The following is a 57,671-nucleotide window of genomic DNA, read 5'->3' as shown; positions in this document are numbered from 1 at the left end:
TCCTCTTAACGGAAGAAACTTTGAGTATTATAGCGAAGATCCTTTAATTTCAGGAAAAACTGCCGCAGCAATCGTTAATGGAATTCAATCTCAGGGTGTGGGAACTTCTATTAAACATTTTGCAGCCAATAATGAAGAGACGAATCGTTTGACGATTAATGCTCACGTTTCCGAAAGGGCAATGAGAGAATTGTATCTGAGAAATTTTGAAATTGCCATTAAAGAATCCCAACCCTGGACAGTAATGTCATCTTATAACAAAGTGAATGGTGTTTATACATCAGACTCAAAAGATTTACTGACTCAGGTTTTGAGAAATGAATGGGGCTTCAAAGGAATCGTGATGACCGACTGGTTCGGAGGTTTCCCAGGATTTGAATCGATAAGAACCGGTGGAATTTCTGATGTTGTAAAACAGATGAATGCCGGAAATGACCTCCTGATGCCGGGAATTCCTGCGCAGAAAAAGGTATTGCTGGAAGCTCTTAATTCAGGAAAGCTGTCACAGCAAGTGGCTGATTTAAATGTAAAAAGAATTTTAGAATACATTTTTAAAACACCAACTTTCGCACAGTACAAATACAGCGACAAGCCAAATTTGAATGACCACGCCGAAGTAACAAGAAATGCTGCGACAGAAGGAATGGTCCTACTTAAAAATGAAAATAATGCGCTGCCTTTTGCCGATAAGCAAAAAGAAGTTTCGTTATTCGGAGTGACTTCTTATGCGTGGATTACCGGAGGAACAGGAAGCGGAAGTGTGAATAACAAGCACACCGTTTCTTTGTTGGAAGGTTTAAATGCTGCCGGTTACCAATTAGACAAAGAATTAGTCGACTTATATAAACCTCATGCTGAAAAAGAAGTTGCCGCCGAAAAAGAAAGAAGAAAAGCAAGAGGAATTCTGGCGTTACCTGAAAGACTTCCTGAAATGAAAATGGATGATGCTTTTATCGCTAAAAAAGCCGAAACTTCGGAAATCGCTTTCGTAACACTGGGAAGAAATTCCGGGGAGGGTGGCGACAGAGTTGTTGATAATGATTTCAATCTGGCGGCAGAAGAAATAGAAATGCTGGACAAGATCTCAAATGCATTCCATGCTAAAGGGAAAAAGGTAGTTGTTATTTTAAATATTGGTGGCGTTATCGAAACCGCTTCATGGAAGGATAAGGCAGATGCTATTTTGCTGGCATGGCAACCCGGACAGGAAGGTGGGCATTCTGTGGCAGATGTGGTTTCAGGAAAAGTAAATCCTTCAGGAAAACTGACGATGACTTTCCCGGTAAATTATACAGATCATGCTTCAGCAAAGAATTTCCCGGGAGTACCTGCAGACAATCCGAAAGACGTGACCTATCAGGAAGGTATTTATGTCGGATACCGTTATTTTAATACTTTTGGGGTAAAACCTTCGTATGAATTCGGTTACGGAAAATCGTACACCGATTTTACTTATTCCAATATTAAAACAAGTTCAAAAACGTTTAACAACAAACTGGAAGTAAGCCTTGAGGTTAAAAACACCGGAAAAGTACATGGAAAAGAAGTGGTAGAATTATATCTTTCAGCACCGAATCAATCTATCGACAAGCCAAAATCTGAGTTGAAAGCCTATGCCAAAACTAAAGATTTAAAGCCGGGAGAGTCTCAGACTATTACATTGACCTTAGAGCCGAAAGATCTGGCATCATATGTTTCGTCAAAAAGTGCATGGATTGCCGAAGCAGGAAATTATAAAATTTCTGTAGGAGCCTCTTCTCTGGATATCAGACAAACCGTTGATTTTTCGGTTCCTAAAGAAATTACGGTAGAGAAAGTTCAGCATGTGTTTGCTGCTGATACACAATTTGAAGATATTAAACCGTAAAAATATAACATTAGAGAGGCTGCAGTTTTTAAATCTTATTTAATTCAATGCTTTATACCCCCATAAACTTGTTCTAAATTTAATTGCTCAGCTTCTTAATGTTTTATATCAGAATAAATGGTTTTTCATGATAAGTTTATTATCTCAAATTAAGATTTTATCGGTAAAATAGGTATCTTTAACCACTTTTTTTAAATAAATGAATGTTATGATCAATGATGTAAAGACTACCGGCAGGAACTATACGGTTCCTCTGATAACCATCACCCTTCTATTTTTCATGTGGGGATTTATCACCTGCATGAATGATATCCTGATTCCTTATCTGAAACAGCTCTTCAGCCTGTCGTTCTTCGAATCGATGCTGGTACAGTTCTGTTTCTTCGGGGCTTATTTTATCGGTTCGCTGATCTATTTTTTAATATCAACCACACAGGGCGACCCAATTGATAAAGTAGGCTATAAAAAAGGAATCCTTTTCGGAATCTTTCTGGCGGCATTAGGCTGCGTTCTCTTTTATCCTGCGGCGAGCTTTGCGTCGTATGGATTATTTTTAGGAGCACTGTTCATTCTAGGATTAGGATTTACAGTCCTGCAGATCACTGCGAATGCCTATGTTTCCTTGCTTGGGCCGGAAGATTCGGCGTCCAGCAGACTCAATATGACCCAGGCTTTTAATGCTTTCGGAACAACGATCGCACCGGTGTTGGGCGGACATCTGATTTTCGAATTGTTTTCTTTACCGGACGGTTCTTTCTCTGCAGCAGCCACCAAGATTCCTTATCTGATCTTTGCAGGAATTCTTTTACTGGTAGCTTTATTAATTTCAAGAGTAAAGCTTCCTGATTTTCAGGTAAAAGGTGAAGAAATTGTCAAGGGTTTTGGAGCCCTGAAACATAATCATCTCATCTTTGGAGTGGTAGCCATGTTCTGCTATGTGGGCGGAGAAGTAGCCGTGGGAAGCTTTATCATCAGTTTCCTTGAGCAGCCACAAGTGATGAATTTATCTGAAGTGGTGAGTAAAAACTATCTTTCCCTGTACTGGGGCGGGGCGATGATCGGGCGTTTCTTAGGCGCTATTTCATTGAACCATTCTCTCAGTCAGGGTAAAAAAAGCATTGTATATGCTGGGAGCAGCAGCGGCTGTGTTTTTGGTGATCTTCAGTATTGTAGATCTTACTTTTGCACAGATCAGCTTCTTCCTTGTATTTATTGCATTAAATTTTATTGCATTTTTTATCGGAAAAGCAGCTCCGGCAAGAACGCTATCCATCTTTGCGGCAGTGAATGTCGTTCTGTTAATTTCCGCTATGTTAAATCATGGTGAGATGGCGATGTACAGTATTTTAGGAATCGGAATTTTCAATTCTATTATGTTCTCAAATATCTATACACTGGCTATTTCAGGATTGGGTAAATATACCAGTCAGGGTTCTTCGTTAGTTGTAATGGCTATTTTGGGAGGAGCCATCGTTCCTATCTTCCAGGGATACCTTGCTGATGTTTTCGGAGTGCAGCATTCGTTTATCATTCCGGTATTCTGCTATGTCGTGATTCTGATTTTCGGAGCTTACTGTACTAAATATTTAGGGCATGTAAAGCAAGATGCTGATGCAAAATCAGGACATTAAATATTATTTTTATATAAGGGGAAAAACCTGCCGTTGGGCAGGTTTTTGTTTTTATATTCAATAAAAAGTTACATTGAAAGGGTCTTTGTTTTGGTATTATAAACAATGACATCCTCATCCGACTTTTCTCCTGTTTTCATTAAACTGTCAACATGAATAATCTTAAAATTCTTTGGCTTGTAAATTTTCACTTCGTTCGTTGTCTCATTAACACTTACCTTTTCTGCATTTTCAAAGCTGATGGACTTTGATGATAAAGAAACATTTCCTGTAAAAACGGTTGTTTTATCTTTTAAATTTCTATTGATGTTGTCACTTTTGAATTTCAAAACATCATCATCTGATTTTTGCTGAGAGAAGATTTGTTGTGAGCAAAGCAAGAGCAGAAATACTCCGGTAATTTTTAGACTTTTTATCATTTTCCTATTTTGTATTTTCTACAAAAGAACAAATAAATTTGATTGCTGATAAAAAAATAACCTTTTTTTAACACTTCTCAATGCTGGCGCGAGCACAAGAATTTCTCATATATTATTAACATACTCTTTTGTCATTAAGATTACAAATAAAAAGCAATTTCATTATCTTTAAACTTTCAATCGAGGGAAATGGATACATCTGATCAGAATCGCTTACTTACCAAAAGACTTCAGGAAATACAGAAAGAGCAGTCGAGCATATCGGCTGTGAATATGGCACTGTCGAAGTCGCTGGATCATTATCAGTTTGGTGCTGCATTGAAAAATCATTTTAAAGAGGTACTGAAATATGATGAGATTATCATTCTAAACTGTGAAAAAGATGAGAAAGGATTTAAAACTTTCCACAGTAGCTTCGCTGACAGGAAATATCAGAATCATGTTCTCTACCATCCAAAAGATGACATCCTCAGTCAGTGCCTGCGATCTGCAGAACCTATCGTGTTTGATCTTAAAAATTTCACTGACAAAAGCAATCAGGAAATCTCTTCCGTGCTTGCCTCAAAGAATACAGGAATGCGTATTGCTGTAGGACTCGCACTGCCTTCATTTCACGGACAGGAAAGCGTGCTTTTTCTTCTTTATAAAAACTTTCTGACTTCTGAAGATATTCAAGAAAGAATACTCACTGCAGTTTCTACACAATTGGCGATTAGCATACGTACTATTCAGATTTTACAAATGGCAGGTTCGCTAAAAGTATCTGCCGAAGAAAAGGAACAGACAGAAACAAAGTTTCAGAAAGGTTTTCAGGGAATTATCGGAGAAAGTACAGTGATGCAAAAAATATATGAACAGATCTCTATGGTTGCCCCTTCACAGTCAGGAGTTTTAATTTATGGAGAAACGGGAACGGGAAAAGAACTGATCGCACAGGCCATCCATGATCTTTCCCCGGCTTCACATAAAAAAATGGTAAGAATCAATTGTGCAGCTATACCTTCCAACCTCATCGAATCGGAATTGTTCGGACATGAGAAAGGTAGCTTTACGGGTGCTACGGAACAGCGTAAAGGGAAATTCGAGCAGGCGAACAACAGTACGATTTTCCTTGATGAGATCGGAGAACTTCCTTTGGAATTGCAGGGAAGGCTGCTTCGGGTACTGCAGGAAAAAGAAGTGGAGAGAATCGGAGGAAATAAAAGGATTAAAGTTGATGTAAGAATCATTGCCGCTACAAACCGTTCCCTGGAAAAAGAAGTGGCAGAAGGGAGATTCAGAAGTGACCTGTATTACAGGCTGAATGTATTCCCAATAGAGCTTCCCCCGTTGAGAGAACGAAAAGAAGACATACCGCTTCTGGCAATCTATTTCCTGGAAAAGCATGATAAGAAAACCGGGAAAAAGATCACCGGATTTTCACAGAGCGTGTTACAGGAAATGTGTTGCAATCCGTGGCCAGGAAATATCCGCGAACTTGAAAATATGGTTCAGCGAAGCATTATTACCGCAAAAGATAACATCATCAAAGAAATGATCTTTCCAAAAATTCCTGATCTTCAGCAGGAAATTTCAGAGAAATGGCAGGTTAAGACTCTTCAGCAAATCGAAAAAGAATACATCCTGAAGGTTGTCGAAAAGTGTAATGGTCGTATTTCAGGTAAACAGGGCGCAGCGGTTTTGCTGGGACTTCCTTCCACCACACTGATCTCAAAGATGCAGAAACTCGGCATCCATAAGCAACATTATTTTAAACCTAAAGATTAAATCTTTTTAAACAGTAAGGATTAAGGCTCAGCGCCCATTTCTTTGTTAATTCCCATTTCTATTTTTCCGGACGATAAAGCCCAGAAGATCCACAGCCCTAGAATAATAATCAATGCAGCAGCGGGGATAGTGAAAGAAAATAGCAATGCCAGCAGATAAATCGGAAATCCGTACAGATAATTGTTCTGTATTTTCTGTATTGCTATATCACTGATTCCGGGACGAAGAAGCGTTTTATTCCGGCTTGCCAGAAACCAAAGCAGATTGTAGGCAAGATTAATCAATACAAAAGTTCCTGTATAAATAGCCACCACAACAGAAGATGCCTCACCATTAAAAAATCTTGCCAGCAGTGATGTAGGATATGACACAGCAGAAACCAGAAAGAGAATCAGTCCGTTGGAAAACATAATTCCGGAATTGCGGCTGTAGATCTGTTTGAAGATTTTATGATGGTTTACCCACATGATAAAAATACTGAAAAACGAAAGGAGAAATGCTAAAAATGCAGGCCATTGGTTTTTAAGAAAAATGAGCAGATCATGACCGCTTTTCACAGAATTTTCTTCCGGCATATGAAGATCCAGCACTAAAAGTGTAATGGCAATCGCAAAAACAGCATCGCTGAAGCCTTCGATTCGTACGGTTTCTTTTTCCATAATTGATGTGATTTAATGTTAATGATTATATATAAGATAATGCTTCGCTTATTGAATAAGTGAATTGTTTTGAATGATGTTTCGGCTAAAGCCTTTATTTTACGTTTAATGATAAGGGCTTCCTTCGACAGGCTCAGGATAATGACCGCTTCTATTGAATTTACTGATCCTCAGACTTTATTTATATCCTTTATCAATTCCCAGCTTCTTCATTTTAGAATATAAAGTTTGAGGCTGCATTTTCAGAAGTTCGGCTGCTCCTCCTAATCCGGAAACTTTTCCGCCACTGCTTTCAAGGGCATTCATGATGTGATCTCTCTCCATTTCCTCCATCGATTTTAATATTCCTGAAGATCCGTTTTGTTGTTCCATTACTTTCGGAAGATCAAAGCTTTCAATTTCTGATGTTCTTGTCAGAAGAACAGTCCTTTCCATAAGATGTTCAAGCTCCCTGATATTTCCCGGCCAGGGATAATTCAAAAGTTGTTCGATTGCTTTATTACTTATTGAGTTGATGTTTCGTTTTGAAGCAGCCGCATATTTTTTAAGGAAAAAATGGGCAAGCAACTCAATATCTTCTTTTCGTTCTCTCAACGGGGGAAGTTCTATTGGAAATACATTCAGCCGATAATACAGATCCAGCCTGAATCTTCCTTCTGCCACTTCTTTTTCCAGAGAACGGTTTGTAGCGGCAACGATTCTTACGTTTACTTTTATGGTTTTATTGCTTCCAAGACGTTCAATTTCTTTTTCCTGCAGCACACGCAGTAATTTCACCTGGGAATCTAATGGAAGTTCTCCGATCTCATCCAGAAATATCGTTCCGCCGTTCGCCTGCTCGAATTTCCCGATTCTCATGGTATTGGCTCCTGTAAAACTTCCCTTCTCGTGCCCGAAAAGCTCAGATTCGATGAGAGAATGTGGCAATGCTGCACAATTAACAATGACAATAGGGTTTGAATTCCGGTCTGAAAGATCATGGACAGAATGGGCAACTTTTTCTTTACCCGTACCACTCTCGCCTACTACAAGAACAGAAGTCTCCGTAGGGGCAACAACTCTTATTTTTTCAACCACATCCCGAAGAGCTTCGCTTTTTCCGATGATTCCTTCTATTTCTGCGGGTTCTGATACTCCGGAAAAATTGGAACCTTTTTCAATATCAAAACGATACTTCGCAATATCAAGCATTACGATAAGATCACGTTCACGGAAAGGTTTTACCATAAACCCGTAGGGCTGCGTCTCTTTCACCGCCTCCAGTATAGACTGATTGGTATTGGCTGAAATATAAAGAAAAGGTAAATTGATCTTGCGGAGTTCCCACGCGAGGTCAATCCCCGTGAGGTTGCCTTTCAGCATAATATCGATAAGTACCCAATCCGGCCTTTTTTCTTCAATGGATTTCCTTGCCTGTATTACAGAAGAAGCTATTCCTGTGACCTGATACCCTGCTTTTTTGAGCATAAGCTTAAGATCATTGGCCACGATGAATTCATCTTCTACAATTAAAATTTTCTCTTTCATTATTCTGTTACAATATCAAAGTCTGAATCCTGACTGTCAATATCTGTATTTTTTCTAAAATTGATTATTATTTTTAACCCATCTTTGCTTTCAAGGGTAAAATTTCCGTCCAGCTGATCGGTAAGACCGCGCATGAGATTCATTCCGAGAGAATCTGTTTCATCGATATTAAAATCGTCAGGGAGTCCTATTCCGTTATCAGAAATCATAAGTCTGTAATTGTCTTTTTCGGTCTTTTTAAATGAAACCTGAACCTCCCCTTTTCTGCTTACGGGAAACGCATATTTAATGGTATTGTTTACTGCCTCATTAAGAATAAGCCCCAGCGGAACCGCCTGAGCAACATCGAGAAATATCTTCTCAATGTCCATCACAAAGCTGATATTTTTTTCTGAAGAATAGCATTCTTTAATGTAGTTAATAAGCTCATAAATATACCATGACATATCAATGGTTGCCAGATTATCAGACTGGTAAAGTTTCTGATGGATCAGCGACATCGCGTGCATTCTGTGCTGGCTGTTTTGGATAGCCAACAAAGCATCTTCATTATCAAGATAAGCAGACTGGGTATTCAGAAGGCTTATCACAATCTGTAAATTATTTTTTACCCGGTGATGAATTTCCTTCAGAAGCCATTCTTTTTCAGAAAGAAGCTTTTTGAGCTGCTCGTTTTGCTCATCGATCTGCTGACGTTTCAGTTCCAGGTTTTTGTTAGCCCGGTTTTTAAGCCTGGAGCGGTTATACAAAAGCGCAGCAAAAAGGATAAGGACAATGATACTTCCCATAAAAACGTATCGCAGAATATTGTCTGTGCTGATACGGGCTTCCTGCAGTTTCCCTTTTTGAGTCAGTAATTGAATATTCTTGTCTTTCTGTTCGGTATCAAACTGAACCTGAAGGCTGTTGATCTGTCTCATCTTTTCCCCATTAGATACAGAATCCGCGTGTTTTTTGTACAACTGATAATGCGTGATCGCATCCTGATATTTACCCCTGGTACTGTCTGCTTTAAACCAAAGCAGATAATTCTGCGAACGCACCATATCATTTCCCGTTTTAGCATTAACGGAATCCAGTATTTTTACACTTTTGTAAAATGCCGGATAATTTTTTTTATAAAGACGATACATGGCAAAACTGAGCAGTACAGTATTTTGCCCGCCCCCCCGATTCTCCGTATTCTCCATAATACTCTACCAGCTTTTTATAATAGGCATCAGCATTCTTTATCTGTTTCAGTGTAGTGTACGTATGAAAAAGAATATAATTTTCCCTCATTTCAAACATAATATCATCAAGTGGATAAAGCTTTTTATATTGTTTAATCATTCCGATACCTTCATCGAATTTTTTCTGCCTGATCAGCATCGTTGAAATATTAGAAGCAACAAGGCGTACAAAAGGTTTATCTTTATTTTTCTTGGCAATTACCAAAGCTTTATCCCAATAATCCAAAGCGTTCTGATTTTTATTCAGATAATAATAAACTAATCCTATCTGATTGTAAATAGAAGTCATTTCCACGGAATGGTCTCCTACATTTTCAGCGGTTTTTTCTGCAAGGTGAGCGTATTTCAGGGCTTCATTATAATTACTTTTCTGAACTTCTGCCAAAGATAACAGCTTATAAACGGACTGTACTTCTTTGTATTTCACAGATTGATAAGCAGATAATGCCTGCTTAAGGAGTTCTATAGATTTATCAGGATCATCTGCTATGCTGTATAATTCTGCCTGATCTTTCAATACGGCAGCTTTTTTTACCATAGCCTTTGACAGCGTAAAATATTTTATTGCATTTTCTTTAAGCTTTACTTTAGTATCAAAATTTTCCTGATCATTATTGTACATATAAGAGAGTTCGTTATATGCATCTCCCGCCTGCTCATTCATTTTGTTGGCAACAAAATAATTCACCGTTTTTTTCATCTTGGAAGTCGCAATGTCCCATTTGTCGTTTTCTTTATCAATCCTGGCATCTAAAAGCATTACCTTTCCTTTGTTGAGTGTATTTCCTGTTTTTACACTTAATTTATATGCTTCTTTGTTGCAAATTGCTGCACTATCCAGGTCTTTTTTCTCCTCTCCGAGTTTCGTCAGATAAAATTCTCCCAATCTGAGATACAATTGGGTCTTTTCATTAGCATCTTTTGAAGAATAGATCTGTTTTGAAAGCAAATACGGATTTTCCTTAGTCTGCGCTTTCAAAGAAATATTTAAAAGAATAAATGTCAATGAAAAACAAAATATCATCAACGGATTTTTGCAGAAAAAACAACGATTGGACTTCATTTTTTAAAGATAATTGATTATCCTGTTTAATTGTAAATTTAAGCTAAATTTTACGGTGATAAAAATAGCAGATCAGCATTCCTATTCCCGGAGCAATCAGCGTTACCAATCCAAACTGCTTTCCGGCAAAGGCGCCAAGAAAACATCCTGTAAGAAAGCCGAAGATGGTTATCATCTGCTTTTTCAGACTGGCTATTGCCTCAGGATCTTTAAATCCGTTTCTCAGTAAATTTCCGAAATCCAGAGAAGCCTGTGTTACATTTCCCGTCATCATAGTAGTTGGCCCGTATGTTTCTTTAGCATATAGTTTTCCGAATGCATTCTGTAATCCCATGGCAAATACTGCAGCCATCACTACGGCATACATCATCCATTTTTCAAAAATTCCCATGTATGTAAATATGGCTACGAAAATTCCGCTTAACAACAATAGCAAGCCTTCCCAAAACATAATGGAATAATGATTGGTAAATCTGTACGCCATTCTTCCGCCTGTAATCACAGCCATAATAAATACGGGAAAAGTCAGCAGCTTTACCCACGCATTAAGCTCAGATCCTTTTATCAGCTGATAGGCAAATACAATAAAGTTACCCGTGACATGAGCGGAAAAAATGGAATCTGCAGATACGAAAGTTACCGTATCACAATACCCGGCAATCATGGTGAGAAGTAAGGTTACAAAACCTATATTCGTTTTTATTTCCATATGTTTATTTTAAATGTGAGCGCAGCATCCAGGCCATTTTTTCATGGGTTTCCATTAAGCCTGTAATATAATCGCTGGTTCCTGCATCATGAAATTCAGAAGCAAAATTATCGATATTTTCCCTGAGGTGAATAAGAATGCTATCATGATCAGAAAGAAGTTCTTTGATGTAGGTCAGACTGTCATTAGCTTCCAGATGATGTTCCGAAAGGTGTGTTAATTCAAGATATTCTCTCAAAGTAGCTGGTGCGTAATGACCCAACATTCTTATTCTTTCTGCCAGATCATCAATCATACCGTCCAATTGCTGATACTGAGCTTCAAAAAACAGATGTTTGTTGTAAAAATCCGCGCCTTCCACATTCCAGTGGGCTTTTCTTGTTTTGGTGTACAGTACAAATTCGTCTGCTAATACTTTAACCAATACTTCAGCAACTTTTGCTAAATTTTCATTTTTAATTCCGATTGAAGTTTTCATTTTAAAGTGTATTTAATAAATAATAATCAAGTGAATACGTTCCTGCGCCTAAGGCAAGAATTAATAATAATGACAATGTGTACATGAAAGGGACATCCCGCACTTCAAGAGAATCTTTCCTGTGAACGATGAAATATCCGATAGCCGTTACACCAATTGTCGGAAGTACCGCGAGTCTCGTTCCTAAGCCGAGAATAATTAAAAAAGGTACTATGAGATCGGCAAAAGATGCCACAAGAGCATTCAGTTTCGCTGGAAGTCCCAAAGGATTGGGAATAACTTCCTTCTTTCCGTTTTCCAGTCTGAATTTTTTTCAGTCCGTGTACCCTGAAAAGTTCAAATCCCAGCAATATTCTGAAGGCCAGCAACGCAGCGTTGTTAAATGATGATCCTACATCCGAATGAAGAATCTGTTGTATAATTTCCATAGTTTTTAAATTAAAAAGCAAAACACGAACATCCTAAAGCTCCCCAAAACGCATGATAATTATTTACCGGCAAATTACTCATCCTTGCCTGATCATGATTGTGGGAATGAACATCACAACTTCCGGCACAACTGTGAATCTGGGAAGTAAGCGGTACTTTATGCGCTGACTTTGAATTCTTTTCAATTTCTTTCTGAGCGTATCCCCCGACAGGATAATAACCATTATACAGATTTGTCGGTGACCATTCCGGAAGAATTGGAACAGATGGCGGAGCAAATGATGAAAACTCTCCTTTTGCGTAAACAATGTTACCATCTACAACCGTCATTTCAGCTTCAATATTTTTAATATCTTCTTCCTCAATGGTGAAATAATCCTTATCAAGGACTGCCAGATCAGCAAACATTCCTACTTTGATGTCTCCTTTTTTATGATGTTCCTGAGAAAACCACGCGCTTCCTTTGGTATAAAGCTCAAGAGCTGTTTTTCTGTCCAGCCTTGATTCCTGATACAGCTGAAGACCGCCAACCGTTTTACCAGCCGTTAACCAATACATAGAAACCCATGGATTATAGCTGCTCACTCTTGTAGCATCAGAGCCTGCTCCTACAGGCACTTCCATGGCAAGCATTTTCTTTACCGGCGGCGTATTTTCAGCAGCTGTTGAGCCATAACGATCGGTAAAATATTCTCCCTGATAAGCCATTCTGCTTTGTATGGCGATACCACCACCAAGATTTTTCACTCTTTCAATATTCTTTTCGCTGATCGTTTCCGCGTGATCAAAAATCCATGGCAGACCATTGAATGGAATCTCCTGATTGATCTTTTCAAAAACATTTAAAAACCTGGTAATACTTTCATCATAGGTAGCATGCAGCCTGAAAGGCCAGCGATTTTCAACGAGCAAACGAACAACCTTTTCGAGTTCTTCCTCCATATTTTCCGGAAGATCGAGTCTTGGCTGTAAAAAGTCTTCGAAATCTGCTGCAGAGAAAACCAGCATCTCCCCGGCACCGTTGTGGCGGTACATATCGTCACCCTGATAGAGTTTTACTGTGTCAATCCATTCACTGAAATCCTCAAATTCATGCTTTGGTTTTTGGGTGAATAAATTATAGGCAATTCTTACCGTTAACTGTTTATTCTGATTCAATTCATTCACCACCTGGTAATCATCCGGGAAATTCTGAAAACCTCCTCCTGCATCGATAACACTCGTGATCCCAAAACGGTTGAGCTCTTTCATAAAGTGCCTCGTAGAATTCAGCTGATGTTCGTAAGAAAGCTTGGGACCTTTAGCCAAAGTCGAATACAAAATCATGGCATTCGGTGTTGCGATAATTAATCCTGTCGGCTCACCGTTGGAATTGCGTTCGATTTGTCCTCCGGGAGGAGCCGGTGTATTTTTGGTATAGCCTACTGCTTTCAAAGCGGCCCTGTTCATCAATGCTCTGTCATAAAGATGGAGAATAAAAACAGGTGTTTCAGGAGCTATGGTATTAATCTCTTCCAGTGTCGGCATTCTTCTTTCCGCAAACTGAAATTCCGACCAGCCGCCAACAACACGCACCCATTGCGGAGACGGCGTACGGTCTACCTGCTCTTTCAGCATACGCAATGCATCGGCGAGTGAAGGCACGCCGTCCCATCTCAGCTCAAGATTATAATTCAGTCCGCCACGAATCAGGTGAATATGCGAATCATTGATTCCCGGGACTACTCTTTTCTTTTTAAGATCGATGATTGTAGTCGTTTCGCCGGCAAACTGATCTGTCAATCCGTCATTTCCTACTGCGATAATTTTTCCCTCTTTAATGGCAACTGCTGAAATATCCTGAACTTCATTGCTAAAGCTGTGGATTTTTCCGTTATATAAAATAAGATCTGCTGTCATGGTTATTTGGCATTAAGTTGATCAATCGCATCTTTAATTCCGCCACCGGCAACCGTAAAAAATGAAGGTCCGGCCAATAAGATCAGTTTTTTTACGGTCATTTTCTCCGATACATGCTGAGCATTCAGGTAAGCCTGCGCGCGGTAGGCATCAAATGCGCCTAACACAACATTTCCGGCAACGAGCGCTGTAGGAGAATCGATACCGGCATCCTTAATGTCACTGGCAAATGAAACGGTCTGAACTTTCAGCCTTAAAGCTTCTCTCATGGCTACGCTTCCTACTTTTTTCATCAATTCGGCATCAAAAGTATTTCTGTCGCCAAGTCCGATGAGCAAAAGTTTTTTAGAACCCATGCTTCCTTTTGGTGGATCCATCAGTAATGTTTCCAAAGCATAGCCTTTGAATTTCCCGGTTTTTCTTACTTTAGTGATGATTCCTTTTAATGCTTCATCTAAATGTACCATCCCGTTCAGTTCTGCAGGAAGCGCCGGAGATTTAAAAATATCGCCTTCCGTATATTCAAAAACGCAGGCAATCTGAAGATCTGCTACCGCTGCAGAAGGACCATTCACCAAACCTTCGATGGTTACACCATCTACTGTTCCCCATACTTTCTTTGTCCCGACAGCTGTTTTTACCTCTGCTTTTTGCTGAGCCGCAACATGATTTGTTATTGAACCTCCTAAAAGAACTGCTACAAGCAATATTTTTGAGATTCCGAAATATTTTGATATTAAATTTTGCATAATAAATAGTTTTAGTAATTAATTTTTAAACTAATTTAAATTTAACCGCAAAAGAGACAAAAGGCTATTTTAAAGTTTAGATAAACAAAGTTCTCAAAAGAGTAAAAATCAAAGATTTTTAGACTATTGGGTTCTATATTCTCGATGTTGATTGACTTTTAATTCAAAGTATCTAAATCTTTTGCATCTTTTGCGGTTAAATGGAAAGTTTAAACAAGGTTGTTAATTTTTTAAGTGATAATTAAAATTTAAAGCCTAAACGGATATTATAAAATATACCGCTTTTGGCTCCGGGAATAATGTCTTCAATGAAAGCCCCTTTCCTGAAATACTGGATACCGCTTACCAATGCCATATATTTGTTAAAGCTGTACGTAAAATTGGTTAAATATGCAGTCCCGATATATCTTTTATCAGAGCTGCTGCCCGGACGATTCAGGGCTCCGCTTGGTCTGTAGACGCCATCCTGAAGAGAATACCGCCAGTTGAACACAACATCGGCCTGCATTTTAAGTTTTGAAGAAAGATCTAATGTAACGTAAGGATGAATATCAATAAGATTCACCGGCCCGATTTGCGGGCTGAAACCGAAGTAACCGCCTTTAGGATACAAAGGATTAAAGGTTTGAAGCGTATTGTCATCTTTGGAACGGTCACCCGAGATATAATCATTGCGGAGATTAATGCTTGGCTTGAACTTTACATTTTCAAATAAATATCCGAGATCTGCCGAACCTGTCCATGCCCGGATTGCTTTATCCCCGAAAGTTCCAAACTGATAGGCAGCTTCCAGGTTGTAGATGAATCCACCGCCGTATTTCCAGAAACGTGCACCAAACGTATGTCGTTTTTCTTTGGCAATTCCAGCTTCGAAAACCGCATCATCTCTGCGGATTCCCAGATAATACATATCCAGATTCCCAGCTTTCTGAAAGATGATTTTAGAATAGGCTCCCCAGAGATTAAGCTGTTTCGATATTTTATTATCGAAAACTCCGGCATTAATGCTGTCTGCCATCATCGCAAAAGCATCTATAGAAAAATCCTTCTGGTAATACATAAGTTTGGCTCCGGTAAATGAAAGCCTTACATTCGGACCTTCCCTTACAGATATTAATCGCCCGGAACCGTAATCCAGTTCCTGTCTTCCAACCCTTACAACCAGGTTTTTATCCTGATTTTTTAAAACTTTAACATCAACAAAGAGATTCTGAATACTCAGCTCATCTTCGTCGATTCCGCGGGGACCATTTTTTCTTCCGTTCTGTAAGGCACTCCGCACTTGTGAAAATATTCTGACACGTTCTCCCAAATGAAGATCTGCATGCAGATCATACCGTTGAAGGAAAAAATTATTGTGCCCGATATTCAGTCTTCCCCAGTCTTCATTGTTGAAATCTACATATTCATATCGTGCTTCTCCCCCGAAAGATAAATAGATATTTTTCTCATTGTTAAGCGGAAGAAATTTCACCTTATTATAAAAAGTGTCTGCAGAATCTTTGAGATATTCATAGTTTTCATCGTATCTCAACAGCTTAAAAGACTGTGCAGAGATCTTTCCCGAAAACAAGATGATCATTAAAATTCCGGAGAGGCAGGATATGAAATATGAAGACTTCAACATTTTAATTTTTAAATATTAATGATTCAGCATATTGTGAGCATAGTGAATTCCCAGTCCGTAGGAACCTCCGTATTTTTTCATCAGGTCGGTTACTGCTACATAGGTTTCCTGACGGGCCCAGTCTCTCTGAAGCTCCAGCAGATATTGTACAGACGTTACAGGTTTCACACCTGCATGGATCATTCTCTGAATAGCTCTCTCATGGGCTTCATCGCTTACATCTCCACAGGCATCGGTAATGACGTAGACATCATAGTTTTCTTCCAATGCAGATAAGGCAGGTCCTACGATACAAACCCCAGTCCATAAACCGGCGAGTACAAGCTTCTGCTTTTTGGTTCCTGTAATCGCTTTATAAGCCGCTTCATCTTCCCAGGTATTCATCGTAGTACGGTCGATATAGTTTGAAGTTTCCATAGGATATGCTTCCTGAACTTCGGGAAAAACAGGACCTGAAAAGCTCTGTTCGGCAACCGTTGTCACGATCGTCGGAACATTGAAAATTTTGGATGCTCCGCTGATGATGGCAACGTTGTTTCTCAGTTCACTGATTGCGATGCTTTTTGTGGCAAATGCCATCTGGCCTTCAAAATCAATCAGTACAAGGGCATGATTGTCGGGAGATAATAGTTTTGTTGATGGTTTCATAAAAGTTTATTTGGTTGTTAAAGTATTTTATTTTAAATCTGAAGAAAAAATTGCCCGCAACCTTGGCCACAGGCAATCGGGGCTAATTATTGTTTTAAAAACTTAAGGAGTTCTGTGTTGAATTTATCTTTTTCTTCCAGGAATAATGCGTGTCCGCTGTTTTCAAAAGGAATTAATTGGGATCCTCTGATGGCTTTGTTCATTTGCTCTGCTAAAGCATATGCCACAATTCTGTCTTGTTTTGCCTGCATAATAAGGGTTGGAATCTTAATTTTCGGCAAGTCTCCTCTTAGATCTTCGTCTCTTAAAGCGATTAATGCCTGTTCCATGGCATACGCAGATGACTGCATTTCGATTCCGCCTAACCAGGCACCGATACCCGGTGAAACAGAAGTTGGAGATAAAACGAATCTTTCACCAATGGTGTTCAGCAATCCCGGCCTGTCTACGCTGACAAGGTCTACCCATTTGGTGATTTCTTCTTTCGTAAATAATGGATAAGGATAATCTGCTTTTTTTGTATGAACAGGTGCTGCAGCGGCGAATAATGCTAATTTAGTGACGTGAGCACTATTGTATTTTGCCACGTAATGCAAAGCGATAGCGCCACCCATTGAATGACCGCCTAGTGTTGCATCTTTGATATCCAACTGATCAAGAACAGATTTGATATCGGCAGCAAACTGATCGTAGTCGTATTTTCCGTATGGTTTATCCGACTGTCCGAATCCTCTTAAAGTGATCCCGATTACACGGTATCCTGCTTTGATTAAAGGAAGATACTGATATTCCCATGAAGCGTCGCTCACCGGATATCCGTGAATTAAAACAACCGGTTTTCCTTCACCAAGGTCGGTTACGTGAAGTCTCACATTGGGCTCAACTTCGATGTATTCGGCTCTTGCTTTGGCAGCAGTCCGCGCTGTATTCTGAGATTGATTTTCAGTTTTGTTTTCTTTGTTGCAGGAAACAAATAGCAAGGCTGATAAAACAGCAGCTGCGATAATGGGTTTAGTTTTTTTCATTACAAAATATTTTAAGGTTATAGATTTATTTCCTTGACCATTGCCAAAAAACAACCTAAAACATTAAAATATTGATTTGTAACATTTTAAATAAAAATCCGAATAAGATATTTTACGTAATGTCGTAAATTTATTATCTCATTATTTGCTTTTATAAAGAATTTTGTATTTCTGAAAAAGGAATTGAGTTTGAATTTATATAAAGTTTATATTTAAATTTTGGCTAAAGCCGAATGAAGCGTTTACAGAAAGCGGATTAAAGCTCACCTCTATTGAATTGAGAATGTTTTTTTATTTTGAAGCACTTTTACCTTAGATAAAGCCAGAATGTCGAGTTTTTGTCACATTTTCATCCATTAAAAACATATCCAAATAGGTTTCGGACATATCAAGAAACGTTATTTAATGGTCCGGAGACGTTAATGACCACAACAGATACTTTGTATAACCTATCCGACGACGTTAATTGCCTGTCCGGCGGGGTTTATGACGTGTTTTTAGGGTTGTATAAAATCTCGCGAGACGTTGTTTACAACGGTGAGAAGGTTATTTAAAGACCTGAAACATTAACAGACCTCATCAATTGACTTAAATACCTGTCTGTAATATTCTGTAACGTCAACGAATCATTGTTTAGTTTTAAAAAATGATTTGAAAGTGGGAAATTAAGCTTCCACTTCAACCTGTGGTGCTTCTTCAGATTTTTTAAAAAGCTTAAAGAAAAATATATTCCACAGAATGAGTTCATACCCGTAAACGGTGTCTTCAACAGGGATGGTAAAAATTCTCAGTCCCATGAATTGGTTAGGATTGTAGTTGACGATAGGAGATTCCAGTCCGGTTCCTGTAAGAATTCCATTAACAATGAGAAACCCTGGCATGAGCAGGAGATAAACGAAAGAGGCTTTTCCGATCCATCTTGCTTTGAATATAAAATAGAGAATAAATAAGCTGCAGCCTGTCGATAAAAACGTAACGAAAGTATAAATCCTTTCACAGTAAAAATTGCAGACCACTAAACAACCAATGATGGCTGCGACAACAAAGATCTTCTCAGGAAGAGGTTTCCAGTCGAGTTTAAAAAATTTATCGAGACAAAAGTAGGTAAAGATACAGGCAAAAGGAATACATATGAAAAAGAGTATTTCTTCTAATGGTAATCTGAAAAATTTTATCCCCAGCAAATACTTATCGTTGAACCACCACACTCCCATTTTTGTGAACCAGGCATCCCAGATGAGGAAAACAAAACCTACAAGCAATGAGGCGGATAGAAATTCACTGAAGTATCTGTTGAATCTGATCTTACGATGGAAAGAAAAAATAAAACATATAATGACAGTAAAAAAATTAATAAGAAGATAGAGATATTGTTGCATTTATTTATGGTTGTTAAAGTACATTTTAAAGTATTTGACGGGAACCCAAAGGAATCCGAAGCATTCGCCCTTTTCTTTTCCGGTATGCTTATGATGTTGTTTGTGTGCTCGTCTGATGGCGAGAAGATACGGATTTTCAGTATTTCTCAATAGCTTTATTCTCTGATGAATGAAAATATCGTGTACAAAAAAAGTAAGCCATCCCATAAATTGCTATCCCCAATCCTATATAAAACCAGTGGTTGAACCCCTGAATTGTTCCGTAGTACATCAGAATAATGGTAGGAACAGCGAATATAACAAAAAAATAATCATTCTTTTCTATGTGTCCTTCGTTGCTGTGGTCATGATGATCTTTGTGCAATACCCAAAGCAGGCCGTGCATGATGTATTTATGAATAAGCCATGTCATGCCCTCCATCACAAAAAAAGTAGCTATTACAATTAGAAAATTCATTTTTTTAATTGGTATAAATGGTCATTATAAAAAAGAGGTTTTGTACTGTACATAACAGCTCATCATCAGGGAGATTTTAGCTCCGTTGGATATTCTGATCCTTTCGCTCATAATGGTCTGGGCAGATTTTCTTTTTATCTTTTTAAACAGAGAAACATAATATCTGTACGCAAGATACACTCCGAATCTTGAAGATGCGGGAAGCTTTTTAATCCCGATCAGTGCCTGCCTGAACTCTTTTTCTATTTCTTTTTCAATGGAATTTTTCACATTATTATCAAATAAAGTCATATCAAGATTTGGAAAATAGCTTCTTCCCAATGTCTCATAATCATCTTTCATATCTCTTAAGAAATTGACCTTCTGAAAAGCAGATCCTAAAATCATTGCATAAGGCTTAAGATTCTCATATTGCTCCCTGTCGCCGTTCACGAAAATCTGAAGACACATCAACCCGACCACTTCTGCAGAACCCAGAATATATTCCTTGTAAAGATCGGAATTATAATCGATTTTATGAAGATCCATTTCCATACTTTTTAAAAACTGATGAATAAGCTTTTCATCAATATTGTAATGATTCACGGTTTCCTGGAAAGATTGTAGTATGGGATTCAGCGAAATACGGTCTTCCAGCGCCTGAAAGGTTTCTTCTTTGAATTTTTTTAATAATTTTTCTTTGTTATAATCATGGAAGCTGTCTACAATTTCATCTGCCAGACGTACATAGCCGTAAATGGCATAGATAGGGTTTCTTATAGCAGCAGACAGGGCTAAAATTCCCAGTGAAAAGCTGGTACTGTACTGTTTGGTGGTCTCTTTACTGACTTTGTAAGAAAGTTCGTCAAATAATTTTTTCATAGTAACTAATTTTTAGTGGCTTCAGCGGCAGCAATCTTCCCTGAAATGATGGATGGCGGCACGCCGGGCCCAGGTACGGTAAGCTGTCCTGTATAGAATAGATTCTTTATTTTTTTATTTCTGAGGGAAGGTTTCAGCACTGCGGTTTGGGATAATGTATTGGCAAGGCCGTATGCATTTCCCTGATAAGCGTTGTAATCTTCTTTAAAATCTTTTACACAGTAACTTCTTTTATAGTCGATTTTCAGAAGAAGGTCTTTTGCGCCTGTATGTTTTTCTAATCTCAAGATCATTTCCATAAAATATCGTTCTCTTATTTCTTCGGAATCTTCTATTCCCGGAGCGACAGGCATCAGGAGAAAAACGTTTTCACAGTTTTCCGGTGCTACGGAATCATCGGTTTTTGAAGGGCAACAGGCGTAGAACAGAGGTTTTGTCGGCCACTTTTTTATCCTTATAAATTTCTTCTGTGTGAAGATCCAGATCATTTTCAAAAAATAAGGTGTGATGTTTAAGATTAGGGATTTTTTCTTTGAAACCCAGATAAAAGATAAGACATGAAGGAGCAAAAACACGTTTTTCCCAGTATTCTTCCTTATAATTCCTGAATTCCTGTGGTAAAAGTTTCGATTCCGTGTGATGATAATCTGAAGAAGCAATGATGACATCAAAATCAATTTCCTTCTGATTCACCATCAATAAAGAAGCTTTTTTTATCTTTTACATTGATCTTTTCAACATCTGCATTAACGTAAAAATGAGTTCCCTGTTCTTCTGCGATATTTTTCATTGCATCGATAATTTTTGAGAAACCGCCCATCGGATACCATGTCCCTAACTTATATCCTCCGTAGTTCATTAAACTGTACAACGCAGGAATATCCTTTGGTGCAGCACCCAGAAAGATAACAGGGAACTCCATTAAAACAATCAGCTTAGGATGCTTAAAATATTTTCGTACAAAGCGCTGGAAATTCGTTAGAAGATCAAGCTTCAGGGCGCTTTTAGCTATTTTAGGTGAAACAAATTCAAACCATGAATGGCAGGGTTTATTAACAAAATCCTGCATTCCGACTTCATATTTGTACTGTGCATCTTTCATAAATGCATCCAATTTTTCTCCGGCTCCGGTTTCCGTTCTTTCAAAAAGGTCTTTCATCTCTTCATAGTTGTGCGGAATATTCATCGTCCCATCGGAAAAAACCATTTCAAATTGTGGATCCAAAGGAACAAGGGTGTAAAAATCAGAAGCTTTTTTTCCAAAATCATTAAAAAAAGATTCTATAATATCGGGCATCCAGTACCAGCTCGGTCCCATATCAAATATATAACCGTTTTCAGTTTTGAAATTTCTTGCTCTTCCTCCAATATCACTGTTTTTTTCAAAAAGATGAACTTCATTACCTTCTTTTGAAGCATACGCCGCAGCAGAAAGCCCTGAAAACCCTGATCCGATTACCGCAATTTTCTTTTTCATGCTTAATTTTTAAATGAATATTCTTCGTAAACGGTTTTAATCAGATCTTTGCTGTCGATATTTCTTGAGAAAATCGGGTAATGAAAACGATCAAGTTTATTAAGGATCCTGATAAGTTCCATTTTTTCCTTGTAAGAAAGATTTCCGGCAACGATTTCGGTTGCTTCCCTTATTTTTTTCATCTGCTTTTCCAGTGCTTCTTTTCCTTTTTCAGAAATGTTGATGAATTTATTTCTTTTATCGATATCAGATTCCGTTTGCTCTATCCAGCCCCGCTTCAACAATCTTGTAATAATGAGCATCCCGACAGGTTTATCATGAATATTCTTCTTTATCAATTCCATTTTTGTCATTTTACCAAAAGCTTTAAGATTAATCAGATAAATAAAATCTTCCTGCGTGGTAAAACCGGAATCCGAAATAGCAGATTTGGAATAGGTTTTTGCATATCTGTTGAGATGTACAATCAGTGTGCTTATGGCACTTTCAGGGGTTCTTCCTGTTTCCTTTCCTTCCCAGTAAGGTTCTTCTTTTTGCTTATTTTCGTTTGATGAATTATTACACATCCATTCTTTAAATCCGTTGATATCGGAAGAATAATGACCATCTGTATTTTCAATTTCAAATTGTTCCAGAAGATCAATGACTTCTTTTGTCATTTTGTAATTCATGATTTTGAATATTAGATTATAAATATACTTATAAAATATAAATTTAGTATAATAATAAACCATCAACATTTTTTATGCCAAACGTTTCTATTTTTACATTTTAAATAATTAAAGTAAAGAGGCATGTTTATTGTAACTTTCCAATGACACCAATAAAAAATTTAATATGAACAACGAAAAAACTGTATCAGTACTAAACGATTTACTGAACATTACGAATGACAGAATTGAAGGATTTTCTAAAGTTGAAGACAAAGTATGGGATACGCATTCTGCGTTAAAAAATGATTATGATCAAATGGCTTCACAGTCTCAGACAATGAAATCTGATCTTATCAGACTCATCAGTGAGCGTGAAGGTGAGGTAGACAATACGACAAGTACGGCCGGAGCATTCCACAGAGCATGGATTGATGTTAAAAATTCATTCACAGGAAACAAGGATGAATCTACTCTTGAAAATGTTGTTTTTGGAGAAAAAGCGGCTATTAATACCTATCAGGATGCATTGGACAGCGGAGATCTTTGTCCGGAAAGTTCAAAAGTTGTATCCAACCATCTTCATCACCTGAAATCTTCTTATGCGAAATTTGAAAATCTGGAGGAATTAAATTAATGACTATTCTATAATATCATTGAAGTAAGAGAGCTCTAAACAGCGCTCTCTTATTTTTTTAAATTCTAATCTCTCAATTTATAATGTATTGTGGAAAGATTCTTCAGAATTTCCGCGCTTTGTTCGGGAGTTACGTCTCTCTGGGCTTCGGCAAGCATTTCATAGCCTACCATAAATTTTTTAACTTCAGCACTTCGAAGCAACGGCGGATAAAAATGCATGTGAAAATGCCATTCGGGATGTTCCAGTCCATCTGTCGGAGATTGGTGAATACCCGCTGAATAAGGAAATGATGTCTCAAAAAGATTATCATATTTCGTTGTAAGATCTTTAATAATCTCTGCAAACAATATTTTCTCATCTTCCGAAAACTGAAGTATATTATTTATTTTTCTTTTGCTGATAATCATCGTTTCGTAAGGCCATACCGCCCAGAAAGGAACCAGTGCAACAAAACTTTCGTTCTCCAAAATAATTCTTTTGCCTGCTTCCAATTCTTTTTTAAGGTAATCTTCCAAAAGAGATCTTCCGGTTTTGTCAAAATAAAACCTGAGATTTTCCTGAGTTCTTACCACAGCCGACGGAATAGATGACTGCGCCCAAATCTGTCCGTGCGGATGAGGATTGCTGCATCCCATCACCTGTCCTTTATTTTCAAATATCTGTACATGGTTGATAAAATCTTCAGCACCGAGTTCTTCATATTGTTGTTGCCAGGTATCCACGACTTTTTTAATATCTTTCACTTCCATTTCAGGTAATGTAAGACTATGATTTTCTGAAAAACAGATTACCCTGTTGATTCCGCGTTCTGGTCTGAGAGAGAAAAAATCTGAATGATCCTCAGAAAATTCAACTTTTTCATTGAGCAAAGATCCAAAATCATTATCAAAAACATATACTCCTTTATAATCCGGATTTCTCTGACCATTCACCCGAACATTTCCTGAACACAGATAACATTCAGGATCATATCGGGGAAGCTTTTCTTCTATTGGCTTTTCAGTCTGTCCCTGCCAAGGCCTTTTCGCGCGTTGCGGGGAAACCAAAATCCATTCGTCCAAAAGCGGATTGTATCTTCTGTGCGGATGCTGCTTACTGTCAAATGCTGAACTCATTGGTTGTATATTCTTTTGTTCCTTCGGAAATTTTCACCTGATATATTTTCATCTGAATATTAAATTCAGCCTGATATTTTTCGCTTATTGTTTTGATGACCTGATCTACGCAATCTTCTTTGATAAGATTGATGCTGCAGCCACCAAATCCTCCGCCCATAATTCTTGCGCCGAGAACTCCGTTTTCTTTTAAAGTCTGCTCCACTAGGAAATCAAGCTCATCACAGCTGACCTCAAATTCTGTGGAAAGTCCTGAATGTGTTTCGGTAAGAAGTTTTCCGAGGAAATCTACATTATTTTCAGATAAAGCTTTTGCAGCCTGCTCTACCCTTTTAATTTCTTTCAGGAGATAAAGACATCGTTTATATGAAATATCTCCTATTTCTTCACGCACTTCATCAAGCATTTCAAAACTGAAATCCCTGAATTTCTTTATATGCGGAAATTTTTTCCACAAAGCTTTTTTCCCGTTGTCAACATCATTGCGTCGGTCATTATAGCCCGAAGTGAGATGCGTATGCTTTACACAACTGTCGAACAAAACCAAACTGTAACCTTTAAGATCTGCATTAAAATATTGATGATCCAACGAATGGCAGTCGAGCATGATAACCTTTCCGTCTTTTCCGAAAACGGAGGCAAACTGATCCATAATTCCACATTTTACGCCAACGAAAGTATGTTCTGATTTCTGACCAATCAGGGAAATTTCTTTTTTGGAAAAACCTAAATTAAAAATCTGATTAAGAATAAAGGCAAATCCACACTCCAGCGCTGCGGATGAAGAAAGTCCGGAACCCATCGGTATCGTACTGCTGAAAGCGATCCGTAATCCCCCGATTGTCTTTCCTTCTTCCTGAATGGCATTGAAAACACCCAGCAGATAATTAACCCAGGTCTGTACAACAGGCGATTGTTTTTCGTTAACGTTAAAACTGAAGCCTTCATTAAAATCCTTTGCAAAAAAAGTACAGGTTTCAGAATCTACCTTTTCCACCGCAAAGCAGATGTATTTATCGATTGCCGCAGGCAAAACAAAACCATCGCTGTAATCAACGTGTTCTCCGATAATATTGATTCTTCCGGGAGAAAGAAAAATATGTTCCGGCTCCGAATGAAAATTCATCCGGAATGCTTCTTTTGTTTTATTAATTAATTTTTCCTGGATCAAAATACAAAGATTTTATATTTAAATTTATAAGTGTTAAATTTACACGTATATTTCAAATAAACAATAACTGATGTTTGAAATTATTCCATAAAGTAATTGAATTCTTTTCTGTACTGTGACGGACTTTTTTTAATGTATTCTTTAAAAGTTTTATTAAAATAGCTGAAATTATTGAAACCTGATTCAAAACAAACTTCAGTAATGCTTAAAGGTTGTTCTGCAAGGAGTTTTAGAGAATGCGTAATTCGGTATTCATTGACAAATTGAGTAAATGTTTTATTAGTAATTTTCTTAAAATAACGGCAGAAAGATGGCACTTTCATATTGGCAAGATCGGCAATTTCTTCCAGGGTGATCTGTTCTTTAAAATGATCTTTCACATAATTAAAAATATGATTGATTCTTTCATTATCTTCTACCTGCGTCTGTAGGTAATATTTTCCAGCGTTTAATATTCTGTAATCCTGTGTCGTGGCAAGCTCTTCCAGTATTTCCAGGAAGCTGATAAGTTTGCTGAGTGATGATGATTCATGCATATCGGCTATTTTTTTACCGACAGGTTTTTTTAGATTTTCTCCAAAAACAATTCCGGCTTTTGATTTTTCGAGCAAAGCTGAGATTCTCTGCATTTCTGGTGTTTCCCAGATATTTTCACCCAGAAAATCAGGTTTGAACTGCATCACCATTTCGTAATCATTATTGGTATTTTCGTTGGTAAGTCCACAATGAGGAAGATTGCTTCCGATAAGCACAAGATCGCCATCGGAAAAATAAGAAATATTACTTCCGATCTGTCTTTTCCCCGAACCTCCGCATACGAATATCAGTTCTATTTCGGGATGATAATGCCAGACATGAGATTTTATATTCTCATTCCTGAGAAACTTCAGACTCGTAAAACTACTGCCAATATTAGGTTTTATGGCTTCAAAAGCAGGATGTGAATGTTTCATACTTAAACAAAAAATTACATGTGTAAAATTAACAATTAATATTTAATTAATATGCGAATTAGGTTAATATTGTACATATATATGAAAATTATATTGTATAACTGAAAAGATTAGTGCTGTAGATTTGCAGTATAAATTATTGATAACAAAAAACTTATCATTATGAATACATTATTAAAATCCAGTTTTCTTGTAGGCTTCTTATTGATCTCTGCAAGCCTGATGAGCAAAGACAGAGACTTCTCTATTTCTTTAGGAAATGTGAATGCAAAAACAATAAACTTTGAGGTATTAAACGCTAAAAACGTTTCCTTATTTGTTTATAACGATATCGACGGTGAATTATTTTCAGAAAAATTAGATACGGAAAATGCAGTATCAAAATCTTACGATCTGCAGGAATTATCTTCCGGAACTTATTACCTCGTAGCAGAATCTGAAACAAAAGTTGAAAAATACAAAATAAGCATCGGGAAAGACAATGTATTGAAAGTTGAAAAAAATCCGGTAAGCGTAATCAACAAACCGGAATATACCATTTCAGGTAATTTTGTAAAGCTACATATGTCTGACGTAAACAAGCCTGTGAATATTTCAGTGCTGGATTTTGCAAATAACAGCTACTACAGTGAAGCAAAACAATCTGCTGACGGAACACTGGATCTTACATTTAATCTTGATCCTAAAACATCAGAAAATTACATCATAAGAGTAGAAGAAAACGGAAATGTTTTCAATAAAATAATTTCTCTTAAATAATAAATTTCTTTAAGCTATAGACTAAATTTATATAGTTATTCCGATTAATACCGGATAAATTTTACGTACAGTTATTTTTTTATAAGGCAACTCTTCTTTTCAAATCACGGAGAAAGAGTTGCCTTATTTTTTTAATTATGGTGACCCATATTGAGCTTTATTTTCTTCAGATCGCCCAGCTCATGTACCGGTCTTTCGATCTTATAAGGAATCGGCATTTTAGAAAAAGTCTGGAAATACAATAAACAGGCATCTTTCCACCAAACGGCATCCCTGGCCTGAATTTTCAATTTTGACTGTACGTCCATAAACCTCTGTGCATCAATATATGGCTCCATCTGATCCCACAGTTTCTGATAATCTCTCAACTCATGAACTCCTGAATCGTATTTATAACACAGCTCATCCCACAGTGTTTTTCCGTCTTTCATTTTGTAATCCCACGGCACATGATGAAACCACAGAATAAGATCTTCCGGGCATGTCTTAATATTTCCGTAGATTTCGTTGAGAGGAGGAAAATATTGTGAAACCGCGTTACTTCCCGTTTTAGTCCTGTCGAAACCAAGTCCCTGCTCATCTGCCCGGTGATAATAAACCGGCGACCAATCCGGTCTTCCGCCTTTGTAATCTCCCCAAGGTTCGGGGCCATAATGATGTCCTCCAGCAAAAATGTGGTGAAGACCCAAAGGCATCATATAATCAACAGCAGTTTCTCTTGAGGTCAGCATCATTTCTTTAACAGGATTGACAAACTTTTCATTATCCGTAAAAGTCATTGTAATCCATTCTTTTGCGATCTGATCTGCCGTAAGCTCATGATTCCAGGCCAGACGTCCGAAAGCATACCAATTGGCCTGTGCAAAATGATGACCTGTCCAGTTCACATCTTCTCCGATATTGGCTACAGCGGAAATGGCTGTCAATTTCGCAGGTCTTAATGTTCCGTCGGTAATTTTAGCAATGGTAGAACCTTCACCATCAGAATAAGTATCGCTTTCTAAAGTTTCTTTAAATAAAGGAGCGAGATAAACCAGATGATTAGCCTGTCCCAGATATTCCTGGGTGATCTGAAATTCCACCATCTCCGAAGTTTTCTTTAATGCACCAAATAGAGGATTAAATGCTTCACGAGGCTGAAAATCAACCGGTCCGTTTTTAATCTGAATGATCACATTATCCCTGAATTTCCCATCAAGAGGTACAAATTCAAGATAAGCCTGCTTGGCACGGTCGTCTTTACTTGGACTGTACACAAAAGCTCTCCACATAACGATTCCTCCGTACGGTTTCAAAACATCTGCCATCATATTGGCTCCGTCAGCATGTGTTCTTCCGTAATCCTGAGGTCCGGGTTGCCCTTCAGAATTAGCTTTTACCAAAAATCCTCCAAAGTCCGGAATTAATTTATAAATTTCCGAAGCTTTATCCTTCCACCATTTCTGAACATTTTTATTTAACGGATCCGAATTTTCTGTTCCTCCAAGAACTTTAGGGGACGAAAAATTTACGGAAAGATAAACCCTGATTCCATACGGTCTGAAAATATCTGCCAGCACTTTTACTTTTTTCAGGTAATCTTCGCGAAGCATGTTCGGAGAGGCATTAACATTATTCAATACTACAGAATTGATCCCGATAGAAGCATTCGCTCTTGCATATTCTTCATATCGGGGAGAAATTGTATTTGGTAAATCTTCCCATTTCCAAAGCGAATGGCCTGCATAACCACGTTCGATGGTTCCGTCAAGGTTATCCCAATGGTTGAGAATTCTTACATCATAAGAAGGCTTTTCTGTAATATTTAAATTTAAAGTTGAAACATGGGTTTGCTGAAGTCTTAAAATATGATACACTCCATACAGCAAGCCTATTTCCTTTCCGGCAGAAATTACAATTTTATTATTCTGAACAGATTTTATCGTGTAACCATCCTTTAGATTTTTTAATGATTTATCAGTTCTCAGTTCAACAGTTTGTCCTTGCCAATGACTGCTTAATTCTTTTCTGGCAATATTTAAAGTCGGATTATTTCCTTTAGCAATGATCTGATCTGCCGATATCCCATTTTTTGCCGGAAAGCGAAGCCAAAGCTGACTTCCGTCTTCCGCAAAGATCATTAACGGAATTAGTAGCAATACTATGAAGTACATTCGGAAATGCTGCATTGTAATTTTTTTTAAATTTTTAATTTTATTTTCCATAGGTTTTACCTACGGCTATTATTGTTGAACCCTTCGGGTTCGCCTGTAAAATTGGTTTAAAACTTTGACAAAGTTTCTTAATTTTCTTCCAATCCCTCAATAGTTTTAATTTTACCATCGGCATCATATTCCAATTCCATCACTTTCATGCTTCTGAGCCAGGTTCTTCCGCCACTTGGAACGCTGTCGTGGAAGAATAAATACCATTTTCCTTTAAACTCGACAATACTGTGATGGGTAGTCCAGCCAACAACCGGTGTTAAGATTTCACCCTGAAAAGTAAACGGTCCATAAGGGTTGTCGCCGGTCGCATAGCACAACAGATGAGTATCTCCGGTTGAATATGAAAAATAATATTTGCCGTTGTATTTATGCATCCACGAGGCTTCAAAGAAACGATGTTTGTCTCCGTGAAGAAGAGGATTTCCGTTTTCATCGAGAATAAGAACATCTTTAGGCTCTTCGCCAAATTCCAGCATATTGTCGCTTAACAAAGCAACTTTGGATGGAATGGCAGGTTCATCATCCTGAGGAATTATGGCAGATTCCAACGCTTTATTGTTTCGGTAACGCTGCAATTGTCCGCCCCAGATCCCTCCGAAATACATATAATGCTTTCCGTTTTCTTCAAAAATACATGGATCGATGCTGTAACTTCCCAGCATCGGATGCTTTTCAGGAACAAAAGGCCCGTACGGTTTGTCGCTTACCGCAACACCGATTCTGAAAATATCATTCTTATCCTTTAGCGGAAAATACATGTAATATTTACCATCTTTAAAAGCAACATCGCAATCCCACAACTGTCTCCCCGACCATGGAATATCCTTAACGGAAAGTACGACACCGTGATCGGTAACTTCTCCGTTTTCCACATCGTCTAAAGAAAAAACATGGTAATCGTTCATATCGAAATGATCACCATTATCATTTTCTTCAATGCCACTTTCACGATCATGGGAAGGATAGATATAAATTTTACCCTCAAAAACATGTACGGAAGGATCTGCCATATAGTCTTTCGGGAATAGATATTTTGCTTTGTTCATTGTTTAGATATTTAGATAATAGACTGATAGATAATAGATTTATAAATGATAAATTGATGATTGATGATTGATGATTGATGATTGATGACTATAGTTATTCAACAATTATCATTTATTTTTCTCTTTTGTTAATTGAATAATTTTTTCAACCACTGGTTTTGCTTTGAAATTTCGATCGAAAAGTAATGAATAATCGGTTCGGCCTTTTACCGGGAAATCATTTTTCCAGGACTGATTGTCAGTCACCCCCCATAAAGTAACCCTTCTGATCTTATCCTGATGTTTGATGAAGAGACGGAAAAAATCAAGATAACGGTTTTCCCAATCCTTTTGCACATTTTCAGGAAGTCCTTTGGTATAAGGATTCATTTTTGCCTCATACTCCACTTTGTCGGAAACGTTGGCAGAAGTTCCCCAAGGTGAAGGAAGCGCGCTGATTTCCATCTCCGTAACATTTACTTTTACTCCTTCGGAAGCATAATCTACTATTGCTTTTTCATACTCAGCCAGCTTCGGAGTATCCAAACCAACATGTGTCTGCATACCAACACCATCAACTCTTATCCCTCTGGACTTCATCTTTTTAACAATATTGATTACCGTTTTTACCTTTTCAGGAAACCATTCGTTGTAATCATTATAATACAATTCAGCATTCGGATCCGCTTCCTGTGCGTACTGAAAAGCCAAAGGAATAAATTCTTCTCCAAGAATCTCATAGAACTTACTTTTTCTATACGTTCCGTCTTCCATAATCGCTTCGTTTACGACATCCCAGCCTTTCACGCGACCTTTGTATCTTGAAACAACGGTGGTAATGTGGTTCTTCATTCGTTGCTTGAGGACTTCAGCAGAAACATCCTTTCCGTCTTTGTCCACAAAAAACCATTTAGGTAATTGCGAATGCCAGATCAGCGTATGACCGATGATAAACATTTTATTTTTTTCACCGAAAGCCACAAAACGATCGGCATCATCGAAGAAAAATTTTCCTTCCTGAGGTTGCAGAAACATTGATTTCATACAGTTTTCCGCAACGATTGAACTGAACTGTGAGGTGATGATCTGATCCGATTTCACATCCGTTCCGTTAATTTGCGGAAGGCTCATTGCCGTTCCTATATAAAATTTATCTTTAAAAGCTTTCTTTAGAGAATTCTCAGATTTTTGGGCCACTGCATTTGAAACAGCCAAAGTCATTAAACCAAATAAAATAATACGCTTCATATTCATAATTATTGTTTTCTTCTTTCCGCCAGATCTTTCTCAATCTGAACTTCCATTTTCTTGTTAATTTTGTAAAATAAAAGCAGTCCGCATGCGATGAAAAAAGGGATGGATGGAAATACACTCACCAGCATTTTGGCTCCCGCCGCCACTGTTTCAGGCTGAACGGCATTGACACCGCCCTCCGTAGAAATATATCCGTATTTGCCGATAATCAATGCTACTAAAGAGCTTCCGATACTTAACCCAACCTTTAAACCTACCATCATGGCAGAGAAAATAATTGCTGTTGCTCTTCTGTTGTTTTTCCATTCGGAATAATCGGCAACGTCGGCAATCATAGCCCACAATAAAGGTGTACTGATCCCGTAAAAGAATCCATGTAAAATCTGTGACAGAAACATGATCCCTACCGCTTTCGGAGGATAAAAAATAAAGAACAGAACAAATAAAGTGGAAATGAAAAGTGATGCAATAAAGGTGTCGCGCTTTCCATATTTATCGGCAAATCTTTTAGAAAAAGTAATTCCAACAATCATCATGATGATTCCTCCCGCATTAAATAATCCGAAACCTGCTGATTTGGGATCTTCACCGAAGAAATTCATTCCGATTGAATTGAAAAATGTAGTAATTGGCGAAATAAAGCTTTTAAGTGAAGTTTCATCTACATAATTATTAAAATAATACACATACGCCCCTCCTTTCATTGCCAGTGTAATGAAGATAAAAGCCGTTACGGTAAGCATAATGATCCATGGTCGATTCTGGAAAATATCTTTTAAATCCTCTTTTAAAGTAGATTTTTGTTCCGGTTTTGGAATAATTCTTTCTTTCGTGGTGAAAAAAGTGATCAGAAGCATTACAGAGCCTATCACGGCAAGCCAAGTCATTACCGTTTCGATACCGGCTGCTTTATCACCATGACCTGCGGATAAAATAATCGGCAGCATAAAAACCTGAACAAAGAACTGGGCAAACATCACTGCTACAAAGCGATACGATGAAATACTGTTTCTTTCGCTCATATCTCCTGTAATAACACCGCTCAATGCTGCATAAGGTAAGTTATTAGCCGCATACAATAACAACAATAATGAGTAAGTTGCTGCTGCATAAATCATTTTTCCTTTGTAAGAAAAGCCCGGTGTACTGAAAGCCAACAAAGCAGCAATACCAAGCGGAACCGCAGTAAAAAGAATCCATGGACGAAATTTCCCCCATTTGGTGCTGGTACGGTCAGCCAAAGCCCCGATCATCGGATTGAAGCCGAAACCGGCAATTAAACCTACGATAAGCGTTATGACTGAGGCATCTTCTGCCTTTAATCCGTAAATATCCGTGTAAAAGTAAGCGAGATACGTTACCAGTGTCTGAAAAACAAGATTGGCAGCAAGATCTCCCAAACTGTAGCCTACTTTTTCTATAACCGATATTTTTTGTGGCTGATTATTCATTTCAAATATTTGATTTCTTTAAATTATTTTTATTCTGTTGTAAAAGGTGAAGCGGGAAGCCCGGTTTTGTTTTTTAAATTTCCGTCAGGATTATCTGCCCAGTCATATCGTACGGAAACCGGATCTTTTATTTCGTTATTCCATACAATAATATTTTTACCCTGAATTTTGGCTTTTGCCCACTGATAACTTCCATCTTTTCCTTTAATAGCAAAGCCTTTTAATTCTGAAACCGGAATAAAATCATCAGTTCCTTTTTTAAAGGATAGAATGATCTTATTTGCATCAGTTTTCATTGACTGATAAACAGGTCCATCTGCAACAATATTTTCTTTATCGGCAATTTTTAAAGCCTGCAAAGCCAATCTGTCACCAACTGTTTTTTTGTTAAGAGGATGAATATCATTCCATTCTCCGATATCTATGATTACGGCAAGTCCTGATTTTGGAACATTGAGCGAAACTTTACGCTGTTGATCTCTGAGTTCTGCCCAGTTACTTTCCACAGGCTGATTTTTAGCTTCCATAAAATTAGCAAGCTGCACAATCAGGAACGGCGCTTCTTTTTCCTGCCATTTGGAACGCCAGTCGTTGATCATTGTTGTTAAAAGATCGCCATACTCTTTAGGTTTTCCGGTGTTACTTTCGCCCTGATACCAGAGAAATCCTTTCACTTTATAATTGATCAGCGGATTGATCATAGAATTGTAAAGTCCGGTCGGTTTCCAACGAATGAAAGTCTGTCCCGGAGCCATTTTCTCCATTTTAGCACCAATTCTGTATTTCCAAGGACCTTTAAGATCTATTTTTTGTCCGCCGATTTCAAGATAGTAGGGTTTATCCGCAATGAATTGTCCTTTTCCGCTTCCGTTGGTAACTCTTACGGCAATAATATTCTTTCCGTCCTTTAAAACTCCGGCAGGAATATCATACCATCTCGGAGGATATTCGTAAGTAACGTTTCCTACTTTTACACCGTTGATATAAGTCACATCAGCGTCTTTTATTCTCCCCAGATTAAGAAAAGCTGTCTTTTGCGACGACCCTTTCGGCAGAATTATTTCTTTTCTGAACCAAACAGAACCCTCAAACGGACCTTCCTGATCTTCCCATGATCCCGGAACATTCATTGTTTTCCAGGAAGAATCGTCAAGGTCAAAATTTTCCCAGTGCTGATGAAGTCCGATATCACTTTGATCAAGCTCGGCATACCACGCTTTGCTTAATGACTGCTCGCTAGATTCCGTAGATTTTATCAAATCATCATTCTTCCATTTTTCCGCTTCTTCGAGATATTCGGGATATTTTTTAAGAGAATTCGTGTCCATCCACGCCTGCACCGGTGAACCACCCAGACTTGTGTGAATGATCCCTACAGGAACTTTGTTTTTTTCATTAAGATTTTTAGCAAAAAAATACGCAACTCCGGAAAAGTTAAGAATCGTCTGCGGATTGGCTGCTTCCCATTTTCCACCATCTAAATCATTCTGTGGAGTTTTAAAATTGTATTTCTGTGGAACGGTAAAAAATCTTATATTCTGATTATTAACGGTTTTCATTTCTTCCCCGTAAAGCGGCTTAAGCCTTCTCATCGGAAGTTCCATATTCGACTGTCCTGATGCTACCCAGACATCACCAATTAAAATATCTTTAAGGATAATATCATTAATTGTCATGACAAACGGCCCGCCTGCTTTGAGCTCGGGAAGCATGACATCCCAGTTTCCGGCATTATCTGCGGTCGTTGAATAGGTTTTATTTAAAAATTTAATATTTACCTTTTCGCCTGCATCTGCATAGCCCCAGATTTTCAGCTTCTGATTCCTCTGAAGAATCATTCCGTCTGAAACCAATGCGGGAAGTTTTACTTTAGCTTCAAATAAACTAAAACTGAAAATGGCTATAATTAAAAATAAAGTTTTAGAAGAATATATTTTCATGGAAAATCTTTTTTTAATTTAATGAATCAGATTTATTATAATCTTTAGTCAGCAAACGTACTTCAATGATCTTTGAAGTCGTCATCTGCTCTTCTGCATAAAATTTTATCGTAAGGATTTCTTTATCTTTCTCTGTTTCCGGAATCGGCAAAAGCATAAACTGTGGAGAGTTTCCGGCCTTGCCTTCCAGCTTCATTGATGAAACTTTTTTTACCATTAATATCTATATTTAAAGCACGGTTGGTATTCGCATCAAAATATAAAACATACAGGTAGGCTGCATCTTTACCCGGGTTTTTCATTCTATAACTGAACCAGCCTTTCGCATCGCGGAAATGGCGGTCTTCCATATATCCGGTATTGGAATCTTTGCTTTCAAAAAAATGATCGGATTCCGGCTGCTGCTCTCCCAGTTGAATTTTATCTGTGGTAATAAGATCTAGTTTTCTGGTTTCTGCTTCTTCTGCGGCCCTCTTTTTCTGGATAGTCTCTATTTTATCCTGATCTGCCTGTGGCCAGTACAAAATATATCTTTCTTCCTGGATTTTATAAAACGGAATAAGCTTAAATCCTTTACCGAACTTGTCGGACGGATAAAGTCCTGTCAGACTAAACGTAAGATTATCATTATTAACAGGTTTCACATGATTAATAACTTCCTTACCGTTTCCTAAAATAACAGGAATATCATTTAACGGAATTTGTGGTCCGTGTGCAATGTGTCCGCCGCGGCTGTCATCTGCTAATAATCCCTGCTGATTGTCTGTTCCGTAGGTGGCAGCAAGAACAACAGGCCCATATTTAAAAGCATAATAATCGGATTGATCCGGCAATTGCTCTGCGGAAAGATGCATCGGAAGGTTCATTTCGATTACATCTCCTTTTTTCCACTTTCGGTTAAGATTAAAATATCCGTCTTTATCAGCAGTAACATCCTGTTTTTTCCCGTTTATAGTTATGGCTACATCTGAAGATTTCGCCCATTCAGGGCAACGCAGCCTTAGATTTACAAGTGATTTACCCGCGTGATCAAAGATAAGTTTTGTCTTCGCCGTTTCAGGAAAATTATTCTCCTGCCTGATCAGTATTTTTTTCTCTGCCCAGTTGAGCGATGATGGAATAAATAAATTAACATATAAATCATGATCGGAATGTGCATAGATCATTTCCCCATATTTGGCATGATTTTCCAGTCCGGAACCTACGCAGCACCAGAAACTTGTTTGTGGTTGCGAGTACACGCGGTAATGCCCGGGACGCATCGGCGTAAAATATACAAAACCTCCTTTATCATGATTTTCGGTGGAAAGAATATGATTATAAAGCGCTTTCTCATAATAATCCATGTAATATGACTTCGGCTGCGTTGCAAAAAGCGCTTTCGTAAGCTTCAGCATATTGTAGGTATTACAGGTCTCGGGGCCTTCAATACTTTTAATCATGCTGCTGAAATCGTTGACAGGATTAAAGTGTTCGCTCACACTGTTTCCTCCGATAACGGAAGATCTTTTTTCAGTGACGTTGTGCCAGAAAAAATCGGCTGCATTATTCCATTGCTGGTTATTTTCTAGATCAGCGATACGTTTGTAACCGATCACTTTCGGAATCTGTGTATTGGCATGAATTCCGGTAAGCTTATCTTCACCCAAAAGCAATGGATTAAGAATCGCCTGATGAGAAAATCTATGGGCAAGCTTAAGGTATTTCTTATCTTTAGTAATGTCATAAACATCAGCAAAAACCTCGTTCAGCCCGCCGTGTTCGCTTCGCAGCATATCCTGAATCTGATCATCAGACAATGCAGAAACCTCATTCGCCATCCAGTCGGTAAGCTTAATGAGCATTTCTTTTGCCTTCTCACTTCCTGCATACCAATAGGCATCGCGAAGTCCCGCATAAATTTTATGGATATTATACAGAGGAACCCATCGGTCATTCAGTCCAAAACTGGAAGCACGGATGTTACCTTCTGAGATTTCTTTCCATATCTTCTTTCCACCGGGAACACCTGATACATAACCTTCTCCGGACGACATTTGACAACGATCAAGCTCATCAATCATGTAATCCAGTCTCTGCTTGATCTTAAGATCTCCTGTAGACGCATACATCAGTGATAACGCCGAAAGATAATGCCCTCCGATATGTCCGTCAAGTCCGGTATTTTCCCAGTTAGGATAATTTTCTGCTTTAGGTTTCAGTCCTGCTTCTTTGAGGTAAGGTGCCAAAAGCCTGTCAGGTTCCATAGAAAGGATATAGTTTTTATCGGCCTGCATGGCTTTATTGAAAATGCTTTCCGACAATCTCACATCTCTCAGCGGGAAATAATGAATTTCCTGCTTTACCTGGGCAAAAGCTAATGATGCAAAACCTAATAATATAACAGGGAGTTTTTTATTCATTAATAAATGTTATTTCAACATTTCTAAAATAAAGGAAAGAATCTATATACAAAACATTTTTGCAATCCTGCCGATATTGTATTCAATAAAGAACGGCAAATAAAACCATAAAATCCAAATAAAGAACACATACTTATCATAAAAAATAAGATTATGAATCAATAAGAATATCAGAATGATAAAACTAAATGATTGTGTACAAAATGAATACAAAACGTTTTAAAAGAATCGACAATAATATCATCAACAACTTATCGTATTTTTAATATTAAGGTTGAAAAATTATTTTTTTAATGGTTAAATGAAACCGTTGTTGAAAATTAACATAATTTTAACATTAATTTCACCTGCAATTAATAGAATTTAGAGAAAAAATCACTTTAAACATGGGTATTTTTTCTCCGTAAATCAGTTCCGGCAGATGAATTTTACATTTTTAAAAATAAATCATTAAAAAAAAGTGTAAAAAAAACATTTATATATTTATCGTAATCTTAAATACTTTACATTTGTAAAAAAATGTAATAGATGACACAGGATTATTCTCAATTTCCCAGACATTTGGTAGCTGTTGACTGTATTATTTTCGGATTCGACGGCGAAAATCTTAAAATTCTTCTTGTACAAAGAGATTTTGAACCCAAAATGGGAGAATGGTCATTAATGGGGGGCTTTATCGGCAATGAAGAAACTTCTGATGAAGCGGCTCATCGTGTTCTTAATACCCTGACCGGCCTGGAAAATATCTATCTCGAACAGCTGAATTCCTATACAGAAATTCATCGTGAACCAACCGCCAGGATCATGTCTATTTCGTATTATGCGCTTATTAATATTGAAAAAAACATCCAGATCAATAAAAAATACAGCGCCAAATGGTTTGATCTTCAGGACTTCCCTACCCTTATCTTTGATCATAATGAAATGGTAAAAGATGCCGTTCTCCGACTGAGAAGAAGAGCTTCCACAAGACCCATCGGGTTTGAGCTTCTCCCGGAAAAATTTACCATGAAAGATCTTCAGAGTCTCTATGAAGCTATTTTTAACGAAAAATACGACAAACGGAATTTCATAAGCAAAATCAATGCGCTGGATATCCTTGTAAAAACAGAAGAAAAAGATATGACTTCTTCCAAAAAGGGTTCTTTTTTGTATCGTTTCGATGAGAAAAAATATAATAAGAAAATCGCGGAAGGATTTATGTTTAAAATCTGATGTACTAAAACAACACTCAAGGTAAGTAGACCTATACCCGAGGTAAGTAAAATAATACTCAAAGTAACTAGACTTATACCCGAGGTAAGTAAGACAATACTCAAGGTAACTAGACTTATACCCAAGGTAAGTAAAACAATACTCAAGGTAACTAGACTTGTACCCGACCTAAGTAGAGCAATACTCAAGGTAACTAGACTTGTACCCAAGGTAAGTAAGACAATACTCAAGGTAAGTAGACCTATACCCGAAGTAAGTAAGACAATACTCAAGGTAACTAGACTTATACCCAAGGTAAGTAAAACAATACTCAAGGTAACTAGACTTGTACCCGACCTAAGTAGAGCAATACTCAAGGTAACTAGACCTGTACCCGAGGTAAGTAAGACAATACTCAAGGTAACTAGACCTATACCCGAGATAAGTAAGGCATTACTCATATGAAGCAGAATATTGTTTTGCTAATAACAGAAATCTTCTATAGGCTTCCTGTAAATTTCATTTTGATTCCCTGCTGAAAGTTACTGATCGTTTTAAAAATTTCGGTCAGCGTTACACGCTCTATTTTTGTAAGCCTGCTGATTTCAATATAATTATCAGGCATTTTCTTTTCTATATTGATCTGATACACCTGATTTTTAAGCCTTAATGCCATCAGATAATAATAAGAATGATGCAGTTCCTGATATTGTTCTTTGCTGAATACGCCGGCTTCATGAAGCTTTTTCATTCTTTCACCTGTATTTTCACTGTCGATAGTATGCTTCAAAGCGTACACCCGGAGCAGATCGACAATCGGACTCATAGCGGTTTTGATGTCGAAGACTTCCGCTTTTCCGATGGTCTGGGTTTTAATCCTTTTAAAAAAGGTTAAAGGAGGCTCATACTGCAAAGCATTTTTAGCAATAAATGAGAAAAACCTTTCATTCGGGACCTGCAACTGTTCTTGTATAAAATCTTTCAGTTCGGCAATAATAGCCTCTTCACCGTAAATATAACGGCAGTCGAAAAGGGTAGAAAATTTCATAGCATTTTCTGGAACGGTTTCATTGATCCATTCTTCGTAATTTCTTTTCCAATGGGATAAAGAGTGCGTCCATTTCGGATTGCTGGCCATAAATTCTCCTTTACAATACACAAAACCAATGGTATTGAGGTCATCGGAAACCCTTTTGGCAAAATCCAGAAAATATTCACGCACCATTTCCCTATGTTCATTGGCTTTATCTTCATAGATGATTCCGTTATCCTGATCGGTACTCAGGGTCTGCTCTTTTCTCCCCTCGCTTCCGGTAACCATAAAAACAAAGCGTGCCGGCGGCTTTCCGATCTGCCGGATGGTGTTTTCAATAACCTTTATGGTAATCGTATCGGCAATAGTGGTAATGATCTGACTGGCAATTTCACCATGTACTCCACGTCCCAGCAATTGATTAATCATATCCGGAACCTGAAGCCATTTTTTACGAAGCTCCGATGTGTTCCCGGCCTGCTTTACCGACTGTATAAAAACGAGCGGTGATTGTGCCTGCTCGCTCAGAAGGCGGTTTCGACTGAGAAATCCAACCATTTCACCGTCTTTTTCTACCAGCAGATATCTTGTTTTGGTTTTAAACATCATCAGCACCGCTTCATACAGATAAGCATCGCTGGAAATCGAAACGATAGGATTATCCATCACCTCCGCCACGGGTTTTTGTGGATCTATGCATCGGGCAATCACATTATCGCGAAGGGTAATATCGGTGGCATAGCCTACAATATTCTGATCTGTTTCACGTCTGATGAATAAGCAGCTTACTTTATTTTGAGCCATGATCCTTGCCGCTTCGAAAATGGGCGTATTTTCTGAGCAGGAAACGATGTCCTTATAAGCAATACTCTCTATTTTACGGGAATACAACTGATCTGCAGCAAAATAACTTTCCTCAAAGGAAGCCGGAGTTTTCACAAAATGGGCAAATTCTTCATCCAGCATTTTCTTGCCAAAATCCGAAGTGAAATAATGAAAGAACTCTTCATTGGCATTGCAGAGCTCCATAAACTCGTTCTTGGGAAGCGTGTAGACGATGGTACCTTTTTTCACCATCACTGATTTTAAAGCACGAACTCTGTTCAGCACTACGGAAATTCCGCCGAAACAGTAAGGCGAATGATGAATTTCGATGCATCTTTTATTTTGGGAGGCATCAAAGAAAAAGGTCTGATATTCTCCTTCCATGATGATATCCACGCCCTGAAGTTCAGTCACTTCCTGGCGGTAGGCTAAAGTTTCTTTAGGAAATATTTTCTTCTGCATGCTTTCGGCAACCTCCGAAAGTACACTTTCGGGCAAAAGGCTGAAAGGAGGTGTTCTTTGTAAAAGCGGGATCAGGTTTTCCATAAGCTTAAATAAATTTTAAAACAGGAAAGTGCAGCTTTCCGGCTATCAGGTGATGCTTTTCTTCAAGGTCTTTTTCAGGCAACTGATTTCGCCGGCCGATTTCAAAAAAGCAACGGGCTGTCATTCCGGCATCGATACGTGCATTGTGCGAAGGTTCTGCCGTTTCATTCAGCAGATAACGATACAGCTCCGGCAGACGCATGTAGGTGGATGAAATTCCGGATGTATATTGCCTGCTTTTCAGCATCGTACAATAAAAACGACTGTTCTCGAAAGGAATGGCTAATCCTGCTCTCAGAAAATCAGCAGCCAGAATATGAAGATCAAATTCAAGGAAATGTCCGACGATCAAAGGCTGATATTTTATGATATCTTCAGTAAGAGCTGTTAATACTTCTTTCCGGTTTTTCCCTCTGGATCTCAGGAATTCTTCAGTAATACCGTGAACTCTGAACGATTCTTCACTGATGACAAGATCGTCCTCAAAAATGTATCGGTCTTCCATTTTGATTTCTTCACCATCTTCCGAACAGACGATCCAGGAAACCTGAACCACTGAAGGCCAGTTGGCCGTTTCAGAGTACGGAAGATCCCAGCGTTTGGGAACGGAAGTGGTTTCCGTATCGATAAACATGAGGTAAGGTTTCACGGGAGAATATTTATACAAATGTAGTTAATAATGATCTTTTTTTAAGAATAAAAATAGTGTAATAATATACTTGAATGTACACCTAGCATTTTTGATTTGGCACATCCAAATATATAGCTGCCTTCATTAATTTGAAACTCTTTTTTTGTTTGATTATAATAGTTTAAATCACGGTTTTCAGAATATTTCTCCGGACACGCGATAATGTTTCTCTGGAAAGCCCCAAATAAGAAGCAACCATATGAAGAGGAACTCTATTGAAAATATCAGGATAAGTGTTGATGAAATCCAGGTATTTTTCTTCCGGACTGCTGCTGATATTCATCAAAAGCCGTTTATGGATTTCCATAGATTTTCTTGTCAGAATGTTCTCTACAAAAATATTGAGTTCAGGGATTTGTTCTCGCAGTTCAGCAAAATCTTCAAGATTAAAGACGAAAATTTCAGAGGATTCCATTGCTTCAATCGTCAGTTTGGAAGGCGTATTGTTGTAGAAGCTTTCAGGATCTGTTGTCCAGGACATTTCGTTAACAAACTGAAGAATATGTTCATTGCCATCTTCAGAGGTTGAATAGTTTCGCAAAAGTCCTTTCGCAACGAAGATTTTCAGATTACAAATATCGCCCTGTTTGCATACAATCTCTTTACGCTGAAGTTTTATCAATTGACTTTTATATACAATGAAATTAAACTTTTCATCCGTAAAATCGGGAAGGACCTTCTGAAAATAATTTTTAAGAATCTCTGACATTTTTCAAAACTGAAATTATATATAAAATTAATTCTTTTTTTATTGAATTAGTGTAAAAATTGTGTCAAATGACCTCGTTTTTGGGATTTATTCATAACTAAATTTGTATCAGAAATTATAACAAAACAAAATTTAAGAATATGAAAGTATTTGTAACAGGAGCTTCAGGATTTGTAGGCTCAGCAGTTGTAAAAGAATTATTATCAAACGGACATAAGGTAGTTGGATTGGCGCGTTCGGAAGAATCTGCAAAATCCATCAGAGAGGCCGGAGCGGAAGTTTTAATGGGAGATCTGGATCGTCTCGATATTTTGCAAAAAGGAGCAAGGGATGCGGATGGCGTAATTCATACAGCCTTTATTCACGATTTTTCAGATTATCAGACTAATGCGCTCAAAGACCAGAAAGCCATTGAAGCAATGGGCGAAGTTCTTAAAGGAACCGATAAAACCATTGTGGTGACAGGCGGAACCTTAGGACTTCCACTTATCAACGGAAAAATCACAGAAGAAAGTAAAGCACCGGCAGAGTCAATCAGATTCTCTGAAAAAGCTTTCGTAGAATTATCCGAATCTGGTGTTAGGGCATCTATTATCCGTCTTTCCCCAAGTGTTTATGGAAATTCTGAATCGGGTTTCAAAGGAGGTTTTGGAGTAATCCTTGCTGAACTGGCGAAGGCAAAAGGATTTGCAGCTTATATTGGAGAGGGAAATAATGTCTGGCCTTCTGTTCATCGTGAAGATGCTGCAAAACTATTTCGTCTGGCACTTGAAAAAGGAGAAGTTGGAGCGAGATATAATGCAGTTAATAATGATAAACAACTGTCAATGAAAGAATTTGCAGAGTTAATTGGTGAAAAGCTTGATATTCCTGTAAAATCCTTGTCACAAGAAGAAGCACCAGAATATTTCACTTGGATGACATTTTTTGTTGGAGCAAATTGTCCGGCAACAAGTTTGAAGACTCAGGAAAAATTAGATTGGAAACCTTCTGAAAGAAGTTTTGTAGAAGAACTGAATCAATATTTCTTCTAAAAAAACATGGCAACTATATATTTGAATGTATCAAATCAAAAATATAGTTGCCTAAATTAATTTGCTCCAGGGGAGCAGTATCAGTGTAGTATTCATAAGAGAAATATATCCGAACTCCGGAGGAGTTCAATATTTTGCGACAGTTTTCATTTAGATAGCACAGAATCTACGGCGTGCTGTACACATTAAAATGATCTTTCTACACAGAATAAAAACAGGATACCATTTCCGGTATCCTGTTTTTTATTAATTTAAATTTAAAAAATTACCAGAACCTTACATACAAAGCCGTAAGCAGAAGCAAAGTAACTACAATCAGAACCATAGTTCTTGCATCTACTCTGAACATTTTGCTGTCGATAGCAAAAGCTTTAGGATTTACTTTTGGTCCGGCAAGGCTGATCAGTACCATTACAACAATAGTAATGAAAAATGACCATCCCATATTAATCAGGAACGGAATTTCCGTGATCGTGTGTACAACGCCATTTTCCAGTTTTTCATAGGTGAAGGCAGTGTACAGCCATGTTTCTTTTCCGAAAATGCCGATGGCAAAGCTGTTGAAGAAAATCGCCAGCACAAAACCAAGAATAACACCTACCAAGGCTGCAGTACCGGTTGTTCTTTTCCAGAACATCCCTAAAAGGAACATGGCAAATACTCCCGGACTGATAAATCCTGTATATTTCTGAATAAAGGTAAAACCTCCTTCACCACCGATCCCTAAAACATCTGTCCAGGTAAAGGCCAGGGCAACCATCATCGCGATAATGATGACCCATCTTCCCGTTCTCACCATCTGGATTTCGGTAGCATCTGCTTTGAGGTATTTTTTATAAATATCAAGGGTGAAAATCGTAGAGATACTGTTTACTTTTCCGGCCAGGGAAGCTACAATTGCTGCCGTTAATGCCGCTACTGCAAGACCTTTAAGTCCCGAAGGCAAGAAGGTAAGGATCGCAGAATAAGCACCGTCTTTTACACCATTAAATCCAGGAAGCTGTCCTTTGGTGTACAGCACATAGGCTGCAATCCCGGGAAGCATTACGATGATCGGCATGAAAAGTTTTAAAAATCCGGCAAAAAGAATTCCGGTTCTTGCGGTTTTAAGATCTGCTCCCAAAGCTCTTTGGGTAATATATTGATTACATCCCCAATAATTCAGGTTTACAATCCACTGTCCTGCAAAATACATGGCCAGTCCGGGTAATACTACATATTTCTGAACTTCTAAATTCTGAGGCATGCCTAATGTCGTCGTCGTAGTTGTAGGCTTGTCGAGCATGAGCTTGAAATGTCCCGGCGCTTCATTCATCAACGTATTAAATCCTGCCAGTGCATTTCCTACTGCAACTCCGTTGATTCTCTGATCCACAATTTGCAAAGCCATATACACCGTTGCAAAACCTCCGATGATAAGTACAGCCACCTGAATTACGTCGGTATATCCGATTACTTTCATTCCTCCCAAACCGATCAGCAAAGCCATCAGCAGCAGGACAATCATAATGATGTGAAGATGCTCGCCTCCCAGCAAAGTATCAATTGCTAATGCTCCAAGATACAGGATGGAAGTAAGGTTTACAATCACATATAAAAACAGCCAGAATACGGCCATGATCAGAGAAACCGATTTATTATAACGGGTTTCCAGAAACTGAGGCATGGTGTAGATCTTGTTTTTAAGATAGATCGGAATAAACCATACGGCAATAATAATAAGCGCCACGGCTGCGATCCACTCGTAAGCGGCTACCGCCACTCCCACGAAAAATCCTTCTCCACTCATCCCGATGAACTGTTCCGCCGAAATGTTGGAAGCAATAAGGCTGGCTCCGATGGCCCACCATGTGAGGGATCCTTCGGCAAGGAAATAATCTTTACTTCCGGTAGATTCAGATTTCTTCTTTTTGTAAATCCAGAGTCCGTATCCGGCTACCACCACAAAATAGATAAGGAATATGATGATATCAATGGTTGCTAATTGTCCCATAGTTTATTTTTTAACAGAGAATTTATAAATGGTTTTAGTATGGTATTTCTCTCCAGGCTTTAATTCTGTAGTAGGAAAAGCCGGTTGATTCGGAGAATCAGGATAATGTTGTGTTTCCAGACAGAATCCGCTTCTTTTTTCGTATTTGCCACCGGTTTTGGTTTCAAATTTTCCGTCTAAGAAATTCCCGGAGTAGAACTGAACGCCCGGTTGATCGGTCATTACTTCCATCACCCTTCCGCTTGCCGGGTGATAAACAGTAGCAATGGTTCTCATTCCGTTTCCGTTCAGGATCCAGTTGTGATCATATCCTCCTCCTAATTTAATCTGCTCATCTTCAGCATTAATATCTTTACCGATTGGTTTTGATGCTGTAAAATCAAAAGGACTACCTTTTACTTCTTTTTCTTCACCAACAGGGATAAGCGTTTTATTAACAGGTAAAAACTTATCTGCATTGATCTGAAGCTCATGATCTGTAATTAAATTGGAAAAATTTCCGGAAAGGTTAAAATAGGAATGCTGCGTAAGATTTACTACCGTCGCTTTATCCGTTTCTGCTTCGTATGAAATTTCCAGGGCATTATCGTCCGTAAGAGTATAAAGAACCGTAGTTGTTAGTTTTCCAGGATATCCTTCTTCACCATCGGCACTTACATAGGTCAGTTTCAAAGTTGGAAGTTTAGCATCTTTTACCGGTTCTACTGTCCATATTTTAGTATGAAAGCCTTCTTTACCGCCGTGAAGACTGTTCGGCCCGTCATTTTTATCAATGTCGTATGTTTTGCCTTCCAGTGTGAATTTGGCATTGGCAATTCTGTTTCCATATCTTCCAATCAATGCTCCGAAATAGTACGGATTTCCATTGAAATAATCTTCAGGTCTGGTAAATCCCAAAACTACATCCTGGTATTTCCCGTCCTTATCAGGTGCCGTAAGAGAAGTGATGATACCACCATAATTGATGATCTCCACTTTCATTCCGTTTTTGTTGGTTAGCGTATATTTTTTAATGGAATCACCTTTCGCCGTAACACCATAGTCTGAAACCTGTACATTTTCCATGTTTTCTGAATGAGTCTTATTATTGTTTTCTTTTTTATTGCAGCCGAAAATACATAAAACTGCTAACAAAATGAGTAAACTGCCTCCTATTTTTTTCATAATGGTTAAGATTTTTTGAAGAATTAACGATAATACATTTCATTCCAGCGAAGGGTATTCTTAAAATCGCAGATTTTAGTCTCCTCATCGATCACCAATGATTCAATTCCCGCCATTTCAGCAAAATCTTCCAGCTGTTCTACCGTCAGGTTTTCACTGTAGCAGGTATGATGCGCACCGCCGGCCAAAATCCAGGCTTCAGCAGCTGTATATAAATCAGGAAGAGGTTTCCACAAAACTCTCGCTACTGGAAGCTTCGGAAGCTCTTCGATAATATCTAAAGATTTTGTTTTGTTGATCAGAAGCCTGAAATGGTTTCCGAAATCCATTAATGCTGCCACCAGCGAATCCATATTTCCTCTGGAATTAAAAACCAGCCTTACCGGATCTGCTTTTCCTCCGATTCCCAACGGATGGATTTCACAGGAAGGTTTGTCTGCTGCCAGTACCGGATCAACTTCCAGCATATGAGAACCTAAGATGGATGGGTTTGATGGATTTAAATGATAAGTATAATCTTCCATGAAAGCATTTCCTCCCTGCAATCCCTGTCCCATGGTTTTCATGGCTCTTACTAAAGCCGCTGTTTTCCAGTCGCCTTCACCTGCAAAGCCATACCCTTTTTCCATCAGTCTTTGTACAGCAATTCCCGGAAGCTGTTCCATGCCGTGAAGGTCTTCAAAGGTATCGGAGAATCCTTTGAAATTTCCGTCTTTCAGGAATTTCTCAAGTCCAAGCTCAATGCGGGCAGCCGTTTCCAGCGATTTTCTGTTGGCTCCTCCGCTAAGAAGCGATTCAGCCATTCTATAAGAAGCTTCGTATTCTTCGATAAGGGTTTTTATTTCGCCTTCCCCTATTCCATTAATTACCCCTACCAGATCACCGATTCCCCATGTATTCACGGAAAATCCGAATTGGGTTTCCGCTTCCACTTTATCTCCGTCGGTAACGGCTACATATCTCATGTTATCTCCGAAACGGGCGAATTTTGCTCCCTGCCAGTCATCCCAGCCAGCAGCCACACGGCTCCAGTCGCCGATCTGTTTCTGCACTCTTTCTTCGGCCCAGTGCCCAACCACTACTTTTCTGTTTTTACGAAGACGGCTGACCATAAATCCGAACTCACGGTCACCATGTGCGGCCTGGTTCAGATTCATAAAATCCATATCCATCGTCGACCAGGGAATGTCCTGATTGAACTGGGTGTGAAGATGCAGTAAAGGCTTCTGTAAAGCGGTGAGTCCACGAATCCACATTTTCGCCGGTGAAAAGGTATGCATCCAGGTGACCACCCCGATACAGTTGGCAGTATGATTGGCAGCTACTAAGGTTTCAAAAATTTCTTCCGTAGTTTTTACGGTTGGCTTTAAAACCACTTTTACAGGAATCTGCGATGAAGCATTCAGTGCTTCTACGATTTTCGCTGAATGTTCGGCAACCTGGGCTAATGTTTCAGGGCCGTACAAATGCTGGCTTCCGGTAATGAACCAGATTTCTTTTGTATTGAGAGGTGTTAACATTGTTATAAATGATTGTTGATGAATGATTGTTGATATTTTCCCATAGGTTTCACCTATGCCTATTAATATTGAACCCTTCGGGTTCGGGTTTTCTTATCAAGCCAGAAGCAAAAAGCCAACAGCTAGCTGCCAATTACTGCCCGTAATAGGCATCTTTGCCGTGCTTTCTTTCGTAATGCTTCTTGATTAAAGAATCTTTTAAACGTAAAGCATCAGGATTGATCTGCCTTGTCAGATAGGCCATTTCCGCAATGGTTTCCAGGACTTTGCTGTTGTAAACGGCTTTCTCAGCGTTTTTACCCCAGGTGAACGGACCGTGATTTCCGATAAGAACCATTTCCACTTCTTCCGGAGAAAGATTTTTTTCTCTGAAACAGTCCAGAATCTGGATTCCTGTGTTGTATTCATAATTGCCTTCAATCAGGCTATCGTCCATCGGGGGGGCGCACGGAATATCGGAAGTCAGGTGGTCGGCATGAGTCGTGCCGAAAATCGGAATGTCCATCTGAGCCTGTGCCCACGCTACAGAATAGATCGCATGGGTATGGGATATCCCCCCTATATTTTCCCAGTTTTTATAAAGATATGCATGAGTTTTGGTATCGGATGAAGGCCTAAGTTTACCATGAATAACATTCGCATCGAAATCCAGGATGACGATATCTTTCGGCTTCAGATCTGCATAGGGAACACCACTGGGTTTAATGGCAAAAATCCCTTCATTCCGGTCTACCGCACTCACGTTACCGAAAGTGTACACAACAAGCTTTAATGCATCAAGCTGCATATTGGCTTCATAACATTCTCTCTGAAGTTCCTTATATTTTTTCATTTTCTATATTTTTCGGATGTCATTTTCATCAGATTTAATTGACCAACGAGCCTTCAAGGTTGTTTTTAGACTTTATTATATTTTCTGTGAAATCGGCCAGTTGTTGATATTGCTCCATCAGTTGGCGATATTGCTGAATGTCTCTTGGCTGTGGAAGATATTCTGCTTCGAACTCCGATCCCATTGTACGACTGGCCTGTTGAACATCAGGGTAAATTCCAGCGGCAACAGCAGCATAAATAGCAGCCCCCAACGCCGGCGCCTGATCCGAAGAAGCAACAATGATCGGCATATCCAGAACATTGGCTAGGGTTTGCATGATAAAAGGCGATTTTCTCGCTACTCCTCCAATTCCGATTACTTTGTTGATGGTAATTCCTTCTTCCTCAAAACGATCTACGATTTTTTTAGCTCCGAAACAGATGGCATTTACCAGTGCTTTGAAAATATGCGGTGCTTTCGTTCCCAGGGAAAGATGGCTGATTGCAGCTTTCAATTCCTGATTGGCATCCGGAGTTCTTCTTCCGTTGACCCAGTCGAGGGCAACAGGAATAGCTTCATCATTTGAAATCTTTTCCGCTTCCGCTGTTAAGTTTCGAATAAGGTTGTTTTCAAATTCTTCTTTGAGCTGCACTTTTTGTTCAGGAGAAATGATTTCGGAATGGTTCAGCATATTGTTTACCGGCCACATCAGAATATCACGATACCAGGCCAGTACGTCTCCGAAGGCAGACTGTCCGGCCTCCAGCCCTGCCATTCCCGGAATGACAGATCCATCTACCTGGCCACAGATTCCTTTTACGGTTTTATCACCAATAATATCATTTGGAGCTACCATAATGTCACAGGTAGAAGTTCCCATAATTCTGATAAGCGTATTTTCTTCTACTTTTGCACCTACCGCACCGGAATGTGCATCAAAAGTTCCGACAGCAATCACGGTGGAAGTGGTTAAACCTAATCGTTTCGCCCATTCTTCATTAAGGTGTCCCGCTACTTCGTCTGAAGTATATGTTTTTTCGTAAAGCCTTTCTTTAAGCTGCCCCAGAGACGGATCGAGCCTGTTGAGAAAATCTTCGGACGGCAGCCCGCCCCAGCTTTCATGCCACATTGCTTTGTGACCGGCAGCACAGCGACTTCTTTTAAAAGTTTTTAAATCTTTTTGGTCTGACAGAAGAAATGTGATGTAATCGCAGTGTTCCATCCAGCTGTAGGCAGCATTTTTCACTTCTTCATCTACACGATTGATATGCAGGATTTTGGCCCAGAACCATTCGGAGGAATAAATACCTCCTTCAAATTTTGTATAGTCTTCACCACCCCATGTTCTCGCCAAAGTATTGATTTCTTCGGCTTCACGGATCGCAGTATGATCTTTCCACAACACCATCATGGCATTCGGGTTTTCTTCAAAGCCGGGCGTTAATGAAAGGGCTACTCCATCCTGATTGACAGGAAGTGGTGATGATCCGGTCGTGTCGATACAGATGCTTACGATTTCTTCCGGCTGTACACCACTCTGTTGAACGATTTCGGTAATGGTTTTTTCCAGTCCTTCGATGTGGTCTGAAGGATGCTGCCTGAAGCTGTTTTTTTCCGGACTGCAGAAACGGCCTTCTTTCCAGCGCTGATAATAGCTTACGGAGGAAGAAAGTTCTGCTCCGTTTTCTGTATCGATAAGTATTGCCCGAACGGAATCGGTTCCGTAATCTAATCCTATAACGTATTTTTTCATTAACGTGATACTTATTAATTATTGTTATAATATGTTATTAATCCTGTCTACGAAAATTCCTTGAATTCCATTTTAAAAGATTTAAACAAATATAAGATTCTTTTTAATTAAATGTAATAATTACACTTAATTTTTAATATTTATTGATAATCAAAGTTTTTGGCTTTACTTTATTTTTAAAATAACCAATGATTGCCCGGGAATTTCCAGCGTTATTTTGCCTTTTTTAAGGGTTGCTGATTCTTCTTTGGGCTGAATTATTTCATTTTCAAAACTGTTTTCAGCAGAAAGCTGCGGTGCAGTCAGAATAATTTTGGTCAGCTTTTTTTCCTAAGCTTATATTTTTAGGATTGATATTTACGGATTTACTCTCTGCATCCGTATTTACTATTTTGATGATGGTTTCTTTGTTTATTGCATCTTTTACGGCTGTTGCATACAGTTGATCCTGCCCGGTTACCGGTTTTCCGTTACCTGTGATTTTCAGCACTTCCGTTCCTTTATTATTGGAAAAAAGTTTCTGAACATAATAATTAGGTGTTGCGTAGGAAGTAAGATTATTGAACCAGATCAGATCCGGTGTCCACTGCCATCCTTCGGCATGAGCCAAAAGCGGCGCGTAAGAAGTCATGTACACCACATCTGCATTCCTTTCAAGGCCTGTCATGAATGCCGCTTCGGAAAGAGCGCATTCCCAGTTGTTTTTATTCTCAGGTTTTACCACGCCTACTGACTGGGCGGCATATTCGCCTGCAAAAACTTTAGGGCCATTACGGTCGTAAGCATCATATCTTGCCGAATTTTTTCTGAACCATTCCGGGGAGTTGTAGTAATGTTCGTCAACGATCTGGGCGTTCAATTTTTTCAGCTCTTTCCATCCATAGTCAAAGAATTCGCCATCCGGAGACGGTCCGCTTCCGGAAATGATTTTAATATCAGGATATTTCGCATGAATGGCTTTTTCAAATATTTTGTAGCGATCTATATAATCAGGTCCCCATTGCTCGTTTCCAACTCCGATAAATTTTAGATTGAATGGCTGAGGATGCCCCATATTGGCACGAAGTTGCCCCCATTTTGTAGTTTTGGAATCACCATTGGCAAATTCGATAAGATCCAAAGCGTCCTGAACATACGGATCCAGCTCATCAAGTTTTACAAGTTCTCCGGTATTGAACTGGCAGGCCATTCCGCAGCTTAAGATCGGTAATGGTTCTGCACCGAGGTCTTCAGACAATTGGAAGTATTCAAAAAATCCTAATCCGAAAGACTGGTAATAATCCGGTGCCGGACGGTGGGCAAATCCGGAACTCCATTTATTAATCAGATATTCCCTGTCGGAAACGTTGCCGACTGTTTTCTTCCATTGGTAGCGCTCTGCAAGGGTTCTTCCTTCCACAATACATCCGCCGGGAAAGCGTAAGAAACCAGGCTTAAGATCATACAGTTTTTGGACAAGATCTTTCCGTAATCCGCCTTTTCTGCCTTTCCAGGTATCCTGCGGGAAAAGTGAAATCATATCCATGTTTACAACTCCACGACCGGAAAAAGTCAGTCTGAGCTTTGCCTTGGCTACAGTTCTTTCAGGAGTGATAACTGCTTTGTATTCTTTCCATTCACTGCTGTTGACCGGAACAACGGAAGCTGTTATTGTTTTGCCATTTTCATCCAGCAGCTCGGCTTTTACGGATGAAATATTTCCTGACACATTCTGAAGCATAAAACTGAGATCATATCCGGCTCCCTGATGCAGGCCGATCCCTTTAAACCCTTCATTATACAATTCATATCCTTTATCATCGTTGATGGTAATCCGGGCGTAGTTATGATTGGTTTTATCTTTATTGGTAATCATGGTGATAAAACCGGAGTTTTTGTTTTCGGAAAGGGTAACGGTTTTGGGCTGTTGCCATCCCATCAGCGGTTCATTGAATTCAAAGCTTCTGTTTTTAATGAGTTCTGCATAAATTCCTCCGTCCGCAGCCTGATTGATATCTTCAAAGAAAATCCCATACATTGTAGGCTGGATTTTAATTCCGGTAGAAGCTCCGCTAAGATCAAGTGTAAAAGTTGATTTGCTTTTATTCTGAGCAGAGAAAAAGGTAGCCGTAAGAAAAATAACAGCGGTATAGATTTTATTTTTTGTTTTCATTTAATCTGAAAAATGGTTAGTTTTTAGGTTTAAAAATAATATGTGCTGATGGCAAAAAATCTTATTTTACTTTCAGCGAAAGGCTTTTTAACCCTGAATCTGCAGAAGTTCCGCCATACAAAATGGTATAATCTCCCGGTTTTGATACTAAATCATCTGCTTTTTCGTCATAAAACATAAACGAATCTGCAGATAGCGTTAGCTCAACCGTTTTAGAAGCTTTGGATGGAATGGCTACTCTTTGAAAGGCTCTTAATGTTTTTAATGGAGCCAAAGAATCATTATTTCGTTTTACGTAAACCTCAACAACTTCTTCTCCATCTCTTCCCGAAGTATTCGTTACGGGAATGGAAATGGTCATGTTTTCATCAGTGCTAATGGTATTTTTGCTGAGCGTTGCATTACCGTAAGAAAAAGTAGAATAGCTCAACCCGTGTCCGAAAGGATACAGTGGCTTTTCCGTCATATAGCGATACGTTCTTCCCTGCATATCGTAATTTTCAAATCCCTGATGTTTGCTTGTTTTAGATAAAGCATTATCCAGTTGTTCGATATTTCTGTAAAAAGTAACAGGCAATTTACCGGATGGATTATAGTCACCGAACAAAACGTCTGCTACGGCTGTTCCACCTGCCTGTCCGCCATACCATACATTTACGAGAGCATCATAATTTTTTTCATCCTGTTCAAGACCCAGGGCACTTCCTGTACACAGTACGAAAATAACGGGTTTTCCTGTTTTTCTTAATTCAGCAAGAAGTTCGCGCTGCACTTTCGGAAGCTCAATATTCGTTTTGTCACCTCCTCTAAATCCTTCGGCATTCACCAGCATTTCCTCTCCTTCCAGGCTTGGGGAAAGTCCGCCTGCGAATATAATTACATCAGCATCTTTTACTTTTTCTTTTACGGCCGCGAAGTTCACTGGATCTTTACGGTAGACTTCAAAACTGATGCTTACATATTTTCCTTTCTGACTGTGACGAAGCTCAATCTGATATTCCTTACCTTTCTCCATCTTTACAGGAAATTCCGACGGATGTCTTGCATCGGGGCCTTTACGGGTGGCAATTTCTTTTCCGTCCACAAAAAGGGTATATATATCTGATGTAGAAGCTGAAAAAATTACATCACCGGTATACGGGCTTTTGAAAATTCCTGAAATTTTCGCAGAAGTGTTTTCCCTACCGACATTTGGGGCAAGCTGCGTACCGCCGAAACTGTTGTAGCTGATTCCTGTTTTATTGACTGAAATATTCGCAGGTGTTCCTTTAAATTCATTATTGTTAAAAAACTCCACATTCATTCCTTTTTCACCATTTTTGCGGCTCAGAAAATTTTGGTAAAGTGAAGTTCTGGAAGACGGATCGGCAACTTCACTTCCTTTTTCATAAATGATTTCTGTATTAGGCAATTTGCTTTTGATTCCGTCTAAAATCGTTACAATGGAAGAAGGTGTTCCGTTATAATTGCCGAGCTGCATCAGTCCGTCATCGGCGTTCGGCCCAACTATGGCGATCTTTTTACTATTTTTATGTAAAGGAAGAACATTCTTGTCATTTTTCATCAGCACGATTGATTTCTGTGCCATCTTCAATGCCTGTTGTTTATGGGGTTCAGAATCTACCACAGTGTACGGAATGCTGTTCCAGTGAACGGATGATTTAGGATCAAGCATACCCAATTCAAACCAGCCTTTCAGGATTCTGCGCATGGAAGCGTCGATATCTTTCTCGGTAATCAGTCCGCTGGCGAGGGATTTATTAAGATTATTATAGGTATCTCCACATTCGAGATCGGTTGAGTGTTTTAAAGCATCAGCAGCCGTTGACTTTTCGTCAGGATGGGTTCCGTGGTATTTTTTCTGATAGAAATCGGCGAGTGCCCAACAGTCAGAAACGACCATTCCGTCATATTTCCATTTTCCACGCAGGATATCGCTTACCAGGAAATCATTGGCGCAACATGGCTGCCCGTCGAAGGCATTGTATGCACACATCACCTCTCTTACATTTCCCTGCTGCACCAATGCTTTGAATGCAGGAAGATAGGTTTCGTAAAGGTCGCGGTGAGAAATTTCGGCATTGTAAGAGTGGCGGTTCCATTCCGGGCCGCTGTGTACAGCAAAATGTTTGGCGCAGGCATGGGTTTTAAAATAATCAGGATCATTTCCCTGTAATCCTTTTACAGCAGCCACTCCAAGGCTTGCCGTAAGATAAGGATCTTCTCCGTAGGTTTCCTGCCCTCTTCCCCATCGAGGATCCCGAAATATATTGATGTTGGGCGTCCAGAATGTAAGGCCTTCGTATCGCCCGGTTTTTGCGGCTTCATCAAAAGACTTGTTGTACTTGGCACGGGCTTCATCAGAAATCATTTCAAAAGTTTTCAGATGCTCCGGGACATCCCAGCTTGCTGCCAGACCGATGGCCTGTGGGAAAACGGTGGCTGTCCCAGCTCTTGCTACGCCGTGAAGTGCTTCATTCCACCATCCGTATGCCGGAATTCCAAGGCGTGGAACAGCTTTAGAATTATCCATCATCATTCCTATTTTTTCATCAACGGTAAGTAACCCAAGAAGGTTATCAATACGTTGCTCTACCGGAAGTTTAGGATTCCTGAACGGTTCAGTTTTTCCTGCCTGTGCAGATAATGATGATGTGGTAATAATGAGGAGGCCAATGCCTGATACTATCTTTTTCATATAGGAATGTAAATGGTCATACGATCTTTATGCTTTTCATCATTTAAATATTCATCAATGGTTTATCATAATCATTGTGAGAAGTACAAATATAGTATTCTATTTTAAATAAATGTATAATTAACACTTAATTTTAGAAATAAAATTGATCTGTTTTTTGGATGAGAGAGAATTTATAGCCATTTTTTATCTTACAATAGAATTAATAATATCATTTCGAAAATTTAAATTAAATTCACAGCCTGAAGAATTTAAATCAAATTCAAACTAATTGCATATGAAATACATCGTTCTCATCTCATTTTTTATGGCCTCTGCGCTGTCTGCTCAGCTGAGTAAATTTTCTGATCGTGATTTATACGAAATAGGAAAAGTCTGGGGATTAATAAAATATTACCATCCTGCTATATCACAGGAAAAAGCAGATTGGGACGCTGTTTTGCTGGAAACTTTACGCAATAATCCAAAGTCCGGACCCGATGGTATTATAAAGAATTGGTTGAATACGGCAGATCAAAATAAATTTGATGAAATCACAAAAAAAAGACAGCGGATGTGATAGTATCACCCTTCGTAATTTTGACTCTTCATGGATTGAAAAATTAAATAAGATTAGTCCTGAAAGCAAAAAGCGTTTATCAGATCTTATCAATCATCCCAATAATGTAGGTTCATTTTATTCTAATCCGCCTGAAAATGATATTTATTTCAGTAGTAAAAATGAAAAAGTTTACGATACATTTTCAGTAGAGGTTAAAATGCTGGAGTTGTTCAGAATATGGAATGCCATTGAATATTTTTACCCTTACAAGTATCTTCTCGATCATAATTGGGACTATATTTTGAAAAAGTATATCCCATTGTTTAAAAAAATAAATAATGAAAAGGATTATGAATCAGCAGTTATGCAATTGGCCGCCGAACTACAGGATACCCATACCAGTATAGAAAAGACCTATCAGTATAATGTGGTTGGAAAGCTTTCTTCCCCATTCATTTTTCAGATCGTTGACAATGCTGTGCTTATTACCGGAGTTAAAGATGAAGCAAAAATGAAGAAAGCCAATCTGGAAATTGGTGACCTTATTACTAAAATTAACGGCAAATCGATTGTTAAAAATATAAATGACAAATCAAAATATTTTGCATTTTCCAATGAATCAGTAAAGATACGTGACGCATACAGTTATCTTTTCAGCGGAGATGAAAAAACAATTGCTATAGAAGGCGTGAAAAAGGACGGAAAACCCTTCAAAACAGCAATGGAGAGGACAACACGTATTTTTAACAATGAGTGGGACAAGGAAGGTGTTCCTAATTATCAATTAAATTATAAAGGAAAAACATACGAGTATTTAACCTATAATGAGAAAGAGAGCCGCCTTAACCCAAGTTTTCAGCTAGATGATAAGGTCTATTTCGAGTTTTCTTCATTGAAGGGAGCGGAAATTCCTGCCTTAATGGAAAAATACAGAAATACCAAGGGGATGGTTTTTGATTTGCGCGGCTACAATGACAATGCTTCCCTGCTTAAAGTTTTTGATTATTTACTCGCCAAGCCCGTGGTGTATGGAATAAAAGCGCAGGCCGATTTTAGTCAGCCGGGTAAATTCTGTTTTGTAGATAATATTGTTAATAAGGATTATAAATTTGCAGGAAAAGATAATCCTGATCCGTACAAGGGACAGGTGGTCGTTCTTATTAATGAATATACTCAAAGTGCGGAAGAAATGTGGGCCATGGTTTTCAAAAAAGTGCCTCATGTAATTTTCGTAGGCAGCCAGACGGCAGGGGCCGACGGTAATAAAACTTCAATTAAGCTGACAGACGGCAATATTCTCATTTTTTCTGGACTTGGTATTTATTATCCGGACGGAGGGGAAACCCAGCGCATCGGTATAAAACCGGATGTTGTGGTACGCCCTACTGTTGAAAGCATTAGAAATAAAGAGGACCTTTTGCTTCTGAAAGCATTTGACCTTATTGACAAGAAAAAATAATATTCTACAGTTTTTAATTACCATTAAAATCCATTCATAAATAACAAAGCCACCAAAAAAATGGTGGCTTTTAAA

Annotated in this window: 46 protein-coding genes and 2 pseudogenes (1 of these 48 running past the window's edge); 10 read left to right on the top strand and 38 right to left on the bottom strand. The window is 38.6% G+C overall.

Annotated features, from left to right (window positions below; all coding sequences use genetic code 11):
• From AAHI02_RS01515 to AAHI02_RS01505, 3 genes are all read left to right on the top strand, one after another.
• On the top strand, window positions 1-1,867 hold the 3' portion of the coding sequence (locus AAHI02_RS01515) for a glycoside hydrolase family 3 N-terminal domain-containing protein (protein ID WP_346985124.1). It extends 590 nt beyond the left edge of the window; the window shows 1,867 of its 2,457 coding nt (coding positions 591-2,457); its start codon lies off the left edge, out of view; the stop codon is at window positions 1,865-1,867.
• A gap of 199 nt (window positions 1,868-2,066) precedes the next feature.
• Window positions 2,067-3,194 carry an MFS transporter gene (locus AAHI02_RS01510; protein WP_346985123.1) on the top strand — a complete coding sequence of 376 codons (1,128 nt, stop codon included), beginning with the start codon at window positions 2,067-2,069 and terminating at the stop codon, window positions 3,192-3,194.
• Entirely contained in the window at window positions 3,178-3,498 is a 321-nt protein-coding gene (locus tag AAHI02_RS01505) for a hypothetical protein (RefSeq protein WP_346985122.1), read from the top strand. Before AAHI02_RS01510 ends, AAHI02_RS01505 begins: the two co-directional genes overlap by 17 nt.
• Before the next feature lie 68 nt (window positions 3,499-3,566).
• Here AAHI02_RS01505 and AAHI02_RS01500 read toward each other — a convergent pair whose 3' ends face one another.
• The gene (locus AAHI02_RS01500; RefSeq protein WP_346985121.1) at window positions 3,567-3,917 is read right to left on the bottom strand and encodes a hypothetical protein; all 351 of its coding nucleotides are present in this window, start codon (window positions 3,915-3,917) and stop codon (window positions 3,567-3,569) included.
• Window positions 3,918-4,106: 189 nt separating this feature from the next.
• Between AAHI02_RS01500 and AAHI02_RS01495 the strand changes: the two genes are divergently transcribed.
• The gene (locus AAHI02_RS01495; RefSeq protein ID WP_346985120.1) at window positions 4,107-5,684 is read left to right on the top strand and encodes a sigma 54-interacting transcriptional regulator; all 1,578 of its coding nucleotides are present in this window, start codon (window positions 4,107-4,109) and stop codon (window positions 5,682-5,684) included.
• A gap of 20 nt (window positions 5,685-5,704) precedes the next feature.
• Here AAHI02_RS01495 and AAHI02_RS01490 read toward each other — a convergent pair whose 3' ends face one another.
• From AAHI02_RS01490 to AAHI02_RS01410, 17 genes and pseudogenes are all read right to left on the bottom strand, one after another.
• Entirely contained in the window at window positions 5,705-6,343 is a 639-nt protein-coding gene (locus AAHI02_RS01490) for a TMEM175 family protein (protein ID WP_346985119.1), read from the bottom strand.
• A 177-nt stretch (window positions 6,344-6,520) separates the two neighbouring features.
• Window positions 6,521-7,870, bottom strand: coding sequence for a sigma-54 dependent transcriptional regulator (locus tag AAHI02_RS01485; RefSeq protein ID WP_346985118.1), 1,350 nt, complete (start codon window positions 7,868-7,870; stop codon window positions 6,521-6,523).
• Window positions 7,870-9,060, bottom strand: coding sequence for a sensor histidine kinase (locus tag AAHI02_RS01480; protein WP_346985117.1), 1,191 nt, complete (start codon window positions 9,058-9,060; stop codon window positions 7,870-7,872). Before AAHI02_RS01480 ends, AAHI02_RS01485 begins: the two co-directional genes overlap by 1 nt.
• Window positions 8,987-10,126 carry a tetratricopeptide repeat protein gene (locus AAHI02_RS01475; RefSeq protein WP_346985116.1) on the bottom strand — a complete coding sequence of 380 codons (1,140 nt, stop codon included), beginning with the start codon at window positions 10,124-10,126 and terminating at the stop codon, window positions 8,987-8,989. The genes AAHI02_RS01480 and AAHI02_RS01475 overlap by 74 nt, the downstream gene beginning before the upstream one ends.
• Window positions 10,127-10,208: 82 nt before the next feature.
• A complete protein-coding gene (locus tag AAHI02_RS01470; RefSeq protein ID WP_346985115.1) occupies window positions 10,209-10,874 on the bottom strand; it encodes a YoaK family protein in 666 nt (221 codons plus the stop codon).
• A 4-nt stretch (window positions 10,875-10,878) separates the two neighbouring features.
• Window positions 10,879-11,352 (bottom strand): DNA starvation/stationary phase protection protein, encoded by a 474-nt coding sequence (locus AAHI02_RS01465; protein WP_346985114.1) that lies wholly within the window; start codon window positions 11,350-11,352, stop codon window positions 10,879-10,881.
• Window position 11,353: 1 nt separating this feature from the next.
• Window positions 11,354-11,617: a DoxX family protein gene (locus AAHI02_RS01460; RefSeq protein WP_346985113.1), complete on the bottom strand. Its 264-nt coding sequence runs from the start codon at window positions 11,615-11,617 to the stop codon at window positions 11,354-11,356.
• Between the two features lie 173 nt (window positions 11,618-11,790).
• A complete protein-coding gene (locus AAHI02_RS01455; RefSeq protein WP_346985112.1) occupies window positions 11,791-13,680 on the bottom strand; it encodes an amidohydrolase in 1,890 nt (629 codons plus the stop codon).
• Between the two features lie 2 nt (window positions 13,681-13,682).
• Entirely contained in the window at window positions 13,683-14,429 is a 747-nt protein-coding gene (locus AAHI02_RS01450) for a M17 family peptidase N-terminal domain-containing protein (RefSeq protein WP_346985111.1), read from the bottom strand.
• A 241-nt stretch (window positions 14,430-14,670) separates the two neighbouring features.
• Window positions 14,671-16,056, bottom strand: a complete 1,386-nt coding sequence (locus AAHI02_RS01445; RefSeq protein WP_346985110.1) for an alginate export family protein — start codon at window positions 16,054-16,056, stop codon at window positions 14,671-14,673.
• 15 nt (window positions 16,057-16,071) lie between these two features.
• Window positions 16,072-16,704 carry a hydrolase gene (locus tag AAHI02_RS01440; RefSeq protein WP_346985109.1) on the bottom strand — a complete coding sequence of 211 codons (633 nt, stop codon included), beginning with the start codon at window positions 16,702-16,704 and terminating at the stop codon, window positions 16,072-16,074.
• A gap of 86 nt (window positions 16,705-16,790) precedes the next feature.
• On the bottom strand, window positions 16,791-17,729 hold the full coding sequence (locus AAHI02_RS01435) for an alpha/beta hydrolase (RefSeq protein ID WP_346985108.1): 939 nt from the start codon (window positions 17,727-17,729) through the stop codon (window positions 16,791-16,793).
• Window positions 17,730-18,394: 665 nt separating this feature from the next.
• Window positions 18,395-19,108, bottom strand: coding sequence for a lycopene cyclase domain-containing protein (locus AAHI02_RS01430; RefSeq protein WP_346985107.1), 714 nt, complete (start codon window positions 19,106-19,108; stop codon window positions 18,395-18,397).
• Window positions 19,109-19,565 (bottom strand): annotated as a pseudogene (locus tag AAHI02_RS01425) (beta-carotene hydroxylase).
• Between the two features lie 24 nt (window positions 19,566-19,589).
• Window positions 19,590-20,426 carry a phytoene/squalene synthase family protein gene (locus tag AAHI02_RS01420; protein ID WP_346985106.1) on the bottom strand — a complete coding sequence of 279 codons (837 nt, stop codon included), beginning with the start codon at window positions 20,424-20,426 and terminating at the stop codon, window positions 19,590-19,592.
• A pseudogene (gene crtI, locus AAHI02_RS01415) lies at window positions 20,410-21,903 on the bottom strand (phytoene desaturase family protein). The gene AAHI02_RS01420 and the pseudogene crtI overlap by 17 nt, the downstream one beginning before the upstream one ends.
• A 2-nt stretch (window positions 21,904-21,905) precedes the next feature.
• Window positions 21,906-22,574 carry a MarR family winged helix-turn-helix transcriptional regulator gene (locus AAHI02_RS01410; protein ID WP_346985105.1) on the bottom strand — a complete coding sequence of 223 codons (669 nt, stop codon included), beginning with the start codon at window positions 22,572-22,574 and terminating at the stop codon, window positions 21,906-21,908.
• A 166-nt stretch (window positions 22,575-22,740) separates the two neighbouring features.
• Between AAHI02_RS01410 and AAHI02_RS01405 the strand changes: the two genes are divergently transcribed.
• On the top strand, window positions 22,741-23,190 hold the full coding sequence (locus tag AAHI02_RS01405) for a PA2169 family four-helix-bundle protein (protein ID WP_346985104.1): 450 nt from the start codon (window positions 22,741-22,743) through the stop codon (window positions 23,188-23,190).
• 65 nt (window positions 23,191-23,255) lie between these two features.
• Here the strand turns inward: AAHI02_RS01405 and AAHI02_RS01400 are convergent, their stop codons facing one another.
• The 3 genes from AAHI02_RS01400 to AAHI02_RS01390 all read right to left on the bottom strand — a co-directional run bounded on the left by AAHI02_RS01400 (window position 23,256) and on the right by AAHI02_RS01390 (window position 26,432).
• Window positions 23,256-24,308 (bottom strand): UDP-glucose--hexose-1-phosphate uridylyltransferase, encoded by a 1,053-nt coding sequence (locus tag AAHI02_RS01400; protein ID WP_346985103.1) that lies wholly within the window; start codon window positions 24,306-24,308, stop codon window positions 23,256-23,258.
• Window positions 24,292-25,434 carry a galactokinase gene (gene galK, locus AAHI02_RS01395; RefSeq protein WP_346985102.1) on the bottom strand — a complete coding sequence of 381 codons (1,143 nt, stop codon included), beginning with the start codon at window positions 25,432-25,434 and terminating at the stop codon, window positions 24,292-24,294. Before galK ends, AAHI02_RS01400 begins: the two co-directional genes overlap by 17 nt.
• Before the next feature lie 125 nt (window positions 25,435-25,559).
• Window positions 25,560-26,432 carry an AraC family transcriptional regulator gene (locus AAHI02_RS01390; protein WP_346985101.1) on the bottom strand — a complete coding sequence of 291 codons (873 nt, stop codon included), beginning with the start codon at window positions 26,430-26,432 and terminating at the stop codon, window positions 25,560-25,562.
• A 162-nt stretch (window positions 26,433-26,594) separates the two neighbouring features.
• On the opposite strand from AAHI02_RS01390, the gene AAHI02_RS01385 reads away from it, so the two are divergent.
• Window positions 26,595-27,191 (top strand): hypothetical protein, encoded by a 597-nt coding sequence (locus tag AAHI02_RS01385; RefSeq protein WP_346985100.1) that lies wholly within the window; start codon window positions 26,595-26,597, stop codon window positions 27,189-27,191.
• A gap of 131 nt (window positions 27,192-27,322) precedes the next feature.
• Here the strand turns inward: AAHI02_RS01385 and AAHI02_RS01380 are convergent, their stop codons facing one another.
• The 7 genes from AAHI02_RS01380 to AAHI02_RS01350 form a co-directional block, all read right to left on the bottom strand.
• Complete coding sequence (locus tag AAHI02_RS01380; RefSeq protein WP_346985099.1) at window positions 27,323-29,359, bottom strand: alpha-glucuronidase; 2,037 nt, start codon at window positions 29,357-29,359, stop codon at window positions 27,323-27,325.
• Between the two features lie 113 nt (window positions 29,360-29,472).
• Window positions 29,473-30,444, bottom strand: coding sequence for a glycoside hydrolase family 43 protein (locus tag AAHI02_RS01375; protein ID WP_346985098.1), 972 nt, complete (start codon window positions 30,442-30,444; stop codon window positions 29,473-29,475).
• A gap of 108 nt (window positions 30,445-30,552) precedes the next feature.
• Window positions 30,553-31,671: an endo-1,4-beta-xylanase gene (locus tag AAHI02_RS01370; protein WP_346985097.1), complete on the bottom strand. Its 1,119-nt coding sequence runs from the start codon at window positions 31,669-31,671 to the stop codon at window positions 30,553-30,555.
• Between the two features lie 8 nt (window positions 31,672-31,679).
• Entirely contained in the window at window positions 31,680-33,128 is a 1,449-nt protein-coding gene (locus tag AAHI02_RS01365) for an MFS transporter (protein WP_346985096.1), read from the bottom strand.
• Window positions 33,129-33,157: 29 nt separating this feature from the next.
• Entirely contained in the window at window positions 33,158-35,068 is a 1,911-nt protein-coding gene (locus AAHI02_RS01360; RefSeq protein WP_346985095.1) for a sialate O-acetylesterase, read from the bottom strand.
• 13 nt (window positions 35,069-35,081) lie between these two features.
• Entirely contained in the window at window positions 35,082-35,225 is a 144-nt protein-coding gene (locus AAHI02_RS01355) for a hypothetical protein (protein WP_346985094.1), read from the bottom strand.
• Entirely contained in the window at window positions 35,191-37,470 is a 2,280-nt protein-coding gene (locus AAHI02_RS01350) for a glycoside hydrolase family 127 protein (protein ID WP_346985093.1), read from the bottom strand. Before AAHI02_RS01350 ends, AAHI02_RS01355 begins: the two co-directional genes overlap by 35 nt.
• A 528-nt stretch (window positions 37,471-37,998) precedes the next feature.
• On the opposite strand from AAHI02_RS01350, the gene AAHI02_RS01345 reads away from it, so the two are divergent.
• On the top strand, window positions 37,999-38,685 hold the full coding sequence (locus AAHI02_RS01345; RefSeq protein WP_042721007.1) for an NUDIX domain-containing protein: 687 nt from the start codon (window positions 37,999-38,001) through the stop codon (window positions 38,683-38,685).
• Window positions 38,686-39,163: 478 nt separating this feature from the next.
• On the opposite strand, the gene AAHI02_RS01340 is transcribed toward AAHI02_RS01345, so the two are convergent.
• The 3 genes from AAHI02_RS01340 to AAHI02_RS01330 form a co-directional block, all read right to left on the bottom strand.
• Complete coding sequence (locus AAHI02_RS01340; protein WP_346985092.1) at window positions 39,164-41,068, bottom strand: DUF294 nucleotidyltransferase-like domain-containing protein; 1,905 nt, start codon at window positions 41,066-41,068, stop codon at window positions 39,164-39,166.
• Window positions 41,069-41,072: 4 nt separating this feature from the next.
• Window positions 41,073-41,702 carry a 3'-5' exonuclease gene (locus AAHI02_RS01335; RefSeq protein WP_346985091.1) on the bottom strand — a complete coding sequence of 210 codons (630 nt, stop codon included), beginning with the start codon at window positions 41,700-41,702 and terminating at the stop codon, window positions 41,073-41,075.
• 178 nt (window positions 41,703-41,880) lie between these two features.
• Entirely contained in the window at window positions 41,881-42,468 is a 588-nt protein-coding gene (locus AAHI02_RS01330; protein ID WP_346985090.1) for a Crp/Fnr family transcriptional regulator, read from the bottom strand.
• 140 nt (window positions 42,469-42,608) lie between these two features.
• On the opposite strand from AAHI02_RS01330, the gene AAHI02_RS01325 reads away from it, so the two are divergent.
• The gene (locus tag AAHI02_RS01325) at window positions 42,609-43,502 is read left to right on the top strand and encodes an SDR family oxidoreductase (protein ID WP_346985089.1); all 894 of its coding nucleotides are present in this window, start codon (window positions 42,609-42,611) and stop codon (window positions 43,500-43,502) included.
• 265 nt (window positions 43,503-43,767) lie between these two features.
• On the opposite strand, the gene AAHI02_RS01320 is transcribed toward AAHI02_RS01325, so the two are convergent.
• From AAHI02_RS01320 to AAHI02_RS01290, 7 genes are all read right to left on the bottom strand, one after another.
• Complete coding sequence (locus AAHI02_RS01320) at window positions 43,768-45,495, bottom strand: sodium/solute symporter (protein WP_346985088.1); 1,728 nt, start codon at window positions 45,493-45,495, stop codon at window positions 43,768-43,770.
• Between the two features lie 3 nt (window positions 45,496-45,498).
• Window positions 45,499-46,659 carry an aldose epimerase family protein gene (locus AAHI02_RS01315; RefSeq protein ID WP_346985087.1) on the bottom strand — a complete coding sequence of 387 codons (1,161 nt, stop codon included), beginning with the start codon at window positions 46,657-46,659 and terminating at the stop codon, window positions 45,499-45,501.
• 23 nt (window positions 46,660-46,682) lie between these two features.
• Window positions 46,683-48,179 (bottom strand): L-arabinose isomerase, encoded by a 1,497-nt coding sequence (gene araA / locus AAHI02_RS01310; protein ID WP_346985086.1) that lies wholly within the window; start codon window positions 48,177-48,179, stop codon window positions 46,683-46,685.
• Between the two features lie 133 nt (window positions 48,180-48,312).
• Window positions 48,313-49,011 carry an L-ribulose-5-phosphate 4-epimerase gene (locus AAHI02_RS01305; protein ID WP_346985085.1) on the bottom strand — a complete coding sequence of 233 codons (699 nt, stop codon included), beginning with the start codon at window positions 49,009-49,011 and terminating at the stop codon, window positions 48,313-48,315.
• Between the two features lie 34 nt (window positions 49,012-49,045).
• The gene (locus AAHI02_RS01300; RefSeq protein ID WP_346985084.1) at window positions 49,046-50,746 is read right to left on the bottom strand and encodes a ribulokinase; all 1,701 of its coding nucleotides are present in this window, start codon (window positions 50,744-50,746) and stop codon (window positions 49,046-49,048) included.
• Between the two features lie 280 nt (window positions 50,747-51,026).
• A complete protein-coding gene (locus AAHI02_RS01295) occupies window positions 51,027-52,898 on the bottom strand; it encodes an alpha-L-arabinofuranosidase C-terminal domain-containing protein (RefSeq protein WP_346985083.1) in 1,872 nt (623 codons plus the stop codon).
• A gap of 61 nt (window positions 52,899-52,959) precedes the next feature.
• Complete coding sequence (locus AAHI02_RS01290) at window positions 52,960-55,596, bottom strand: glycoside hydrolase family 3 C-terminal domain-containing protein (protein WP_346985082.1); 2,637 nt, start codon at window positions 55,594-55,596, stop codon at window positions 52,960-52,962.
• Between the two features lie 277 nt (window positions 55,597-55,873).
• On the opposite strand from AAHI02_RS01290, the gene AAHI02_RS01285 reads away from it, so the two are divergent.
• Window positions 55,874-56,155 carry a hypothetical protein gene (locus AAHI02_RS01285; protein ID WP_346985081.1) on the top strand — a complete coding sequence of 94 codons (282 nt, stop codon included), beginning with the start codon at window positions 55,874-55,876 and terminating at the stop codon, window positions 56,153-56,155.
• Window positions 56,124-57,596 carry a S41 family peptidase gene (locus AAHI02_RS01280; RefSeq protein WP_346985080.1) on the top strand — a complete coding sequence of 491 codons (1,473 nt, stop codon included), beginning with the start codon at window positions 56,124-56,126 and terminating at the stop codon, window positions 57,594-57,596. The genes AAHI02_RS01285 and AAHI02_RS01280 overlap by 32 nt, the downstream gene beginning before the upstream one ends.
• Window positions 57,597-57,671 lie beyond the last annotated feature (75 nt).

It is taken from the genome of Chryseobacterium sp. POE27 (assembly GCF_039727685.1).
Taxonomy (GTDB): domain Bacteria; phylum Bacteroidota; class Bacteroidia; order Flavobacteriales; family Weeksellaceae; genus Chryseobacterium.
The sequence above is the reverse complement of the archived record's forward strand: the minus strand, read 5'-3'. Positions and strand labels throughout refer to the sequence as shown.

Bases quoted from the DNA above. Each gene is read 5' to 3' on its own strand.
- araA (WP_346985086.1), bottom strand. From the start codon at position 48,179: ATGTTAACACCTCTCAATACAAAAGAAATCTGGTTCATTACCGGAAGC.
- AAHI02_RS01440 (WP_346985109.1), bottom strand. From the start codon at position 16,704: ATGAAACCATCAACAAAACTATTATCTCCCGACAATCATGCCCTTGTA.
- AAHI02_RS01430 (WP_346985107.1), bottom strand. From the start codon at position 19,108: ATGCAACAATATCTCTATCTTCTTATTAATTTTTTTACTGTCATTATA.
- AAHI02_RS01370 (WP_346985097.1), bottom strand. From the start codon at position 31,671: ATGAAGCGTATTATTTTATTTGGTTTAATGACTTTGGCTGTTTCAAAT.
- AAHI02_RS01295 (WP_346985083.1), bottom strand. From the start codon at position 52,898: ATGAAAACAAAAAATAAAATCTATACCGCTGTTATTTTTCTTACGGCT.
- AAHI02_RS01495 (WP_346985120.1), top strand. From the start codon at position 4,107: ATGGATACATCTGATCAGAATCGCTTACTTACCAAAAGACTTCAGGAA.
- AAHI02_RS01350 (WP_346985093.1), bottom strand. From the start codon at position 37,470: ATGAATAAAAAACTCCCTGTTATATTATTAGGTTTTGCATCATTAGCT.
- AAHI02_RS01365 (WP_346985096.1), bottom strand. From the start codon at position 33,128: ATGAATAATCAGCCACAAAAAATATCGGTTATAGAAAAAGTAGGCTAC.
- AAHI02_RS01470 (WP_346985115.1), bottom strand. From the start codon at position 10,874: ATGGAAATAAAAACGAATATAGGTTTTGTAACCTTACTTCTCACCATG.
- AAHI02_RS01475 (WP_346985116.1), bottom strand. From the start codon at position 10,126: ATGATATTTTGTTTTTCATTGACATTTATTCTTTTAAATATTTCTTTG.
- AAHI02_RS01355 (WP_346985094.1), bottom strand. From the start codon at position 35,225: ATGCTTTTGCCGATTCCGGAAACAGAGAAAGATAAAGAAATCCTTACG.
- AAHI02_RS01455 (WP_346985112.1), bottom strand. From the start codon at position 13,680: ATGACAGCAGATCTTATTTTATATAACGGAAAAATCCACAGCTTTAGC.
- AAHI02_RS01420 (WP_346985106.1), bottom strand. From the start codon at position 20,426: ATGAAAAAATTATTTGACGAACTTTCTTACAAAGTCAGTAAAGAGACC.
- AAHI02_RS01400 (WP_346985103.1), bottom strand. From the start codon at position 24,308: ATGAGTTCAGCATTTGACAGTAAGCAGCATCCGCACAGAAGATACAAT.
- AAHI02_RS01360 (WP_346985095.1), bottom strand. From the start codon at position 35,068: ATGAAAATATATTCTTCTAAAACTTTATTTTTAATTATAGCCATTTTC.
- AAHI02_RS01330 (WP_346985090.1), bottom strand. From the start codon at position 42,468: ATGTCAGAGATTCTTAAAAATTATTTTCAGAAGGTCCTTCCCGATTTT.
- AAHI02_RS01345 (WP_042721007.1), top strand. From the start codon at position 37,999: ATGACACAGGATTATTCTCAATTTCCCAGACATTTGGTAGCTGTTGAC.
- AAHI02_RS01335 (WP_346985091.1), bottom strand. From the start codon at position 41,702: ATGTTTATCGATACGGAAACCACTTCCGTTCCCAAACGCTGGGATCTT.
- AAHI02_RS01305 (WP_346985085.1), bottom strand. From the start codon at position 49,011: ATGAAAAAATATAAGGAACTTCAGAGAGAATGTTATGAAGCCAATATG.
- AAHI02_RS01445 (WP_346985110.1), bottom strand. From the start codon at position 16,056: ATGTTGAAGTCTTCATATTTCATATCCTGCCTCTCCGGAATTTTAATG.
- AAHI02_RS01405 (WP_346985104.1), top strand. From the start codon at position 22,741: ATGAACAACGAAAAAACTGTATCAGTACTAAACGATTTACTGAACATT.
- AAHI02_RS01380 (WP_346985099.1), bottom strand. From the start codon at position 29,359: ATGCAGCATTTCCGAATGTACTTCATAGTATTGCTACTAATTCCGTTA.
- AAHI02_RS01315 (WP_346985087.1), bottom strand. From the start codon at position 46,659: ATGAAAAAAATAGGAGGCAGTTTACTCATTTTGTTAGCAGTTTTATGT.
- AAHI02_RS01505 (WP_346985122.1), top strand. From the start codon at position 3,178: ATGTTAAATCATGGTGAGATGGCGATGTACAGTATTTTAGGAATCGGA.
- AAHI02_RS01375 (WP_346985098.1), bottom strand. From the start codon at position 30,444: ATGAACAAAGCAAAATATCTATTCCCGAAAGACTATATGGCAGATCCT.
- AAHI02_RS01500 (WP_346985121.1), bottom strand. From the start codon at position 3,917: ATGATAAAAAGTCTAAAAATTACCGGAGTATTTCTGCTCTTGCTTTGC.
- AAHI02_RS01320 (WP_346985088.1), bottom strand. From the start codon at position 45,495: ATGGGACAATTAGCAACCATTGATATCATCATATTCCTTATCTATTTT.
- AAHI02_RS01490 (WP_346985119.1), bottom strand. From the start codon at position 6,343: ATGGAAAAAGAAACCGTACGAATCGAAGGCTTCAGCGATGCTGTTTTT.
- AAHI02_RS01280 (WP_346985080.1), top strand. From the start codon at position 56,124: ATGAAATCACAAAAAAAAGACAGCGGATGTGATAGTATCACCCTTCGT.
- AAHI02_RS01435 (WP_346985108.1), bottom strand. From the start codon at position 17,729: ATGAAAAAAACTAAACCCATTATCGCAGCTGCTGTTTTATCAGCCTTG.
- AAHI02_RS01340 (WP_346985092.1), bottom strand. From the start codon at position 41,068: ATGGAAAACCTGATCCCGCTTTTACAAAGAACACCTCCTTTCAGCCTT.
- galK (WP_346985102.1), bottom strand. From the start codon at position 25,434: ATGAATTTTCATTCGGAGCCGGAACATATTTTTCTTTCTCCCGGAAGA.
- AAHI02_RS01480 (WP_346985117.1), bottom strand. From the start codon at position 9,060: ATGGAGAATACGGAGAATCGGGGGGGCGGGCAAAATACTGTACTGCTC.
- AAHI02_RS01290 (WP_346985082.1), bottom strand. From the start codon at position 55,596: ATGAAAAAGATAGTATCAGGCATTGGCCTCCTCATTATTACCACATCA.
- AAHI02_RS01485 (WP_346985118.1), bottom strand. From the start codon at position 7,870: ATGAAAGAGAAAATTTTAATTGTAGAAGATGAATTCATCGTGGCCAAT.
- AAHI02_RS01465 (WP_346985114.1), bottom strand. From the start codon at position 11,352: ATGAAAACTTCAATCGGAATTAAAAATGAAAATTTAGCAAAAGTTGCT.
- AAHI02_RS01385 (WP_346985100.1), top strand. From the start codon at position 26,595: ATGAATACATTATTAAAATCCAGTTTTCTTGTAGGCTTCTTATTGATC.
- AAHI02_RS01450 (WP_346985111.1), bottom strand. From the start codon at position 14,429: ATGCAAAATTTAATATCAAAATATTTCGGAATCTCAAAAATATTGCTT.
- AAHI02_RS01285 (WP_346985081.1), top strand. From the start codon at position 55,874: ATGAAATACATCGTTCTCATCTCATTTTTTATGGCCTCTGCGCTGTCT.
- AAHI02_RS01325 (WP_346985089.1), top strand. From the start codon at position 42,609: ATGAAAGTATTTGTAACAGGAGCTTCAGGATTTGTAGGCTCAGCAGTT.
- AAHI02_RS01410 (WP_346985105.1), bottom strand. From the start codon at position 22,574: ATGAATTACAAAATGACAAAAGAAGTCATTGATCTTCTGGAACAATTT.
- AAHI02_RS01300 (WP_346985084.1), bottom strand. From the start codon at position 50,746: ATGAAAAAATACGTTATAGGATTAGATTACGGAACCGATTCCGTTCGG.
- AAHI02_RS01390 (WP_346985101.1), bottom strand. From the start codon at position 26,432: ATGAAACATTCACATCCTGCTTTTGAAGCCATAAAACCTAATATTGGC.
- AAHI02_RS01510 (WP_346985123.1), top strand. From the start codon at position 2,067: ATGAATGTTATGATCAATGATGTAAAGACTACCGGCAGGAACTATACG.